The sequence below is a fragment of the Lentzea alba genome (assembly GCF_047445655.1).
GTDB lineage: Bacteria > Actinomycetota > Actinomycetes > Mycobacteriales > Pseudonocardiaceae > Lentzea > Lentzea alba_A.
Map to the genome: position 1 here is coordinate 282,991 of NZ_JAJAEG010000009.1, position 42,263 is coordinate 325,253.

Annotated in this window: 39 protein-coding genes (1 of these 39 running past the window's edge); 19 read left to right on the forward strand and 20 right to left on the reverse strand. The window is 69.3% G+C overall.

Going from position 1 to position 42,263, the window contains the following annotated elements:
* Positions 1 to 312 carry the 3' portion of a methyltransferase gene (locus tag LFM09_RS17390; RefSeq protein WP_414097490.1) on the forward strand. 684 nt of this gene lie to the left of the window's left edge, so the window shows 312 of its 996 coding nt (coding positions 685-996); its start codon lies off the left edge, out of view; the stop codon is at positions 310 to 312.
* Positions 313 to 347: 35 nt separating this feature from the next.
* Positions 348 to 1,682 carry a glycosyl hydrolase family protein gene (locus LFM09_RS17395; RefSeq protein ID WP_414097491.1) on the forward strand — a complete coding sequence of 445 codons (1,335 nt, stop codon included), beginning with the start codon at positions 348 to 350 and terminating at the stop codon, positions 1,680 to 1,682.
* Here LFM09_RS17395 and LFM09_RS17400 read toward each other — a convergent pair.
* Together LFM09_RS17400 and LFM09_RS17405 are read right to left on the reverse strand one after the other, a co-directional pair.
* Positions 1,672 to 2,454, reverse strand: a complete 783-nt coding sequence (locus LFM09_RS17400) for a siderophore-interacting protein (protein ID WP_414097492.1) — start codon at positions 2,452 to 2,454, stop codon at positions 1,672 to 1,674. The genes LFM09_RS17395 and LFM09_RS17400 overlap by 11 nt on opposite strands.
* Positions 2,451 to 4,709 carry an ATP-binding cassette domain-containing protein gene (locus LFM09_RS17405; protein WP_414097493.1) on the reverse strand — a complete coding sequence of 753 codons (2,259 nt, stop codon included), beginning with the start codon at positions 4,707 to 4,709 and terminating at the stop codon, positions 2,451 to 2,453. The genes LFM09_RS17400 and LFM09_RS17405 overlap by 4 nt, the downstream gene beginning before the upstream one ends.
* Positions 4,710 to 4,786: 77 nt before the next feature.
* Here LFM09_RS17405 and LFM09_RS17410 point away from each other — a divergent pair, with 77 nt between their 5' ends.
* From LFM09_RS17410 to LFM09_RS17420, 3 genes are all read left to right on the forward strand, one after another.
* Positions 4,787 to 5,566 carry a TetR/AcrR family transcriptional regulator gene (locus tag LFM09_RS17410; protein ID WP_414097494.1) on the forward strand — a complete coding sequence of 260 codons (780 nt, stop codon included), beginning with the start codon at positions 4,787 to 4,789 and terminating at the stop codon, positions 5,564 to 5,566.
* A 46-nt stretch (positions 5,567 to 5,612) separates the two neighbouring features.
* Entirely contained in the window at positions 5,613 to 6,005 is a 393-nt protein-coding gene (locus LFM09_RS17415) for a hypothetical protein (protein WP_414097495.1), read from the forward strand.
* A gap of 74 nt (positions 6,006 to 6,079) precedes the next feature.
* Positions 6,080 to 7,627, forward strand: coding sequence for a PQQ-binding-like beta-propeller repeat protein (locus LFM09_RS17420; protein ID WP_414097496.1), 1,548 nt, complete (start codon positions 6,080 to 6,082; stop codon positions 7,625 to 7,627).
* On the opposite strand, the gene LFM09_RS17425 is transcribed toward LFM09_RS17420, so the two are convergent.
* Both LFM09_RS17425 and LFM09_RS17430 read right to left on the reverse strand, forming a co-directional pair.
* Positions 7,607 to 10,216 carry a BTAD domain-containing putative transcriptional regulator gene (locus tag LFM09_RS17425; protein WP_414097497.1) on the reverse strand — a complete coding sequence of 870 codons (2,610 nt, stop codon included), beginning with the start codon at positions 10,214 to 10,216 and terminating at the stop codon, positions 7,607 to 7,609. The genes LFM09_RS17420 and LFM09_RS17425 overlap by 21 nt on opposite strands.
* Before the next feature lie 97 nt (positions 10,217 to 10,313).
* On the reverse strand, positions 10,314 to 11,390 hold the full coding sequence (locus LFM09_RS17430; protein WP_414097498.1) for an epoxide hydrolase family protein: 1,077 nt from the start codon (positions 11,388 to 11,390) through the stop codon (positions 10,314 to 10,316).
* Between the two features lie 43 nt (positions 11,391 to 11,433).
* Between LFM09_RS17430 and LFM09_RS17435 the strand changes: the two genes are divergently transcribed.
* Together LFM09_RS17435 and LFM09_RS17440 are read left to right on the forward strand one after the other, a co-directional pair.
* Positions 11,434 to 12,372 (forward strand): helix-turn-helix transcriptional regulator, encoded by a 939-nt coding sequence (locus LFM09_RS17435; protein ID WP_414097499.1) that lies wholly within the window; start codon positions 11,434 to 11,436, stop codon positions 12,370 to 12,372.
* A 177-nt stretch (positions 12,373 to 12,549) separates the two neighbouring features.
* Entirely contained in the window at positions 12,550 to 13,197 is a 648-nt protein-coding gene (locus tag LFM09_RS17440) for a PP2C family protein-serine/threonine phosphatase (protein ID WP_414097500.1), read from the forward strand.
* Here LFM09_RS17440 and LFM09_RS17445 read toward each other — a convergent pair.
* Both LFM09_RS17445 and LFM09_RS17450 read right to left on the reverse strand, forming a co-directional pair.
* Positions 13,190 to 13,996: a Ku protein gene (locus LFM09_RS17445; RefSeq protein WP_414097501.1), complete on the reverse strand. Its 807-nt coding sequence runs from the start codon at positions 13,994 to 13,996 to the stop codon at positions 13,190 to 13,192. The two genes, LFM09_RS17440 and LFM09_RS17445, sit on opposite strands and share 8 nt — an antisense overlap.
* Before the next feature lie 5 nt (positions 13,997 to 14,001).
* Entirely contained in the window at positions 14,002 to 15,537 is a 1,536-nt protein-coding gene (locus tag LFM09_RS17450; protein ID WP_414097502.1) for a PKD domain-containing protein, read from the reverse strand.
* A 107-nt stretch (positions 15,538 to 15,644) separates the two neighbouring features.
* Here LFM09_RS17450 and LFM09_RS17455 point away from each other — a divergent pair, with 107 nt between their 5' ends.
* Positions 15,645 to 15,998, forward strand: a complete 354-nt coding sequence (locus tag LFM09_RS17455; RefSeq protein ID WP_414097503.1) for an SH3 domain-containing protein — start codon at positions 15,645 to 15,647, stop codon at positions 15,996 to 15,998.
* A 48-nt stretch (positions 15,999 to 16,046) separates the two neighbouring features.
* Here LFM09_RS17455 and dmpG read toward each other — a convergent pair whose 3' ends face one another.
* Genes dmpG through LFM09_RS17505 form a run of 10 tightly spaced genes read right to left on the reverse strand, consistent with a single transcriptional unit; the run spans position 16,047 to position 24,596 of the window.
* Complete coding sequence (gene dmpG / locus LFM09_RS17460; protein ID WP_414097504.1) at positions 16,047 to 17,063, reverse strand: 4-hydroxy-2-oxovalerate aldolase; 1,017 nt, start codon at positions 17,061 to 17,063, stop codon at positions 16,047 to 16,049.
* Positions 17,060 to 17,962, reverse strand: coding sequence for an acetaldehyde dehydrogenase (acetylating) (locus tag LFM09_RS17465; protein WP_414097505.1), 903 nt, complete (start codon positions 17,960 to 17,962; stop codon positions 17,060 to 17,062). Before LFM09_RS17465 ends, dmpG begins: the two co-directional genes overlap by 4 nt.
* Complete coding sequence (locus LFM09_RS17470) at positions 17,959 to 18,753, reverse strand: 2-keto-4-pentenoate hydratase (protein WP_414097506.1); 795 nt, start codon at positions 18,751 to 18,753, stop codon at positions 17,959 to 17,961. Before LFM09_RS17470 ends, LFM09_RS17465 begins: the two co-directional genes overlap by 4 nt.
* Before the next feature lie 18 nt (positions 18,754 to 18,771).
* The gene (locus tag LFM09_RS17475; protein WP_414097507.1) at positions 18,772 to 19,344 is read right to left on the reverse strand and encodes a PadR family transcriptional regulator; all 573 of its coding nucleotides are present in this window, start codon (positions 19,342 to 19,344) and stop codon (positions 18,772 to 18,774) included.
* Between the two features lie 24 nt (positions 19,345 to 19,368).
* Positions 19,369 to 20,817 carry an aldehyde dehydrogenase gene (locus LFM09_RS17480; RefSeq protein ID WP_414097508.1) on the reverse strand — a complete coding sequence of 483 codons (1,449 nt, stop codon included), beginning with the start codon at positions 20,815 to 20,817 and terminating at the stop codon, positions 19,369 to 19,371.
* Entirely contained in the window at positions 20,814 to 21,011 is a 198-nt protein-coding gene (locus LFM09_RS17485; RefSeq protein ID WP_414097509.1) for a tautomerase family protein, read from the reverse strand. Before LFM09_RS17485 ends, LFM09_RS17480 begins: the two co-directional genes overlap by 4 nt.
* 1 nt (position 21,012) lies before the next feature.
* The gene (locus tag LFM09_RS17490) at positions 21,013 to 21,792 is read right to left on the reverse strand and encodes a 2-keto-4-pentenoate hydratase (protein ID WP_414097540.1); all 780 of its coding nucleotides are present in this window, start codon (positions 21,790 to 21,792) and stop codon (positions 21,013 to 21,015) included.
* A 5-nt stretch (positions 21,793 to 21,797) separates the two neighbouring features.
* Positions 21,798 to 23,039: an MFS transporter gene (locus tag LFM09_RS17495; RefSeq protein ID WP_414097510.1), complete on the reverse strand. Its 1,242-nt coding sequence runs from the start codon at positions 23,037 to 23,039 to the stop codon at positions 21,798 to 21,800.
* Positions 23,040 to 23,049: 10 nt separating this feature from the next.
* Entirely contained in the window at positions 23,050 to 23,931 is an 882-nt protein-coding gene (locus tag LFM09_RS17500) for a VOC family protein (protein WP_414097511.1), read from the reverse strand.
* Positions 23,928 to 24,596 carry a class II aldolase/adducin family protein gene (locus tag LFM09_RS17505; protein WP_414097512.1) on the reverse strand — a complete coding sequence of 223 codons (669 nt, stop codon included), beginning with the start codon at positions 24,594 to 24,596 and terminating at the stop codon, positions 23,928 to 23,930. Before LFM09_RS17505 ends, LFM09_RS17500 begins: the two co-directional genes overlap by 4 nt.
* An 80-nt stretch (positions 24,597 to 24,676) precedes the next feature.
* Between LFM09_RS17505 and LFM09_RS17510 the strand changes: the two genes are divergently transcribed.
* Together LFM09_RS17510 and LFM09_RS17515 are read left to right on the forward strand one after the other, a co-directional pair.
* Positions 24,677 to 25,537, forward strand: a complete 861-nt coding sequence (locus LFM09_RS17510) for a formylglycine-generating enzyme family protein (protein ID WP_414097513.1) — start codon at positions 24,677 to 24,679, stop codon at positions 25,535 to 25,537.
* Between the two features lie 17 nt (positions 25,538 to 25,554).
* On the forward strand, positions 25,555 to 26,076 hold the full coding sequence (locus LFM09_RS17515) for a metallophosphoesterase family protein (RefSeq protein ID WP_414097514.1): 522 nt from the start codon (positions 25,555 to 25,557) through the stop codon (positions 26,074 to 26,076).
* A 159-nt stretch (positions 26,077 to 26,235) separates the two neighbouring features.
* On the opposite strand, the gene LFM09_RS17520 is transcribed toward LFM09_RS17515, so the two are convergent.
* Together LFM09_RS17520 and LFM09_RS17525 are read right to left on the reverse strand one after the other, a co-directional pair.
* Positions 26,236 to 29,133 (reverse strand): discoidin domain-containing protein, encoded by a 2,898-nt coding sequence (locus LFM09_RS17520; protein ID WP_414097515.1) that lies wholly within the window; start codon positions 29,131 to 29,133, stop codon positions 26,236 to 26,238.
* Positions 29,127 to 31,685, reverse strand: a complete 2,559-nt coding sequence (locus LFM09_RS17525) for a glycoside hydrolase family 97 catalytic domain-containing protein (RefSeq protein WP_414097516.1) — start codon at positions 31,683 to 31,685, stop codon at positions 29,127 to 29,129. The genes LFM09_RS17520 and LFM09_RS17525 overlap by 7 nt, the downstream gene beginning before the upstream one ends.
* A 119-nt stretch (positions 31,686 to 31,804) precedes the next feature.
* On the opposite strand from LFM09_RS17525, the gene LFM09_RS17530 reads away from it, so the two are divergent.
* The 5 genes from LFM09_RS17530 to LFM09_RS17550 all read left to right on the forward strand — a co-directional run bounded on the left by LFM09_RS17530 (position 31,805) and on the right by LFM09_RS17550 (position 36,820).
* On the forward strand, positions 31,805 to 32,095 hold the full coding sequence (locus tag LFM09_RS17530; RefSeq protein WP_414097517.1) for a hypothetical protein: 291 nt from the start codon (positions 31,805 to 31,807) through the stop codon (positions 32,093 to 32,095).
* A 1-nt stretch (position 32,096) separates the two neighbouring features.
* On the forward strand, positions 32,097 to 33,398 hold the full coding sequence (locus LFM09_RS17535; RefSeq protein WP_414097518.1) for a sensor histidine kinase: 1,302 nt from the start codon (positions 32,097 to 32,099) through the stop codon (positions 33,396 to 33,398).
* On the forward strand, positions 33,395 to 34,048 hold the full coding sequence (locus tag LFM09_RS17540) for a response regulator transcription factor (RefSeq protein WP_414097519.1): 654 nt from the start codon (positions 33,395 to 33,397) through the stop codon (positions 34,046 to 34,048). Before LFM09_RS17535 ends, LFM09_RS17540 begins: the two co-directional genes overlap by 4 nt.
* Positions 34,049 to 34,109: 61 nt before the next feature.
* A complete protein-coding gene (locus LFM09_RS17545) occupies positions 34,110 to 35,672 on the forward strand; it encodes an SLC13 family permease (RefSeq protein WP_414097520.1) in 1,563 nt (520 codons plus the stop codon).
* Positions 35,673 to 35,686: 14 nt separating this feature from the next.
* A complete protein-coding gene (locus tag LFM09_RS17550; RefSeq protein WP_414097521.1) occupies positions 35,687 to 36,820 on the forward strand; it encodes a glycerate kinase in 1,134 nt (377 codons plus the stop codon).
* Here the strand turns inward: LFM09_RS17550 and LFM09_RS17555 are convergent.
* Entirely contained in the window at positions 36,810 to 37,418 is a 609-nt protein-coding gene (locus LFM09_RS17555) for a hypothetical protein (protein WP_414097522.1), read from the reverse strand. The two genes, LFM09_RS17550 and LFM09_RS17555, sit on opposite strands and share 11 nt — an antisense overlap.
* 19 nt (positions 37,419 to 37,437) lie before the next feature.
* Between LFM09_RS17555 and LFM09_RS17560 the strand changes: the two genes are divergently transcribed.
* Entirely contained in the window at positions 37,438 to 37,599 is a 162-nt protein-coding gene (locus LFM09_RS17560) for a hypothetical protein (protein ID WP_414097523.1), read from the forward strand.
* Here the strand turns inward: LFM09_RS17560 and LFM09_RS17565 are convergent.
* Positions 37,547 to 38,917: an MFS transporter gene (locus tag LFM09_RS17565; RefSeq protein ID WP_414097524.1), complete on the reverse strand. Its 1,371-nt coding sequence runs from the start codon at positions 38,915 to 38,917 to the stop codon at positions 37,547 to 37,549. The two genes, LFM09_RS17560 and LFM09_RS17565, sit on opposite strands and share 53 nt — an antisense overlap.
* 82 nt (positions 38,918 to 38,999) lie before the next feature.
* On the opposite strand from LFM09_RS17565, the gene LFM09_RS17570 reads away from it, so the two are divergent.
* From LFM09_RS17570 to LFM09_RS17580, 3 genes are all read left to right on the forward strand, one after another.
* Complete coding sequence (locus LFM09_RS17570; protein WP_414097525.1) at positions 39,000 to 39,554, forward strand: TetR/AcrR family transcriptional regulator; 555 nt, start codon at positions 39,000 to 39,002, stop codon at positions 39,552 to 39,554.
* 95 nt (positions 39,555 to 39,649) lie between these two features.
* Positions 39,650 to 40,570, forward strand: a complete 921-nt coding sequence (locus LFM09_RS17575; RefSeq protein WP_414097526.1) for an ArsR/SmtB family transcription factor — start codon at positions 39,650 to 39,652, stop codon at positions 40,568 to 40,570.
* A gap of 15 nt (positions 40,571 to 40,585) precedes the next feature.
* Complete coding sequence (locus tag LFM09_RS17580; RefSeq protein WP_414097527.1) at positions 40,586 to 41,920, forward strand: BTAD domain-containing putative transcriptional regulator; 1,335 nt, start codon at positions 40,586 to 40,588, stop codon at positions 41,918 to 41,920.
* Positions 41,921 to 42,263: the final 343 nt, after the last annotated feature.

A 42,263-nucleotide genomic window follows, 5' to 3' on the forward strand; every position in this document is an offset into this window, starting at 1 on the left:
CCACTGCCCAAAGGTGATGCCTACCTGCTGTTCGACGTCCTGCACGACTGGGACGACGTCGAGGCCGGGCGCATCCTGGCCCGTTGTGCTGAGGCGATGCCGACCAGCGGGCGGCTGGTCGTCGTCGAAGCCATCCGAGGTGTGAGTGCGGCGACTGAGATGGACCTGGTCATGCTGGTGCACTTCGGCGGGCGCGAGCGCAGCGTCGAAGAGCTGGAGAAGCTGGCAAAACCGCATGGTCTCCAGCTTGCGGGAGTAACCGAAGTTGCGGGTGACCATTCGGTGCTCGAATTCCGCAAACATCCGATCTAAGGTAGGGCCTGCCGCCACCCGACGAAGGGACTCCCATGCGTGGAGCAGTGGTCGTAGCGGCCCTGTTGGTCATGTGCGGCAGTGCACCAGCCCAGGCGGCGCCGGCGGTGAGCGTGCAGGTGGACCCGGCGAGCAAGAGCCAGGTCGGCAAGGACTTCGCCGGCTTCAGTTACGAGAAGGACCGGGTCGGCGCGCGGATGTTCAACGCGCGCAACGCCGACCTGGTCCGGCTCTTCCGGCTACTCGGGCCCAGCCTGCTGCGGATCGGCGGCAACCTCGTGGACATGACCACCTGGAACCCGGCCGGCACCGGTGGCAAGGCGACCGAGGTCGCGCCGCAGGACATCCAGGAGCTGTCGCTGTTCGCGAAGGCCACCGGGTGGAAGGTCATCTACGGCATCAACCTCAAGACGAACACGCCGGAGGCCGCCGCGGACGAGGCGGCGGTCGCCGCGCGGATCCTCGGCAAGGACCTGGTGGCGTTCGAGATCGGCAACGAGCCGAACGTCTACGTCAAGACGTGGCCCGAGTACGAGGCGCTGTTCACCAAGTACGCCGACGCGATCAGGGCGAAGGTGCCGGGAGCGCAGTTCGACGGGCCCGGCCAGGCGAACAGCAGCTCGTGGGCGGACGACTTCGCCCGCACGCAGAAGGACCGGGGCGCGAGCATCGTGTCCACGCACGTGTACATCGCGAAGAACACCGAGGCCGACATCACGAAGATGCTGGCGTCCAACTCCTCCGGCCGCCTGCCGAACATCTCGGCCGCGATGGAGAAGGCGATGCTGAACCACAAGATCCCGCAGTGGCGCGTCACCGAGGCGAACAACTACTTCCACGGTGGCAAGGACGGCGTCAGCAACGTGCAGGCGGCGGCGTTGTGGTCGCTCGACTACATGTCGGGCGTCGCGGCGCGGCAGGGTTCGGGCATCAACTTCCACGGCGGCACGTCGACGCAGTTCCCGTTGCACTACTCGCCGATCCGCTACGACGGGCTCAAACCCGTTGGTGTGCAGGCGGTTTACTACGGTGAGCTGCTGTGGAAGCTGGCGGGAACCGGCGCCTACCACGCGGCCAAGGTCACCGGCGCGGAGGACGTCACGGCGTGGGGGATCGGCAACAACGCGTTCGTCAACAACAAGACCGCCGGTGCGGTGACCGCGACGATCACGTTGCCCAAGAACGCCCGCAACGCCAGCGTCTACGTGCTGACGGCGCCCGCGCTGGACTCCAAGGAGATCACCATCGGCGGCTCGAAGGTGGAGAAGAACGCGAAGTTCACGCCGAAGCCCAAGCACGTGCGCGTGACCGGCACGAAGACCACGGTCGACGTGCCGGCCCACAGCGCGGTCCTGGTGGTCACTCGCTGAGCGCGGCGATCCGTTCCTGGGCCTCGGCGAGGTCGTCGGTGGTGGGGGCGTCGTCCTGGGTCAGGGCGCGCCTCCAGTAACCGGCGAACTCGATGTCCTTTTTGGACACGCCGAGCCCGACGAAGTGTCTCCGCAGCGCGCGCACCGCGGAGGCTTCGCCGCCCAGCCACACCCAGGCGGAAGGCGGCACGTCGGCGGTGGTCACCACCGAGACCAGGTCCTCCCCGGCGCTGCGGTGCACCCACCGCACGCCGGGGATGTCCTGTTCCTCCAACGGATCCGCGACCTCGACGAACGCCAGCCACTCCTGCGAACCGGGCAGCAGCTCCAGCAGTGAGGCGATCGCGGGCAACGCCGTCTCGTCGCCCGCGAACACCAGCAGGTCCGCGGTGCCGAGTGGCCGGGCGTAGTCGGGGGAGGGCCCGAACCGTCCGATCACGTCGCCCGGCTGAGCGGAAGCGGCCCACGCGGAGGCAGGGCCGCTGTCACCGTGCAGCACGAAGTCCACGGTCAGCACACCATCGACCAACGCGCGCACGGTGAAGCTGCGCATCCACGGCCGTTCGGCTTCGGGGATCGCGAGATAGGCCTGGTACCAGCTGCCGACGTCCTCCGAAGACGACACCTCCGCGGATCCGCCGGGCTTGGGGAACAACAGCTTCAGCTGCTGGTCCGGCCAGTTCCCGACCTCGGTGAGCCCGTCTCCGGTGAACGTCATCCGCACCATGCGCGGGGTCAGGGGCAGCACCTCGCGCACTGTCAGCAGGCTCATGACAGGTACTCCTTCAGGTGCTGGGCGGTGAGCGTGCCGGAAGAGGCGACGAGGTCACCTGGCGTGCCGGAGAAGACGACCTGGCCGCCGTCGTGGCCTGCGCCGGGACCCATGTCGACGATCCAGTCCGCGTGCGCCATCACGGCCAGGTGGTGCTCGATCACGATCACCGTGTTGCCGGAGTCGATGAGCTGGTCGAGGAGGCCCAGGAGCTGGTCGACGTCCGCGAGGTGCAGGCCGGAGGTGGGTTCGTCCAGCACGTACGTCGCGGCCTTCTCGGCCATGTGGATGGCGAGCTTGAGGCGTTGCCTCTCGCCGCCGGACAACGTCGTGAGTGGCTGGCCCAGTGACAGGTACGAGAGGCCCACGTCGTGCAGGCGGCTGAGGACCGTGCGGGCCTGGCCGGAGGGGAAGAACTCGCGCGCCTCGGCCACGGACATGCCGAGCACCTCGCTGATGTTCTTGCCCCGCAACGTGTAGCGCAGCACCTCGGGGGTGAACCGCTTGCCCTCGCACTTCTCGCACACGGTCGCGACGCCGGCCATCATCGCCAGGTCGGTGTAGACGAGGCCGATGCCCTTGCAGTGCGTGCAGGCGCCTTCGGAGTTCGCGCTGAACAACGCCGCCTTCACGCCGTTGGCCTTGGCGAACGCGGTCCGCACCGAGTCGAGCAGTCCGGTGTAGGTGGCGGGGTTGGAGCGGCGCGACCCGCGAATCGCCGACTGGTCGACCGTCACGACGCCCGGCCGCTTGCGCAGCGAGCCGTGGATCAACGAGCTCTTGCCGGAGCCCGCCACGCCGGTGACCACGGTCAGCACTCCCGTCGGGATGTCGACCGAGACGTCCTTCAGGTTGTTGGTCCGGGCGCCGCTGATCGTGAGAAAACCCTTGGGGGAGCGGAACTCCGGCCGCAACTTGGCGCGGTGGTCGAGGTGCCGCCCGGTCAGCGTGCCCGAGGTCCGCAGCCCGGCCACGTCGCCGGAGTAGCAGAGGTGGCCGCCGTTCACGCCGGCGCCGGGGCCGAGGTCGACGACGTGGTCGGCGATCTCGATGGTCTCCGGCTTGTGCTCGACGACCAGGACGGTGTTGCCCTTGTCGCGCAGGCGGAGCAGCAGGTTGTTCATCCGCTGGATGTCGTGCGGGTGCAGGCCGACGGTCGGCTCGTCGAACACGTAGGTGATGTCGGTCAGCGAGGAACCCAGGTGCCGCACCATCTTCACGCGCTGCGACTCGCCGCCGGACAGCGTGCCGGACTCGCGGTCGAGCGAGAGGTAGCCGAGGCCGATCTCGACCAGCGAGTCCAGCGTCTCCCTGAGCGTCGCCAGCAGCGGTGCCACCGACGGTTCGTCGAGCGAGCGCACGAACTCCGCGAGGTCGCTGATCTGCATGGCGCAGCAGTCGGCGATGTTGACGCCGCGGATCTTCGAGTTGAGTGCCGCCTCGTTGAGCCGGGCGCCGTGGCAGTCCCCGCACGCCGCGAACGTCATCGTGCGGTCGACGAACGCTCTGATGTGCGGCTGCATCGACTCGCGGTCCTTGGACAGGATCGTCCGCTGCAGCTTCGGGATCAGGCCGTCGTACGTGACGTTGGTGCCACCGACGTTGAGCTTCGTCGTCGGCTTGTAGAGGAAGTCCTGCAGTTGCTGGTCGGTGAACTCCGCGATCGGCTTGTCCGCGGGGTAGAGGCCGGAGTTCGCGAGCACCTGCCAGTACCAGGTGCCGACGCCGTAGTTCGGGGCGTCGATCGCGCCGTCGTTCAACGACTTCGAGCGGTCGACGATCGCGTCCACGTCGATCGTCGTGACCTTGCCCAGGCCCTCGCACGTCGGGCACATGCCCTCGGGCAGGTTGAAGCTGAACGCGCCGGAGGTGCCGACGTACGGCTCACCGAGGCGGCTGAACACGATCCGGAGCATGGTGTGCGCGTCGGTCGCGGTGCCGACGGTGGAACGGGAGTTGGCGCCCATCCGCTCCTGGTCGACGATGATCGCCGCGCTCAGGTTGGTCAGCGAGTCGACGTCCGGACGGCCGATCGACGGCATGAACGACTGCAGGAACGCGGTGTAGGTCTCGTTGATCATGCGCTGCGACTCGGCCGCGATCGTGCCGAAGACCAGCGAGGACTTGCCGGAGCCGGACACGCCGGTGAAGACGGTCAGGCGGCGCTTGGGGACGTCGAGCGACACGTCCGCGAGGTTGTTCTCCCTGGCCCCGCGGACCTGGATCACGTCATGGCTGTCTGCGACAGCGTTCACAGCTGTTCCCCCGTTGATTCTTTATAGCGTAAAGTATCGACCGGCAAGGCTACTTTACGCTGTAAGGAGTTGCAACCGTGGTCGTCTACGCAGGTCAGGGCGACCCGCGCCGTTCGATCGAGCTGCTCTGGCGCGGTTCTGGTGCTTCGGATGTACGCCCAGGCCCGAAGCCCGGCTTGAGCGTGGACTCCATCGTCGACGCCGCCATCGCGGTCGCCGACGAGCAGGGCATGGCGTTCTCGATGCGCGCGGTGGGGGAGCGGCTGGGACGCACGGCGATGGCGCTCTACACGTACGTGCCCGGCAAGAACGAGCTGGTCGACCTCATGTACGACCGCACGATGGCCGAGCTGCCGGCGTCGTACTCGCTGGAGGACGGCTGGCGCCCCGCCGTGACGCGGTGGGCGCACGACATGTGGGAGTTCTACGGCCGCCACCCGTGGGTGCTGCAGGTGTCGCAGGCCCGCCCGGTCCTGGGGCCGCACGAGTTCGCCGTGATCGAGTCGCTGGCCGCGATCCTGGTGACCACCGGTCTGCCCGGCCGTGAACTGCGCGGCATCGTCGGTGCCATCAACTACTTCGTGCGCGGCGCCGCCCAGACGGTCGTCGAGGCCCGTGCCGCCGGTGGCGCGACCGGCGAGGCGGACGAGGAGTGGTGGTACGCGCGGTCCGCCGTGCTGCTGGAGATCGAGCCGGACCTCGAGAAGAAGTTCCCGATGCTGCACCTGCTGGAGAACGACCGCGAGCCCGTCGACCCCGAGTTGCCGTACCTGGAGAACGACGCCCTGGAGAACTTCCAAGGCGGCCTGCGAGTGCTGCTGGACGGCGTGGAAGCGGCCACTGTGGCAAAACCGTGACAAAGTCCGGACCTCCGGCGCACATCCGGCCGGTGAGATCGTGGCCATGGTGCCCAGAGCGATCGGAGTGCTGCTCGCCGTCGCGTTCGTGGTGCTGACCGCGCCGAGCACCGCGGCCAAGACGTCGGTGCGGGAGTACCGGCCCGCGGTGACGCGGATGGACTACGTGGCCGGGGACCTCGTGGGTTCGGTGCACTCGCCTCGCACGCTCGTCGGGTCGCGTCCGCTGGTGGTCGTCGAGCCACGCGGGGCGGACCTGCTGGGGCCGGTGTTGGCGCGGCAGGGTTTCGTGGTCGTGGTGGCGCGCCAGGGCTCGCCTGAGAGGCATTTGGAGCTGTGGCGTCAGGTCGATGCGCGCCGGGGGCCGCTGGCGGAGCGGTTCTGCGGGTTCGCGGGTCATCTGGACCTGCCGGACACGGCGCATCAACCGATCGGTTAAGCCTCTTCGAGACTTTGGGTGGTCGCGGCACCCTTCCGCCACTGCCAGGGTTGGTGGTGGAAGGGGGAAATTCCATGCTCAAGACCACAGCGCTGCTGTCCGCAGCGCTAGTAGTGCTGACCACCTCACCCGCCGGCGCCCACGCCTCCGGTGACTGGGCCGGGTGGCAGAAGGACCTCAACGGATCCCGCCACAACGCGGCCGAGTGGCGGATCAACGCGGGCAACGCCGGCAAGCTCAAGCTGAAGTGGGCCTTCGCCTACCCGAAGGGCGACGTCAACCACGTCCGCAGCCAGCCGGCCGTGGTCGGGGACACCATCTACTTCGGCAGCCCCGACGGCAAGTTCCACGCCCGCAACGCTCGCACCGGCGCACAGAAGTGGGAGTTCGCGCTCCCGGCGGCCAACCGGCCCGCGTACAACTCGGACGGGCCGACGGTCGCGAACGGCAAGGTGTTCTTCGGCGACAGCGCGGGCCGGTTGTTCGCGCTCGACCAGCGGACCGGCCAGAAGCGCTGGCAGGTCCAGATGGACGACACCATCGCCTCGATGACCACCAGCTCGCCGATCGTCCACAACGGACTCGTGTACGTCGGTACGTCCAGCAGTGAGAACGTGCTGCCGCGTGACTACCCGTGCTGCACGTTCCGCGGCCACATCGACGCCTACGACATCGACACCGGTGCGCTGGTCTGGCGTCACTACACGGTGCCGGAACCCGTCGAGGTCGGCACGTGGCCCAACGGCGCCAAGCGGTTCGAGCCGTCGGGCGTCGGGGTGTGGAGCTCGCCGGTGATCGACCGCAGGACCGGCACGCTCTACGTCGGCACCGGGCAGAACTACACCGGCAAGGGTGGCGAGTTCGACTCGCTGCTCGCGCTCAACGCCCGCACCGGCGCGGTGAAGTGGACCAACCAGGTCACCGACGCCGACACGTGGCGCTGGGCCTGCAACGAACCGGATCCCGAGGGGTACTGCCCCGGGCTGAAGGACGGCACCAACCTCGACTACGACATCGGTGCGACCCCGAACCTGTTCGAGGTCAACGGCAGGCAGCTCGTCGGCGTCGGGCAGAAGTCCGGGGTGTACCACGTGTTCGACGCCAGGACGGGCCAGGTCGTGTGGCGTCGGCAGCTGGGCGTTCCGTTGCCCAGCGGTGGTATCTCGGGCATCCAGTGGGGATCGAGCTACGACGGCAAACGGCTCTACATCGCTACCTACTACGCCGATCCCGGCAAGCTGTTCGCGGTGGATCCGGGCACTGGACAAGTCCTCTGGGAGACCCCGGCACCCGCCGACGGTTGCTCCACCGGTGGCGCGGCCGGGCAGCCCGGTTGTGCTCCGGCGCACGGGGTTCCGGTGTCCAGCACGCCCGGTGTGGTGTGGCTGGGCGCGGCTGACGGCAAGTTCCGGGCCTACAGCGCCAAGACCGGCAAGATCCTGTGGACGCACGACACCATCCAGGACGTCACAGCGGTCAACGGACTGACCGGGCGCGGCGGCATGATGGCCGGACCTGGCACAGGTGCGGTGGTGTCCGACGGCGTGGTCTACGTGCAGTCCGGTTACTACTCGGACTACGTGAATCCGCACGGGCACGTGCTACTGGCGTTCGGGCTTTAGCTTCAGGCGGATGTGGTCGGCTGGGAGGCCGGCCTCGACGTGCAGCTCGATCGACCGAAGCCAAGCGGCAGAAGCGAGCTCGGCGTCACCCGCGGCCGCGTGGGTGTCGCCGAGCTCGTCGTAGGCGGCGGCTTCGAGCTGACGGTCGCCGCCCAGCCGGAAACCGTTGCAGGCCTCGGTGAACGCCTCGGCGGCGCGCTCGTAGTCGCCCAGCCCGAAGTAGCCGGTGCCCAGGTTGTCCCACGTCTCGGCCTGGCCCAGGACGTGGTCCATGGCCCGCCACATCGGCATCACGCGCTCGGCGTACTCGATTGCCAGCGCGTACTCGCCGATCTTCCCGTAGCCCCAGGCCAACCCGGTCAACGCGTTGATCTGGCCGTACTCGTCGCCGCACGACTCGAACAACGCCAGCCCGCGCTTGGTGTACTCGATCGCCTCGGGGATCTTGTCGTCCGGGCACAGCATCGCGATGTTCAGCAGCACCTGGGCCTGGCCCGCCGGGTTGCCCTCGTGGGCGTCCAGCGCCCGGTGCAGTGCGGCCGTGGCCTCGTCGAGCCTGCCCATCCGGCCGAAGCCGCGGCCCAGGTTGATCAACGTGCGGGCGAGCCCGTCGCGGTCGTCGAGCTGTTCGAGCGCGGCGACGGCGAGTTGTTGTGACGTCAGCAGATCTCGGTGCAGCGCCTGCCGGTCGAGGATGTCCGCCAGTGACCAGCCCATCAGCCACGTGTGGGTCGGGGTTCCGTGCGGCATCGCGGCCATCAACGTCGGATGCTCCGCCATCAACCACGCGGATGCCTCCTCGTGCGTGGTGATCGGCGGGATCACGACACCTGCCAGAGGTTCTGGTGCGGCCGGGCGGTGACGGGTCGGCGTGTAGACCAGACCTGCCTCGACCCCGGTCAGCGCGAGGTGGTCGAACAGCCGGTGCAGCGCCTCGTCCCGTTCGTCGTCGTGCGCAAGTTCCGCGGCGTAGTCGCGCAGCAGGTCGTGGCACGTGAAGCGGCCCGGTACGGACTCGTCGAGCAGGTTGGCTCTCGCCAGTTCGGTCAGCAGGGACGAAGTCGCCTCCAGCGGGAGCCCGGCCAGGGACGCGGCACCCGCCAGGCTGATGTCCGATCCCGGCATCAGGCCCAGCATCCGGAACAACCGCAGCGCCGCCGGGCTCAGTGCCCGGCAGGAGTGGGAGAACACGGACCTGAGGTCCGCGGTGACGTCATCGTCGTCGGCGAACGCGTCCAGGTCCGCCAGCTCGTCGGCCAGCGCCGCCAGCGGGAACTCCGGCTGGGTCGCCGCACGCGCCCCGGCCACCGCGAGCGCCAGCGGCAGGCGGGCACAGCGGCGCACGACGGTGTCCAGCGCGTCCGGCTCGGCCTGGGCGCGCTCGTGACCGACCCGGCTGGCGAACAGCTCGCGGGCGTCGTCGGGCGGCAGCAGGCCGAGCGGGAGGGAAAACGCTTTCCTGGCGGGTCGGAGAGCGGTCCGGCTGGTGATCACGACGTGCGTGTGCGTCCCGCGCGGCAGCAGCGGTTCGACCTGGTCCGCGTCGGTGGCGTTGTCGAGCACCATCAGCACCCGCTTGTCCGCCAACGTGTCCCGCAGCAGCTCGGACTGCCCGGCCAGGTCGTGCGGCACCTTCGCCCGAGGCACGTCCAACGCCGACAGGAACCGCAGCAGCGCGTCGCCGGGGCTCACCGCCGCGCCGCTCGGCCCGAACCCGTGCAGGTTCACGTAGAGCTGCCCGTCCGGGAACCGTTCCGCCGCCCGGTGCGCCCAGTGCACGGCGAGCGAGGTCTTGCCGACCCCGCCGGTGCCGGTGATCACCACAACGCCGTTCGGGGCCTGGTCCAGCTCCGCGAGCTCCAGCGCCCGGCCGGTGAACGGCTTGGGCGGCGCGGGCAGCTGCCGCGGCGCCGACGCGGCCTGCAGACGCCGGTGCAGCGCCGTCAGCTGCCGGGACGGTTCGGCACCCAGTTCGGTGGCCAGCCCCTCACGTACGACCTCGAAGTGCTGCAACGCTTCCGCCGCACGCCCGCTGCCGTGCAGGGCCTCGATCAACTGGCCGGCGATCCGTTCGTCCAACGGGCGTTGTGCGACCAGCGCTCGCAAGTCGGGCACCAGCGCCGCGTGCTCGCCGGAACGCAGCAGCGCGTCGGTGTGGTCCATGCGTGCGGCCAGCAGCTCGCCGGCGAAGTCCGCACGCGCCTGGCGCGCCCACGGGGTGTCCAGTGTGGACAGGAGCTCTTCTTGGGCCAGCGCAAGCGCTTCCGCGGTCCGGCCGGTCCGCACCAGGTGCCGGAACAGGTGCAGGTCGACCTCCACCGGGTCGACGCGGATCACGTAGCCGGCGCCGTCGCGTTCGAGCAGGCCGGGCAACGTCTGCCGCAACCGGGTCAGCCACGTCTGCACCATCGCGCGTGCGCGGGTCGGCGGCGCGTCCCCGAGCACGCGTTCGACGAGGTCATCGGCGCTGACGGTGTGGCCGGCCTCGACGAGCAGGACACCGAGCACGGCGGCGAGCCGCGTCGGGCCGAACTCGACCGCGCGGCCGTCAACCCACGCCGAGACGCCGCCGAAGACCGTGAACCGCACAGAGATCACCGTAGTGGTACCTGCCTGAGCTCGGTGATCACATCGGCCGCCGCATGACCGCGTCCGGTGCGGAGCGCCGCCGGCCAGGCCGCCACCTTCACAAGAGAAACGCCTCTCGCAGTTCCTGAACCATCAGCTCCGGCACCTCCAACGCGGCGAAGTGCCCGCCCTGTTGCATCTCGGTCCACCGCACGATGTTGTGGTTGCGCTCGGCCATTCGCCGGATCGGCACACCACCGTCGTGCGGGAACACCGCCACCGAGGTCGGCGTCGGCGACACGGGTTCGAGCTCGCCCCACGTCTCGTCGCCCTCCTGGTAGTACCGCGCCGACGAGCCCGCGGTCCGGGTGAACCAGAAGATCGACACGTTGAGCAGCAACGCGTCCAGCGGTACCCCGACCTCGGGGTCGCTCCACACGTGGAACGCCCACTCGATCCACTCCAGCTGCGCGACCGGCGAGTCGGTGAGAGCGTAGGCGACCGACTGGGGCCGCGTGCTCTGCATGACCATGTACCCGGACTGCTCGAAGTCGTACTTGTACGCTTTCTCCGCGGACCTCCGTTCGGCCTCGACGGTCATGTCCGCCGTCTCCTGTGTGACGCCGGCGGAGAAGATCTGGTTGACGTGGATGGCTTCTACCTCGTCCAGCATCCCGAGCTGACGGGTGAGCATGGCGCCGTAGTCGTAACCGTGCGCGAAGTACGTCTCGTAGCCGAGCTGCTTCATCAGCTGGGAGAACATGCGTGCGACCCGCGGGATCGTCCAGCCCAGTTCCTTCGTGGGTCCGGAGAACCCGAAGCCGGGCACCGACGGGATCACCAGGTGGAAGTCGTGGCTCAGCGGTTCGATCATCTCCTCGAACGCGAAGCCGGTGGCCGGCCAGCCGTGGGTGAGCAGCAGCGGTCGCGCGTTCTCGTTGGGGCTCTTGACGTGGATGAAGTGCAGCTGGGTGCCGTCGATCTCGGCGACGAACTGCGGGATCTTGTTGAGCCGCCGCTCCTGCTCGCGCCAGTCGAAGTCACGCCAGGCGCGGACGAGCTCCTGCAGGTGGTCCTTCGGCGTGCCCTGGGCCCAGGACGCGCCCTTGGGTGAGTCCGGCCAGCGGGTCTGGTCGAGGCGGCGGTGCAGGTCGTCGATGTCGGACTGCGGGATGTTGATCTCGAACGGCTTCATGCTCATGACGCTATGACCACTGTAGGACAGATATGGTCCTACAGTGTCTTCTGCCCGTTTGCTGAAATTGCTCGGCCTGCTGCAGGCGCGCCGTGAGTGGTCGGGTTCTGAGCTCGCTTCGCGCTTGGGCGTCAGCACGCGCACGGTCCGGCGTGACGTCGACAAGCTCCGCGCGCTGGACTACCCGGTGGCGGCGTCGATGGGCACGTCAGGCGGCGGCTACCGGCTCGGGTCCGGCGCGAGTCTGCCGCCGTTGCTGCTGGACGACGACGAGGCGGTGGCCGTCGCGGTCGGGCTGCGGACCGCGAGCGGCATCGAGAACATCGGCGAGACGGCCGTGCGGGCGTTGCTGAAGGTCGAGCAGGTGCTGCCCTCGGCGCTGCGGCACCGAGTTGCTGCTCTGGAGATCGCGACCGTGCCGCACACCGGGTCGGCGCCTTCGATCGACGCGTCTCTGTTGACTTCGGTCGGCACGGCCTGCCGCGACCGGCAGCGGATCCGGTTCGCCTACGTCGGCCACTCGGGGGAGGAGTCGCTGCGCGAGGTCGAGCCGCACCGGCTCGTGACGTGGGGCCGGCGCTGGTATCTGGTCGCCTGGGACGTGCTCCGGGACGACTGGCGCACATTTCGGCTCGATCGGATGAGCGTGCGGACCCCGTTCGGCGCGCGCTTCACGCCACGTGAGATTCCGGGCGGCGACGCGGGGGCGTTCGTGGCGGCACGGGTGGCCGATCGGTGGCCGGTGCAGGGCGTGGTGCGACTGAGCGTGCCCGCTTCTCAGGCCGACGCGTGGCGCAGCTACGGCGAGGTTTTCGCTGTGGACGAAAGGTCGTGCGAAGTCCGGGTCGGTGGCGAGACGATGGACGACGTGGTGTTCATGCTCGCGAGCATCACCGTCGAGTTCGAGGTCGTCTCCCCGCCGGAACTGTCTGCTGCTCTGGTGCGGGCGGCCGACCGGTTTCGCCGAGCGGCGAAATTCTAGAGATTTTCTCAGGGTGCTGACAGCAGACTCTTGGCCAGGGCCTGTGTTCTGGGTCCATGCCCGCGATAGTCGGGGCTGAGGCGGCCCCCGCCAGGAACCACCTCAGTCGCGACTCTCATCGGACGAGACCCAGAACACAGGCCCGGCAGGGCTTAGTGGAGGTCAGGGAGGTCCGCCATGCTGATCGATCGCACCATGCCACTGGGCACCGCGTTGACCGTGACCTACGCGTCGGACCGTGGTCCGCGCACGTACAACGCCGACGCGTACGCCACGAACGGCCGCCGCACGTTCGTCGTCGCCGATGGGGTGGGTGACTCGCCGGCCGCCGCCGAGGCCGCGCACGCCGCCGCACAGGCCGCCGCCCTGCTGGCCGATCCGGTCGCCGCGATCCTCGCCGCCCGTGACGCCCTCCAGGTGCACCTCGGGGATGCCGTGATCGTGGTCGCCGTCGCACGGCCGGACGGGGGCTTCGACGTGGCGTGGGCCGGTGACGCCCGTGCGTACGCCTCTGACGGTGAAGACCTCGTGCAGCTCACGACGGACCACACCGTGGCCGAGTACTTCCGCGAGCGCGGGGTCAGGCCCGAGCCACGGCTGGAGCACGTCGTCACGAACACCGTCCGCCACGCGACGCCGGAGAACATCGGGCGTGCGACGACACGCGCGCAGAGGCTCGTGCTCACATCGGACGGCGTGTACGGGCCGTTGGGGCACAACGGGATCGAAGCGATCATGGCCGGGCACGCGTCGGCCGAGCGGCTCGTGCGGGCCGCGCTGTACGCGGGCGGGACGGACAACGCGACGGCGCTCGTCGTCAGCTGACCTTCTTCTTGCCCCGCTTCGACTTGCTCGCCTCGACGCTGCGCTGCAACGCCTCCATGAGGTCCACGACCCCCGTGGCCTCGGGAGGCTCGGCCTCGACCACGACCTCGCGGCCCTTCTGCTTGGCCTTGATGAGCTTGTTGACGCGCTCGGTGTAGGTGTCGCGGTAGTCCTCGGGCCGCCAGTCGTCGGCCATCGACTCGACCAGCGACACCGCCATGTCGAGCTCCTTGCCGCGCGGCGCCCGGCCTTCCGGCGTCACGTCCAGCACGTCCTTCGGCTTGCGGATCTCGTCCGCGAAGTACAGCGTGTGGACCGCGAGGATGCCCTTGTCCTCCGTCAACGCGGTCAGGTACTGCTTGCCGCGCATGACGAACATCGCGATCCCCGCCCGGTTGGTCTTCTTCATCGCCTGGGCGAGCAGCAGGTACGGGCGGGAGAACTCGGGTTTGGCCGGCCCCAGCCAGTACGTCTTCTGGAAGTGCACCGGGTCGATCTCGTCGATGTCCACGAACGCCTCGATGTCGAGCGTGCGTGAACGTCCTGGTGCGATCTCGTCCAGTTCCTCAGGTTCGACCACGACGTACTCGCCGCTGTCGACCTCGTGCCCCTTCACGATCTTGTCGTAGGGCACCTCACGTCCGGTGCGCTCGTTGACGCGCTTGTACCGGATGCGGTCGGACGTTCCGCGCTGGAACTGGTTGAAGTGCACCGTGTGGTCCTCGGTGGCGCTGTACAGCTCCACCGGGATCGAAACCAGCCCGAAACTGACCGACCCGCTCCAGATCGCCCGTGCCATGCGGGTCAGGTACCCGCTTTCACCTGCACCGAATCACGTGCCTCGTGCAGCCTGCCGTCCACGACGACGCGCGGCATGTGCGGCCCGCTCGTCGTGTACGTGTGGGTGACCTCCCGGCCACCCGACGCAGACGTGCCGTCACCGAAGTACCAACGGAAGTCCTGGCCGGCGGGAGCCTTCAACGTGACGGTGTCGCCGGCACGCGTGACCTCCAGCGAGCTCAGGACGGAATCCAGCCCGAACCACTGGCGCAGCTGCTGGTTGCGCAGGAAGTTCTCCGCGTACTGGCGCGACCCGACCGTGTCCGGGTGCGCGATCGCCGCCGTCAGGCACTGCAACGCCGTGGCGCTGTACCGCGGGCACGCTTCCTGGCGCAACGAGAACTGCTCGTCCTCGTCCGGCAGCTGCCAGACCTTGCGCTGACCCGCGAAAGCCGCGTTGTCCAGCGTGAACAGCCCGTCACCCGCCACCGCGAACGGCCCGTCGGACGACGCCGCGTTGGCCTGCGCGACGGCGAGCCGGTAGGCCTCCGCCGACTCGCGGGTGAACTGCTCGAACCGCTGCGGCGCCCGGCCGATGTTCTGCAGGCAGAGCTGTTCGTTCTGCGCGCTGAAGCCCCGCTCTGTGCAGAACCAGCTCGGCACAAAACTCGCCCGGCTCAGCGCGTAGTAGAAGTCGACGACCAGCACCTTCGGCCGGCCCGGCAGGGAATGCGCTTTCTCGATCGCCTCCCGCATGCCGCGCCCGCCGTACCCGATCTTGGCGCCGCTGAAGTACGGCACGTCTTTCGCCGGGTTCGTGGGCGCCGCACCCACACCGCCGCACTCACGCCGCACGGCCGTGGGCACGTCCTCGGTGCCAGGGGTGATGCCCAGCGGGATGCCGAGCAACGGGTCCATGTCGTTGATGCAGCCGTTGATGATGACCAGGTCGGTTTCCTGCTCAGCCGCCTTCTCCAGCTGGCAGAACACGTCCGGCATCTGCGTGGTGACCTCGCCGAGCTCCATCTCGCCGTCGCCGTCGGGGTCCTGCGTCACCGAGCCGGGGCACGGCACGTCGGGCGCGTCGAGCACGGCGCCGGAGATCGAGTAGTCGCGGTGCACGAACCCGCGCCCGGTCGCGTCGCCGAGCAGTTCGGCGGTCAGGCGCGGGAACTTCTGATGCTGGTCAACGCCCTGGTTCCACACCACGGAGTCGCCCACGGACACGACCCGAACGGGGTCGCAGCCGTCGGAGACCTTGTCGCGCCACACCTTTCCGTACGCACGGCCGGGTTCGCGCGCGTCGAGCAGGAACTCGCCGGTGCCGGGCAGCGTGAACTGCCCGCCGGTGCCGGTGATCACGGTGCCGTTCTGCCGCACCCGCCACTCGACGTTCTTGTTGGCGGGGTTGAAAACCGTCACCCGGCCCGTTGACGGTTGACCGCAGACGGCCGTCACGTCGACGTCGAGGATGAGCGGGTAGTCCGGGGAAACCGCTGCTACAGCGGGGTTCGAACTGGAGATCACGACTGCGGCCAACGCCACGGGTAACGCCCTCATGGGCGGCGAGTTTACGGTACGACGTCGTCTCGTTAGGTGGTCGTGCAACCCCGAATGTGTGAGGTGCGTTTCCTGCCCATGATCGACAAATCACTGGGAGGAAGTAGATGAAACTCGTACTGGGGATGGCGCTTGCCGGCGCGGCGCTGATGCTCGGATCCGGTGTGGCAGTGGCGGAACCGGTGGCTGCGTCGAGAACTCCGGTGACGGCGTGGGCCGACGTGAACATCCGCGAGTGCCCGGCGACGTCGTGCAAGGTCTTCGGTGTGATCAAGGCGGGGGAGACCGTCGACGCCTTCTGCTGGACGCACGGCGAGCGGATCTTCGACTACGGCCTCGTCAACGAGTACTGGCTCATGGTGAGCCGCCAGGACGGCGGCCGTTACCTGTCCAGCGCGCTCTACTTCAAGGGTGACCAGCGCGCGAACCTGCCGCTCGACAACTACTGCGGGCGCGCCTGACCTGATGAGTGGTTTCCGCTGCTACGGCGGCGGAAACCACTCACGCCCTCACTGCACCAGGTCCAGCGCGATGTCGGCGATCAGGTCCTCCTGGCCGCCGATCAGCCGCCGACGCCCCACCTCGACGAGGATCGTGCGCGTGTCCAGGCCGTACTCCAGCGCGGCTTTTTCCGCGTGGCGCAAGAAACTGGAGTACGCGCCCGCGTAGCCGAGGGTCAGCGTCTCGCGGTCGATGCGCACCGGGCGGTCCTGCAACGGGCGCACCACGTCGTCGGCCGCGTCCATCAACGCGAACAGGTCGCAGCCGTGCTCCCAGCCGGAGATGTCGGCGACCGCGACGAACGCCTCCAACGGGCAGTTGCCCGCACCGGCGCCTTGCCCGGCAAGGGAAGCGTCGACTCGGGTGGCGCCGTTCTCGACCGCCACCACGGAGTTCGCCACGCCGAGCCCCAGGTTGTGGTGCGCGTGCACGCCGATCTCCGTGTCCGCGGAAAGCACGTCCCGATAGGCCTGGACCCGCTCGCGCACCCCGTCCATCGTCAACCGGCCGCCGGAGTCCGTGACGTAAACACATTGCGCGCCATAGGACTCCATCAGCTTGGCCTGCGCGGCCAGCTCTGACGGCGTGGCGAGGTGTGACATCATCAGGAACCCGGACGTGTCCATGCCGAGCTCACGTGCGGCCGCGATGTGTTGTGCCGCGACGTCGGCCTCGGTGCAGTGCGTGGCGATCCGCACCGACCGGACGCCCAACGCGTGCGCCTGCTTCAGGTCGCGCACGGTTCCGATGCCGGGCAACAACAACGTGGTCGGAACGGCCGAGGTGACCACCGAACACACCGCGGAGATCCACTCCCAGTCGGTGTGCCGGCCGATGCCGTAGTTGACGCTGGATCCGGAGAGCCCGTCGCCGTGCGCGATCTCGATGGCGTGCACACCCGCCGAGTCGAGCAACGAAGCGATCGCGCTGACCTGGTCGACGGTGTAGCGGTGCCGGACGGCGTGCATGCCGTCCCGAAGGGTGACATCGGTGAGCCGGATTCCTGCTTTTTTGTTGACAGTCATGCCAACACTCCCGTGGCGATGCGCTCTGCGGTCCGCAGCGCGGCCGAGGTCATGATGTCGAGGTTGCCCGCGTACGCAGGCAGGTGGTGCGCGGCGCCTTCCACTTCCAGGAAGACCGAGACCAGCACCGAGCCCAGCTCGTGCATCGGGTCGTCCGGCCGCACGCGCGTGAACTGCACCTGCTGCTTGAGCCGGTAGCCGGGCACGTACTGGCGCACGTCGGCGACCATGTCCCGCACGGACTGTCCGACCGCGTCGGTGTCGCAGTCGGACACGAGGCAGTACACCGTGTCCCGCATGATCATGGGCGGATCCGCGGGGTTCAGCACGATGATCACCTTGCCGCGCGCGGCACCGCCGACCATCTCCAGCGCACCAGCCGTGGTCTCGGTGAACTCGTCGATGTTCGCGCGAGTACCCGGACCGGCCGAGCGCGACGCGATGGACGCCACGATCTCGGCGTAGTGCACGGGGGTCACCGACGAGACCGCGGCGACGACCGGAACGGTGGCCTGGCCGCCGCAGGTCACCATGTTGACGTTGCGCACGCCCGCCGCCGCGTCGAGGTTCACCGCGGGCACGACGTACGGGCCGATCGCCGCCGGCGTGAGATCCACCAACGTGCGTCCCAGCGCGCCCAGCACCTCGTCGTGCCGCTTGTGCGCACCGGCCGAGGTGGCGTCGAAAACCAGTTCCACGTCAGCGAACTCGTCCAGCGCCACCAGTCCGTCGACACCCTCGGCGGTGGTGGCGACCTTCAGCCTCCTCGCGCGCGCCAGGCCGTCCGAGGAGGGATCGATGCCGGCCATCGCGACGATCTCCAGCTCCTCGGAGACCCGCAGAATCTTGATCATGAGGTCGGTGCCGATGTTGCCCGACCCGATCACTGCGACCTTCATGCTCGTTCTCCTCGGGTGAAGTGCACGCTCACGTGGCCGACCCCGGAGATCGTGGCCTCGAAGAAGTCACCGGCGGCGACGTCCACGACCGGACCGAGCGCGCCCGTGAGCACGATGTCGCCCGCCCGCAACGGATCCCCGAACGACGACAGCGTGTTCGCGAGCCAGGCGGCGGCGATCAGCGGGTCGCCCAGGCAGTTCGCCCCGGTACCGGTGGAGACCACTTCACCGTTGCGGCTCATGGACATCTGCACGGCCGGCAGATCCAGCGAGCCCGGCTCGATCGGCGCGCCGAGCACGAACTGGCCCGCGGAAGCGTTGTCCGCCACCGTGTCCACGATGCCGATGTCCCAGTTCGCGACCCGGCTGTCGACGATCTCCAGCGACGGCAGCACGTGCCTGACCGCGCGGCGCACGTCGTCCGGCCCGTAGCCCTCCAGCGGCAGGTCCTCGGCGAGGATCAGCGCGACCTCGGCCTCGACCCGCGGCCGGATCAGCCGTGACGTGTCGGAGAAGCCCCCGTCCGGGACCTCGGTGTCGGCGAACAACGCGCCGAAGTCCGGCTGGTCCACGCCGAGTTGTTGCTGCACAGCGGGATTCGTGAGGCCGATCTTGCGGCCGACGATCCGCCGTCCCGCGCCGACCGCCTCGGCGACGTTGTACTGCTGCACGGCGTACGCGGCGTTGATGTCGCCGATCGGCAGCAGATAACGCACGGGCGGACAGCCAACGGCAGCACGTGAGGCTTCTGCCAGTGCCTCCGCTGCTTTGACGATTTCAGGCGAAGACACTGGTACCTCCTGTGAGATTCATTCGTCGAGGAGTCGCAACCCCTCCTGCGCCCAGGCGATGCGCGTCCGGGCCACCGCCGCGTGCCCGGCGAACACGTGCGCCTTCAACCGCGCCATGCGGTCGTGCTGCTCGACCGGCCGCTTGGTCATGCGTTCCCGCAGCAGCTCGGTGTCCTTGGCCAGCAACCGCGCCTCGTGCGCCTCGGCGTGCTCCAGCGCGGTCTCCTGCTCGCTGATGAACTCCTTGAGCACCCGCTTCGCCGACTCGGCCGGCACGAGGTCGAAGTACAGCGCCTGCACCTCGAGAGCATCGCGCGAGGGCGGGATCGGCAACGGCGTGCCGATCCACTCCTTCAGCTCGCGCAGACCCTCGTCGGTGATCGCGTAGACCGTGCGGGTCATCCGCGTGCCGCGCGTCTGCTCCTCGCCCGTGATGAGGCCGTTGTCCTCCATCTTCTTGAGCGCCGGGTAGATCTGGCTCTGCGGAGCGGACCAGACCCACCGCGTCGAGGCACCGAAGAGCTGCGTCAGCTCGTACCCGCTCATCGGCCGCGCTTCGAGTACTCCCAGCAAGACGTGAGGAAGAGACATGTATCGATGTTAACGTTTTCGCGCTCATGCTGCGGCGATTTCTGGGGCGATTCGCATCGTGATGGTCCTCGCCTCGGTGAAGAACTCGCGGCTGAACGCGCCGCCCTCACGACCGATGCCCGAGTCGCCAAACCCGCCGAACGGCGCGCGCAGGTCTCGCACGAAGAAGCAGTTCACCCAGACGTTGCCGCTGTTCATGCTTCCCGCGACGCGGTGCGCGCGGTGCAGGTTCTCGGTGAAGAGCATGGCTGAAAGGCCGTACGGGGTGTCGTTGGCGAGCTTGACCGCCTCGTCCTCGGTGGCGAACGGCGTGACCGTCACCACCGGGCCGAAGACCTCTTCGCGCAGCACGGGCGCGTGCGCGGGCGGGTCGATCACGATGCTGGGCCGCACGAACCAGCCCGGCGCCGCGCCGCCGCCGAGCACCTTGGCGTGCCCGGTGGCCTCGGCGTCGAGATAGCCGGTGACCTTGCGGTAGTGCTCCTGGCTCGCCAGCGGGCCGATCCTCGTGGCGGGATCCTTCGGGTCGCCGAGCTGCAAAGCCGCTGCGGCAGCAGCGAAACGTTCGACGAACTCGTCGTGCACACCCTGCTGCACGTACAGCCGTGAACCCGCGAGGCAGACCTGGCCCGCGTTGCCGAACGCGGCCTCGATCGCCCACGACACCGCGTTGTCCAGGTCGGCGTCGTCGAAGACGAGGTTGCAGCCCTTGCCGCCCAGCTCGAAGCTCACCGGCGTGAGGTTCGCCGCGGCCGCCCGCCCGATCGCCTTGCCGGTACCGGACTCGCCGGTGAACGTGATGCGGTCGACGGCCGGGTTGACCGTGAGCGCCTCACCCGCCGAGCCGGGCCCGAACCCGTGCACGACGTTCAGCACGCCCTCCGGAATGCCTGCCTCCAGAGCGAGTTCGGCGAGCAGGTACGCCGAGTGCGGGGTGTCCTCGGCGGGCTTGAGCACCACCGTGTTGCCCCACGCCAACGCCGGCGCGACCTTCCAGGTTTCCAGCATCAGAGGGTAGTTCCACGGCGCGATCGCGCTCACCACACCGGCGGGCGCGTGCTGCACGTAGGTGTGGAACCCGGCGGAGTTCGGCAGGTGCTGCGACTCGGCGAGCCGTGCGTGGTCGGCGAAGAACCGGAAGTTGAGCGCGGAACGGGGCACGTCCTTGGTCTTGGCGGCGGTGATCGGCTTGCCCATGTCGCGGGTGTCGGCCAGCGCGAGGTCCTCGTTGTGCTGGTCCATCAGGTCCGCGAGCTTGTGGATGAGCTTGCCGCGTTCCTCGAACGACATCCGCGGCCACGGGCCCTCGTCGAACGCCTTGCGCGCGGCGGTGACCGCGAGATCGGCTTCACGAGCGCCGCCGAGTGCGACGGTCGCGTAGGCCTCCTGCGTGTACGGGTCGATGTCCTCGAACGTGGCGCCGTCGGCCGAGTCGACCTCGGCGCCACCGATCACGTGCTTGATGCTCTTCATCGCTCCAACTCCCGTTCCAGCAACGTCTTCCCGCCCGCGCTCCAGAACTGAGGCGGAACTTCGGTCAGCAGCACCCGCACCTGTTCGTCCCGGACGCCGAAGCTGTCGCGGACCGCTTCGTGGACGGCCTGCAGGCCCTTGCGCAACGTCTCGCTGTCGCGTCCTTGAGCCACCTCGATGCGCACGATCGGCATGTCAGCTCCCCACCGTCAGCCGGCCGAGACCGGCGAAGTCGACGGAGACGGGTGCTTCCGCGGACAACGGAACGGCGTCCGTGACGCCGCCGGTCAGCACGACCCAGCCCGCCTCGATCCGCTTTCCCCTGCGTGCCAACGTGTTCGCTGCCAGCGCCAGCGCCTCGGCCGGATGTCCCTGCACCGCAGCACCAGTCGCGGTGTAGACGACCGAACCTCCGACCGAGAGCACGCAGCCCTCCAGCGCGAGGTCGAGCTCGTCTGGGGAGCGGCCGACCGAACCGGTGACGTACAGGCCGGAGGAAGCGTTGTCCGCCACCACATCGGGCAGGGTGAAGCGGAAGTCGCGGTAGCGGCTGTCGATGACCTCCAGCCCGGCGAACACCTTCTCGACCGCGCAGATCGCGGTCGCGGCCGTGACACCGGGCCCGGAGAGCTTGCGTCCCATCACGAACGCGATCTCCGGCTCGACCCGCGGGTGGATCAGCTTGTGCGTCGGCACCGGCACGCCCAGCGGCAGCACCATCGCGTCGGTCAGCCACGCCACGAGTGGCGAGTCGACGTTCATCCGCTGTTGCTTGGCCCGCGAGGTGAGGCCGAGCTTGACGCCGATCAACGTCTCACCGCGCGCCAGTCTTAGTCGAAGAGTCTCGTCCTGGACGGCGTACGCGGTCTCCAGGTCGAGCTCGGGCCAGGTGTCGCTGAGAGGTTCGCCGTCGATGCGCTTGTCCTCGCGCCGCAACAGCTCCTCCGCCGCGCGTTCGACGGTCCAGGCTTGCAGTGTCTTCACGGCGTGGCTCCAGCGAGTGCACGGGTGCGGGGGAACGCGGCGACGGCGACGGCACCGAGCACGGCCACCGCGGCGAAGAGGTAGAAGTTCCAGGACGCGCCGAGGCTGGAGTCGATGATCACGCCGCCGACCGTCGGGCCGAGGATCGCGCCGAGCCGGCCTACGCCGAGCGCCCAGCCGATGCCCGTCGCCCGCACGCCGGCCGGATAGGACCTGGTCACGTGGGCGTTGATCAGGTGCATCGTGCCGATCGTCCCGTAGCCGGAGATGGCCACCAGGACGTAGATGGCCAGCTGACCGGGGTTGGTGCTCAGTGCGGCGGCACAGACGGCCGCGAGGGCGAACGAGCCGAGGATGATCGGCTTCGCGCCGTGCTTGTCGGACAGGCGTCCGCCGAGCAGTGCGCCGAAGACCGAGCCGAGGTTGAACACCAGCAGGAAGCTCAGCGCGGATCCCAGCGGATAGCCGGACGCCCGCATGATCTCCGGCAGCCAGGTGTTGAGGCCGTAGACCAGCAGCAGGCCGCAGAACGACGCGACCCAGAACAGCAGGGTGCGGCGCAGGTAGGGCTTCTGGATGAGGGTGCGAATGCCGCTGCCGCTGTGCTCGGACGGCGCGGGAACCGGGAGGCCGAGCCGTGCCGCGAGGGCCTTCGCCTCGTCGTGGCGGCCGCGGGACACCAGGTGCTCGAGCGACTCCGGCAGGTAGCGGAACGCAAGGGGGAGAACGAGGATCAGCGGCGCGGCACCGATCAGGTACATGACCCGCCAGCCCGCGGTGGGCAGCAGCGGGATCGCGAGCGTCGCGGCCAGGATGCCGCCGATCGCGTACCCGGACTGCATCGCGGCGTAGGTGAACGCGCGGTGCTTCTCGGCCGCGTACTCGATCGTCAGCGTGGCGGCGGTCGGCATCAGGCCACCGAGGCCGATGCCAGCGAGGAACCGCAGCACCAGGAACATGTCGGGGGAGGTGGCCGCCGCGCACGCCGCCATCAGCACCGAGAACCAGGCAACGCTGAAGAGGAACGTCTTGCGCCGGCCCCAGCGGTCGGTCAGCGTGCCGACGAGCAGCGCACCGATGAGCATGCCGACCAGCGCGGCGCTGCCGATGGTGCCGGCCTCGGCCCCGCTGATGCCCCACTCGTCGCGCAGAGCCTTGATCGTGGTGCCGTAGACCACCAGGTCGTAGCCGTCGAAGGCGAGGGCCAGACCGCATAAGACGATGATCAGCAAACGCATGACGGTTCCTTCAGGCGGGGAGGGGACGGCGGAGCTGGGGCTGGGTCTGGGTGCGCTGGATCGGTCCGTGCCACATGTCGATCGCGTCCGGCTCGGTGGGGTCGAAAACCCGGGGAACCCAGTCGTCGCCGAGGTTCCGGACGCCGTAGGAGTACTCGTAGGTGAGGCCCTCGGGCCCCTTGAAGTAGACGAAGATCGCGGTCGACTGCGGGTGCCTGCCCGGCCCCATCTCGATCTCCACGCCCTTCGCCTGCAGGAACCGCCAGTTGCGCATCACGTCGTCGAGCGAGTCGACCTGGAAGTTGATGTGGCACAACCCCGGTTCGCTACCGCGGAACACCGCCAGTTTGTGGTGCACCGGATCGAAGCGCATCAGGCACGCCCAGTCGCCGATCCAGTCGGAGACCTTGATGTTGAAGTGGGCGGACCAGAACGCGTACGCCTCCTTCACGTCGGGGGCGTCGAAGCAGATGTGGCCGAACTCGGTGATGCCGGCCGGGCGTCCGAAGTGGACCGGGCGGGCGAGCTGCACCTGGCCGTGCACCAGCTCGACCCGGTTGCCGAACGGGTCGTCGAACGCGATGAAGTCCTCGACGCGGCGCGACCTCGCCTGCTTCGGGGTGCCGCGGGCTACTTCCACGCCTGCCGCTTGGAGCTCCTTCTCGGCGGCTTCGAGCTCGTCGGGGCCTTTCAGGCTGAACGCGGACGCGAGCACGCCCGCCTCACCCTCCTCAAAGGCCAGACAGTGGTGACGCTTGTCGGCGCGGAGGTACGTGACGCCGTCCTCCTGCGCGACCAGCTCCATGCCGACGACGTCGACGGCGAACGCGGCCGCCGCTTTGGCATCCGCCGTGCCGGAACGCACGTACGCGATGTCGTGCAACGTGATCATGACTGTCCTTTCGCGCCTGAGCGCAGGTGTGCCCAGAGCCGGTTCAACAGTTCGGTTTCGGCGGCGAGCCACGCCGCCTGTTCGTTCGTGGACAGCGCGCGCGGCCGCCCGGCGGCGGCGGCCTGCGCGTTGATCCGGGCTGACGTCTCCAGAAGCCACATCCGCGCGACGGCCTGCCCGACGTCCGCACCGACGGTCACCGCGCCGTTGCCGCGCATCAGCAGCGCCGGGGCGTCGCCGAGCGCTTCGGCGAGTTGTTCCGCGCGGTCCTCGTCCCGGACGAGTCGCGGGTCGTCGAACACCGGAACCTCGGGCCCGAGGAACGCGCCCTGTCCGTGCAGCGGCCGGATCGGCACGTTCGCCGACGCGAGCGCGGTGGCCGTCTCGGGCTGGGCCCGGCAGATGGCCCGCACGTCCGGCCGTGCGCGGTAGATGGCGAGGTGGATCCACGCCTCCTTCGGCGTGCCCTCCGGCAGCTCCTCGGCCGCGCGGTCGAGCGTCATCGCGCGGTCGGAGAGCGTGAGGGAGCCCAGCGGACGGGGCGGCGTGATCAGCAGCCGCTCACCGACCAGGGCGGACACGTGCCCGAACGCGGTGACCAGCCCGGAGTGGGCGGTCGTCAGGGCCGCGTCCAGCAGGTCGGCTTCGACCTCTCGTGACTTCATGGTGTCGGACCATATAGGTATGGACATACCTATCGCTAGACGCTTCCGATATTTCTATCGATACAGATATGGTTCGACCCATGAACAAGCTGATCTACGTCTTGGCGATGCTCGCCGTCGCAGGTTGTGCGACTCCCGAACCGGTGGCCGAACCCGAACCGTCGCGGTCTTCGGTGCCCGTGCCCGTGCCCGAGGGGATGGTTCTGATTCCCGCAGGCACCTACACGTTGGGTGCCCTCAACGCGTTCTACATCGACGCCTACCCGGTCACGACCAGGCAGTTCGTCGACTGGGCCAACTCCCAGACGGACCTGGTGAACGCGCGTGGCGGCGACCCGCGCCGGTGGGACGGTCCGCTGCACCCGATCGAACGCGACGCGGTGCGCGACCGCGATGCGCGGGAGATCTTCACGACCGACGACTCCGACGACGACTCACGCATCTTGCGCCGCGACGGCCGGTTCGCCGTCGAGCAGGGCTTCGGCGACCACCCGGTGACCGAGGTCTACTGGTGGGGCGCCGTGCGGTACTGCGAGGGCCGCGGCGGGCGGCTGCCGACCGAGGCGGAGTGGGAGGCGGCGGTGCGGGGCACCGAGGGGCGCCCGTTCCCGTGGGGGAGTGCGCCGCTGGACAAGTCACGCGCCCAGTACGGCGAGTCCTACGGGGAGACCAGCGCGGTGACCGCGCATCCGGCCGGCGCTTCGCCTGAGGGCGTGCACGACCTGCTCGGGAACCTGTACTCGTGGACCAGTTCGCTGGACCGGCCCTTGCCGTACCGAGTGGACGACGGCCGGGAGGACCGCGCGTCCCTGGCCGCGCGGATCACCCGTGGGGGTGCTCATGACGAGTCCACGTTGAGCGCCACGGATCGAGATGGGTACTCACGCGATCCCTTTGCCGGACACCACCACATCGGGTTCCGCTGCGCTGCCAACGCGTGAGAGTACGGTCGGCAGCCGTGAGAGTGGTCGTGCTGTCGGACACCCATGCGCCGCGGTTCTGGAAGCGGTGCCCACCGGCGGTTGCCGAGCACCTGCGGTCCGCTGACCTGATCCTGCACGGCGGCGATGTCTGCGTCGCTCCCGTGCTGGACGAGCTGGCGCAGTACGCACCCGTCATCGCCGTGTGCGGCAACAACGACGGCCCCGACGTGGTGGCCTGGGGCGCGCCCGAGACCGCGGAGCTCGACATCGAGGGACTGCCGGTCGCGATGATCCACGACAGCGGGCAGAAGACCGGCCGGCTGGCCCGTCTGCGCCGGCGGTTCCCCGATGCCCGGCTCGTGGTGTTCGGGCACTCGCACATCCCGTGGGACGAGGAAGAAGGCGGGTTTCGCGTCTTCAACCCGGGTTCACCGACGGACAAACGTCGTCAGCCGCACGGCACGATCGGACTGCTGGACGTTGCGGACGGTGTGTTGCTGGACGCGCGAATCGTGCCGGTGACCCAGTCCTCCAGCCCCGGCCCGAGCATCTCGTAGACGTTCGGGCCGAACCCCGTGCCGGTGTGCGTGCTGCGCACCTCGACGCACTCGGATGCGAGAGTTGTGGCGCGCAGCCACCAACCGGCAGGTGCCAGACTTGGCTCACCCGCACGGAAACCTGGACCCGGATCGGCGGCACGCCACACGGCTTTCTGGTCAGCCAGCTTCTCCTCCTGTCACGGAGATGCTCCTGAGCGACGCGTGTCCCGGCTGCCATCCCGTCGACACGGCCACGTACCGCGCGGTCGTCGCCGGTCCGTAAGCCTTGCCGTCAACGCTGTACGTGACGGCGTGCGGTGGCACCTGACCGTCTGTCCACTTCAGACTCACCTTGCCGATCGCCTGCGACGTGCCGAGATCGACGACCATGCGGCCGTTCGAACCCGGTGTCCAGGCGGTGTGCTGTTCGCCGTCGACCGCCGCTGCCGGATCGCTCATGCCGGGTGGCAGGAGGGAGCTGGGGAACGTCACGCGGCCGAGCGCCAGATCGTTGAACGGGAACGCCTTCACGCCCGGCATGGTCACCGTGCGCTCGGCGCGCCCGAGCACGACCGGCAAGCTGGTGCCGTCGCGGTGGGTCAGCGTGAACCTGGCAGGACCGCCGCGGAACGTCACGCGCCGCGCGTCGTGCACGACGGCTGTGATGCCCGCGGGGATGTTGCGAGCGGTGAACCACGGCGCTTCGACCCGTGCGGTGGCAGCGGGCAGGTCGAGGACGTAGTCGGTGCCGTTCGCCGTGGTGACCTGGGTGCCCCGGTACAGCCTGGTTCCGCTCAGGCGGACGGTTCCGGTGGAGGCGGCGTCCGACAGGTTGAACAGGGTGAGGAAACCGTCCGCTGTGCTCGCCCGGACCCGCGCGGGGCATTCCGGGGCCGGTTGCGCGGCGATCGAGCGCAGGTCGGCGCGTGTGTACCCCTCGACGATCCCGGCCGGCAGAGTGATCGTGTCGCCCTGCACCGTGATCGGCTCGCCGGCCCGTGCGACGAACCCCGCCCGTCCGTCCACGTCGAGCCAGCCGCGCGTGCTGAGGTCCGGTCTTGGGTGCTCGGCCACCGCGGTCCACGTGACACCGTCCGGCGACGTCTCGATCCGGTAGGCACCCGCTGCCGCGGTCTCCCAACGCAGCCGCACGCGGCTGAACGCCGTGGCAGCGCCCAGATCGACGGCGAGCCAGCTGTCGGCGCGGCCGCGTTCAGCACGGGCGACGGCCCAGCGTGTGGCGGGATCGTCGTCCGTCGCCTTGACCGGCTCCATGCCGGTGTCGAAGGACGACGCCGTGGTCGGCTTGCCACGTGCGAGGCCGCCGCCCACCTCGAAGTCGAACAACGAGTAGCCGTACGTGGGATGAGGCCGCACGCCGACCATGCGGACGTGCCGTGCCGTCGTGGTCGCGAACGTCAGCTCGTCGACCCGGAACTGCTCGCGTGCCCGGACCGTCGCGCGGCCCGCGGCACCCGTGTAGGTGCGGGAGCCGGTGAGACCGGGCATGCCCGGCATCGCGATGTTGTGCACGTCGACCCGTCCTGGCCGGGGGAGCACGCACACGATCGTGCCTGTGGGCAGCGTGGCGGTGCCGGCGAACCCGTCAGCGAACGCCAGCAGGCTCGCCGTGCCGTCGAAACCGTCGCGAACCCGTTGGTACACCACGGTGTTACGTGTGGCCACGGCGGCGGGCGGCAGCAGCATCGGCGTCGTGCCACTGATCTTGAACAGCCAGTCGTCGTGCGCGGGCTGCCAGGCGAACTTGGTGAACCCCGGCTTGGTCACCGTGCCCGCCCACGCGGCCGCGGACTGGTGTGTCAGCAGGCCGGGCTCCACGCCGTGGTCGATGGTGATCGCCGCACGGGCGAAGAAGTCCGGTGCCGGGGTCACCGGTGGGCGCAGCTCGTGCAGCAGGTAGCTGATCGCGAGCTCGGCGCGTGCTTCCGGCTCGTACTTGGCCTCACCGGAGAACTTCGCGAGCCGGTGCACCGGCGGATGTGCCTGGTAGGCGAGCAGCCGGGACGCGAGCGCGGCCTCCGCGTGGGCGGCCATCGGGTCGCGCAGCACCGTGGAGCGGAACGCGAGGGGGATGACGTCGCGGCCGTACAAGTGCTCCCGGTCGTCGACCATCGGCATCAACGGCTCGCCGGCGTCGCTCATCGTGGCGAGGACGGTGCGCCACAACAACTCCCCGTTCGGTTGCCTGGTCAGCACCTCCGGCAGCGGCCGGCCGGCGAGCAGGAAGTGCACTGCGTTGCGGCCGGAGGTGCGCCACAGCTCCGACTGGTAATGAGGGCCGAACGAACCGTGGTTCTCCACGATGAACGTGTCGTGGAGGTTCGTCGCGGTGTTGGCGGAGATCGGTACTTCGTCCACTGTGGAGGGATTGGCGAGGTCGGCGGCCGGCAGCCCGGCCTCGTTGCGGCTCCAGCGGCCGAAGGCCTCGCGCCACCCCGGTCCGTCGCCGTGCCACGCCAGTCCCGGTGCGAGGGCCTGGGCGTAGACCCCCATCTCCTCCAGCTTGGTGTCGCCGCGATGCCCGCCGATCAGGCCGTTCGGCGTCCAGCCGCCCGAGCGCGGATCGTTGCCGGTGCCCAATGACGTCGTGTAGTCGGCCTGGCCACGCGCGATCGCCTCGACGTTCGCACGCGTCGGCGGGTCCAGGTCCGGCCAGAGCAGCCGGGCGGCGAGCACGAAGTAGGACTGGAACGTGGTGTCCCAGAACAGGGTCTTGCCCCACTCGGTGCCGCCCGCGAGCACGTTGCTCGCCGCGAAGTGCCGGATCGTGGCGAGCGTTCGCTGGCGCAGCACGTCTTTGCCGACACCGGCCAGTGCCGCGTCGTAGCTGCCTCTGGTGAGCAGCACCGCGTTGCCGAGCACGACCGCGAACCCGAAGTCGGTGCGCCGGTAGCGACCCTCGACCGCGTCGTACTGCGTCTCGGCCCATCTCGTGTGCCGCAGCAGGACTTCGTAGTAGGTGTCCTTGACGCTGCCGGCCTCGGCGAGCGAGATGCCCGGTGCGACGGCCAGCAGACCGGTGGCTTGGAGCAGTCGTCTCCGGCTGATCAGCACGTCAGCACCGCCTCCGCCCAGTCGGCGTGGTCGAAGTTGCGGCCGTCACCGCCGTCGGTGACGCGCAGGCTCAGCATCCGGACGTTCGTCACGTCGACGTCGATCGGGAGCGCCGGACCCTTGCCCGTTCGGACACCGCTGTCGTGGAGGAGCTGGTCGTCACCGAACACCTGGAACGCCACCGAACCCGGTTGTGCGATCTCGTCGTCGAGACCGACCTTCGCGGTGAAGCGCCCACAACCGCGGCCGAGGTAGACCGAGATCTCGGACGGCGCGTGCACACCGATGCCCTTGGTGTACGTGACGCCGCCGATGGACAGCGCGTTGCCGTCACCGCCGGAGCTCTCGCCGTTGGACCGGTCGCGCTCGACCGGGCCCCAGCCGTTCGTCTCGCTCATGAACGGCAGATCGCTGACCTGTGCACCGTTCGGGGGAACCGGTGGCGGCACGAACGCCTTGACCGCCTGCTCGACGTGCCCGCCGGCGCCGAAGGTCGCGACCACCGGCACGTCCACCGGCCCGATCGGGCTCTGCGCGCCGACCTGCAGCCGCCAGCGACCGGTGATCGACTCGCCGGGAGCCAGCCTCCGGCGCTCCACCGCGGCGCCGGACACCGTCCAGCCCACGGGGGCGGTGGCCTTGAGCGCGACGTCGCGGATCTCCTTGTCACCGTTGGTGAACGTGCCGGTGACCTCGAAGGACGACCCCTTCTGGGCGTCGACCGGCGCGGTCGGTGTGACGGTCAGCGTCGTCTTCGGCACCTGGCGGATCGGCCGGTCGCAGGTCTGCAGGCCGGGCCGGTCGCGGCAGATGACCGCCGCGAAGCCGCCGTTGCCCCTTGCCGGGACCTCAAGACTGTCGGTGTCGCGCATGACTCGCCGGTCGCGGACGACGTCGGCCCTGGTCGCGGGATCGCGGACGGTCTCGACCAGCCACTGGCCCGCGCCGAGGAAACCCAGCTGCGCCTTGAGCGTGCGTTCGGTCGTGGTGATGCCGCCGACGAACCACCTGTCGCCGTGGCGGCGGGCGACCACGGCGTGCGTGTCCGGGTCGCCGTCGAGCAGCCTGGTCTCGTCCCAGACCGTCGGCAGCTGGTTGAGGTAGCGCAACGCCTGCGGATGCCGTTCGTAGGCCTCCGGCTTGTCCGCGAAGTGCGTCCAGCCCGACTCGTACACGACCGGCAGCGCGGTCTCGTGCGCGATCGACGCCTCCTTCGTGCCGACCTCCAGCGACACCGGCGTGTAGTCCATCGAGCCGGCGACGTTGCGGGTGAAGAACTGCATGGGGTTGTTCGCGGCGGGCGGGTGGTTCTCCGCGCCGCGCACGGCCTCCATGGTGAGCACGTGCGGCCAGGTGCGGGCGAGGCCGTGCGGGATGGTGGAGCCGTGGAAGTTGACCATCAGCTCGAGGTCGGCCGTCTTCCGCAGAACCGCGTCGTACCAGCGGTAACGCGCCTGCGAATCGGACTCCATGAAGTCGAGCTTCACGCCCTTCGCGCCCCACCGCTTGATCCTCGGCAGCACGGTGTCGCGCTCCTCCTGCGTGTCGAGGTCGCTCCACCGCAGCCACAGCAGGATCTCGACGCCCTGCGCGCGGGCGTAGCGGATCAGCTCGGGCACCCATGCGGCGCTCCAGCCCTCGTCGACCAGCGCGTACTCCCAGCCGTTGCGGGCGGCGAAGTCCACGTACTGCTTCTGCCGCGCGAAGTCGCCGGGGCTGGAGTGCTCGCTCAGCCACGACCACGCGACCTTGCCCGGCTTGATCCAGCTCCTGTCGCCGAGCAGGGCCGGGGTGGCCAGGTCGTCGACGAGCGTGGACGTGCTGACGGTCGCCAGGTCGCCGACGATCGCCGTGCGCCACGGTGTGGTCCCCGTCGACTCGACCTGCGCGTCGGCCAGCACCACCTGGAAGTCGTTGCCGCTCTTGCGCAGCTTGCTGCCCGCGTACCGGCCGTCCACATCGGACTCGGTGAGCAGGGCGAAGTCGTTGCCCGCCTGGAAGAGAGAGGGGTGACCGAAGTCGCCGGTGGCCTCACCCGCGGTCGTGCGCACCCGGTTGGCCTCGTACCAGGCGTTGTAGGGGAGCAGCCAGGCCTTCGCGTCGGCCTGGACCGTGAAGCTGGACGCTTCTCCTGTCACGGTGGTCGGGTTCGGCAGGACGTAGCGGTAGGCGACCCCGTCCGGTGCGGCGCGCACGACCAGGTCGAAGCTGCCGCCGGCGTTGCGGAAGCCGAGCCTGGTCTCGGTCATCCGGGTGGTGCGCTGCAGCCGTTTGCCGTGCGGCATCTCGTAGCGCTCGATGACAACGCGGTCAGAGCGGCCGGTGAACGTCAGGTCCTGAGTGAGGTCGGCGGCCGTCGTGGTGATGCCGACCGGCGCGGGCTGGAGCACGGTTCTGCCTTGCCGCTGTACGGACAAGGTCAGTCTTCCGCTGGTCAGGGCCAGCTTCGCGGTGACCTGACCCGGTCCTGTGACGGTCCAGGAGGTCGGTGCCGCGGTGGCGGGCACGGCCGGCAACAGCAGGGCGAGCACGATCGCGATCAGTCGTGACATCGTTGTCAGCTCCCAGTGTGAGACCGCTCTCATCGTGTTGGGGCCGTACGTTCCCGGTCAAGGGGCTGATGTTTTTCAGTCGATTTGCGGACAGATGAAGAGATCTTCATCTTGGTCTCATGCGGGACTCCTCCGGCCGGGGCAAGCTCGGTCGCATGTTGCCGTCCGCCCGCACCGGCACGGTCCTCGTGGCCGTGCTCAGCGTGGCGTGCGCGGTCGCGGCCGTGCTGCTCGTGCTGACCGTGGTGCGGCCGGTGCCACCGGAAGTGCGGGCACCCGAGGTCCAGATAGGACGCTCGGTCGCACCCACCACCTCCAACCCCACGCCCGCCCCGACGCCCACCACCACTCCGAGCGCCGTGCTGCTACCGCCGCCACCGCCGGTCGATGACGACGACGAGGACGACTGACGTGCCCGCACGCGTGAAGATCATGTGCTGGCTCCTCGGCCTGATGACGCTCGTCCTGGCGACCGTCGTGGTCGTGGTGTGGCGGTTCCTGCTGGTCGACGTCGACGACCGGGTCAACCGGGCCTTGGAGCAGGAGACGAACGAGTTCAGCACGTACGCCGAGACGCACAGCGGTGACGTGTTCACCGTGGCCGAGGCACATCTGCGCCTGCAGTACCCGGACGACTACGAGGTCCACGTCGCGGTGCTGCCGGGTGGCGTCGTTCGCGGGACACGCTCCGAGGTGACGTACGCGCTGGAGAAGGACCGCACGGTCCTCACCGGGATCACCTCGTCGGGTGGGTCCTGGGGCGTCATTTCCAGTCCCGCCGGCCCGTTCCGCTGGGCGAAGGTGCACGCGGTCTCGGGCGGCTCCGACATGTGGTTCGTGACCGGCTACTTCGAGGACGGCGTGCGCGCCCCGGTGCACTCCACCGTGCGGGTGCTCGTGCTCGTGTCGCTGGCGGGGCTCCTGATCGCGGCGCTGATCGCGTGGTTCGTGGCGGGCGTGATCCTCGCGCCGGTGCGGATGGTCCGGCAGGCCGCCGCGGAGATCACCGAGGACGACCTGACCCGCCGCATCCCGGTGTCCGGCAACGACGACGTCGCCGCGCTGGCCCAGCAGTTCAACTCGATGCTCGACCGCCTGGACCGCTCGTTCCGGCTGCAGCGCCAGTTCCTCGACGACGCCTCGCACGAGCTGCGCACCCCGATCACGATCGTCCGCGGCCACCTGGAGCTGCTGGGCGACGACCCTCTCGAACGCGCTGAGGTGGTGCGTCTGTGCACCGACGAGCTGGACCGGATGGCGCGCCTGGTGGAGGACCTGCTGCTGTTGGTGAAGGCCGAACGTCCGGACTTCCTGCGGCCGGTCGTGGTCTCGTTGCCCGAGCTCACCAGCGACATCGACGCCAAGCTGCGCGCGTTGGGTGACCGGCGGTGGGTGCTGGAGTCGATCGCGGAGGGCGAGGCGGTACTTGATCCTCAACGCATCACGCAGGCTTTGGTGCAACTGGCTTCGAACGCGGTCCGGCACACGACTGCTGGTTCCGAGATCCGTTTCGGATCCTCTGTGGACTCGGTGGTGTCGTTCTGGGTGGCCGATTCCGGGCCCGGTGTGCGCGACGAGTCGATGCTCTTCTCCCGTTCGACCGGCCTCGGGTTGCCGATCGTGAAGGCCATCGCGGAGGCGCACGGCGGCGCGGTGCAGGTACGTTCTGTGCCTGGTGAGGGAGCGACTTTCGTGCTGGAGGTGCCGCTGTGACCGGTCGCATCCTGATCGTGGAGGACGAGGCGCGCATCGCCTCCTTCGTGGAGAAGGGGTTGCGCGCCAACGGCTTCACCACTTCCGTCGTGTCCTCCGGCGCGGACGCGTTGTCGTGGGCGGCTTCCTTCGACCTGGTGGTGCTGGATCTGGGACTGCCGGACATCGACGGCTTCTCGGTGCTGCGCTCGCTGCGCGCGGAGGGTGTGGCGACGCCGGTGATCATCCTGACCGCGCGTGACTCGGTGCACGACACCGTGGCGGGGTTGTCGGGTGGTGCCGACGACTACATGACAAAGCCGTTCCGGTTCGAGGAGCTGCTGGCTCGCGTGCGGTTGCGCTTGCGTCCGCCCGGTGTGCCTGAGGCGACGGTGTTGTCTTCCGGGTCGTTGTCCTTGGATCTTCGTACTCGGCAGGCTGTTCTGCCGTCCGGGTCGGTGGATCTGACGGCTCGTGAGTTCGCGTTGCTGGAGCTGTTTCTGCGGCATCCCGGGCAGGTTCTGGTGCGTGAGCAGATCCTGTCGCACGTGTGGGGCTACGACTTCGATCCCGGGTCCAATGTGGTCGATGTCTACGTTCGTTCGCTGCGCCGGAAAATCGGTGCCTCGCGGGTGGAGACCGTGCGCGGGATGGGATATCGCCTCGTGTAGATGAAGGCTCTTTCATCGTCGCCTCACTTGTGGATCAGGGTGTTCGGCCACTCTGGTCCTCGTGATTCTGACGCTGGTGGTCTTCGGGATGGCGGTGCTCCTGTGGGTGTGCACGCCGCTGGACGACACGTTCGTCGCGCTGGCGGCCGTGGCGGCGCTGCTGCTGTTCGGTGTGCTGCCCGCTTCTTCCTTGGCTGCCCTGGGCAGTTCGACGACTTGGCTGCTCATCGCGGCGTTCGTGCTCGCGGCCGGGGTGACGGCGTCCGGGCTGCCTTTGCGGCTGGCTTCCTGGCTGGTGGGGCGGGCTCGGACCGTGCGTGGCCTCGCGCATCTCACCGCTCTTGCCTTGCTGCTCACCGCGTTCTTCGTGCCGTCGACCTCGGGTCGGGCTGCTCTCGCTCTGCCGGTCTGCTCGGCGTTGCGCACTCGGCTGAACTCGCGCGTCGCGCGGGCTCTCGGGGTGCTGTTCCCGTCGGTGATCCTGTTGACCGCGGTGGCTTCGCTGGTGGGTGCGGGGGCGCACCTGATCACGAGTTCGTTGCTGGAGACCGCTACCGGGCAGGGGATCGGGTTCGGGTGGTGGTTGCTGCTCGGGGTGCCGCTGGCGTTGGTGAGCGCGCACGTGACCGCCGAGATCGTGCTGTGGCGCTTCACCACGCGCTCTGACCGGGTAGCGCCCCTGCTCGCTGTGCCTCTCGGCGCCGGGTCCTCCTGGGAATCGCCGACTGTCGAGCTGCCCGTCCGCACGCTCGTGCCCGCCACGATCGTCGCCTCGGCGCTCGTGCCCGCAGCGCGGAGCGAGGGTCGCCTCCAGGGGGTCCCCTGTTCCAAATATCCCACGCGGCAACGACAATTCCGGACGCTCGAACTCCCTCCGACGCCGACCGCATCCGCGACGACCGGTCTGCGGATGTTCACCACAGCGACGGGAGCGTCGCAGCTCACCGGTCCGCAAACGTTCACCACACCGATGGGATCGCCGCAGCTCGCCGAGCCGTCGCGGCTCAACGGGTCACAGCAGCTCACCAGGCCGGAGTGGACCGCCCTGGCCCTCGTCCTCACCGTCTCGCTCGCGTGGCTGACCGAGCCGCGGCACCACATCCGACCCGAGGTCATCGCCCTCGCCGGCGCCGTCGTCATCACCGCCCCACGCCTAGGCACCACCACGATGAAGAGGGCCTTCGCCGACATCCCGTGGTCACTCCTGCTGTTCATGGCCGCCACCACGATGCTCGGCACCGCGCTCATCGACTCCGGCGCCGGAAACCTCCTGGCAGGCCTGGTCAGCCCCACCCACCTCCTCCCGACCGTCATCGTGGTGAGCCTCCTGGCCCACCTGGTGATCCAGTCGCGGTCGGCCCGCTCGAGCGTCCTCATCCCGATCGTCATCCCGCTGGCCGTCACCGCCGGCCTGAACCCGGTGGCCCTCGCCTTCGCCTCAACGGCAGCCGCGGGCTTCTGCCACACCCTCACGTCGTCCGCGAAGCCGGTGGCCCTCTTCTCGGACGCCTACCGCCCGCGCGACCTGCTCAAGCTCTCCGCACTCCTCGCGCCCGTGACGGCAGGGCTCGTCTTCGGCTTCGCCGTCCTGGTCTGGCCGCACCTCGGCCTGCCCCTGCACTAGAGAAAGAGGTCGTCATGCGTTTCCTCGTTGCTCCCAGCGGTTTCAAGGAGTCCCTCGACGCCTGCGCGGTCGCCGACGCCATCACCAAGGGCATCTACCGCGTCGTGCCCGGCGCGATCGTGGACAAGGCACCGCTCGTCGACGGCGGCGAAGGTTCGGCCAAAGCCCTGGCGGAGGCCACCGGTGGCACGCTGATCCCCACCCTCGTCACCGGACCCGTCGGCGAGCCGGTGCCGTCGCACTTCGCGTTGCTCGGCGGCCCCGGACCCCGCACGGCCGTAGTGGAGATGGCCGCGGCGGCGGGGTTGAGGCTGGTGCCGAGAGACCACCGCGATCCGGCGAGCGCCACCACGTACGGCGTCGGCGAGCTCATCAAGGCCGCGCTCGACCTCGGCGTGGACAAGATCCTCGTCGGCTGCGGCGACTCCGGCACGTCCGACGGCGGCGCGGGTGCGTTGCAGGCGTTGGGCGCGAGCATCCGGGACGCCAACGGCGACGAGATCGGACGCGGGGGAGCGGCGCTGATCAACGCCCGCACGCTCGATCTGTCCGAACTGGACCCGAGGCTGGACAAGGCGGAGCTCACCGTCGCGTGCAACCCGCACAACGTCCTGTGCGGAGAACGGGGCGTGGCAAGGGTTTTCGGTCCGCAGAAAGGTGCGACGCCGGACCAGGTCGAGCAACTCTCCGCAGCTCTCGACAACTGGGCCGATCTCCTCGGCGACGTCCGCACCATCCCCGGCGGCGGCGCGTCCGGCGGGCTCGGCGCGGGCCTGCACGCGTTGAACGCCACCCTCGTGCCGCGCTTCGACGTGATCCTCGAACACTCCGACCTCGACGCCCGCCTGCCGCACGCCGACCTCGTGATCACCGCGGAAGGCGCCATCGACGGCCAGACCCCGCACGGCAAGGTCCCCGCCGAGGTGGCGCGCCGCGCGAAGCTGCACGGCAAGCCGGTCATCGCGCTCGCCGGCACGATCGGCGCCGACGCGCGCGTGAACCACGACATCGGCATCGACGCCTACACCAGCATCATCGCCGCACCCGTCGCACTGGACACCGCGATCGCCACGGCACAGGAACTCCTCACCGACGCGACCGAACGCACGTTGCGCCTGGTCCTGGTCGGCGCGGCCCTCACACGATGATCTCGATCTCCTCGCCGAGCTTGGCGCCGTCGAGCAGCTCGAGGTCGTCTCCGCTCCAGAACCGCCCGGGGTCGTACCAGTTGGGCCGCCGCTTGGGCAGCAACCCCATCTCCTCGTACGTCACCGCGACGATCTCCGCGCAGAACGCGCTCTCCAACGTGGTGTCCTTGGGCCGCAACGGAACCCGCCCGCGCAGCCAGCGCGAGGCAAGACGCGCGGTCGAGGGGAACGGCGTGCCGTCCAGCCGCGCGACCGAGCGCAGGGCCGCGTCCTCCATCTCGCGGCTGACGGCGTGGTCGAGCTGCCGCAGCCACGCCCGCTGCTTGTACTTCTCGCACCACGTCACCACGGCGTCGCGCAGGTCGTGCAGCTGGGCGCCGCGCTGGTGCGTGCCGGTCCACATGTCCTTGAGCGACTTGCCGAGCTCGGCGTGCCACATCAACGGCGGCAGGTCGTCGAGCACGATCGCCATGCCGACGTGGTTGACCGGGCTGTTCGTCATGGCCTGGATCGCCCGGTCCGCGGCACTACGACCGCGGAACACCCACACGTCGCCCGTGCGGGTCAGTTCGACTGCTTCGTCCAGGGTTATCGCCATGGCCCAGTAGCCTAGGCACATGAAGCTGTGGAAGGTGCTCGGAATCGCCGCTTTCGCGGGTGTCGCGGCGAGCGGCGTGCTGGTGGCCCGCAACCAGCGCCGCCGCGCCGCCTACACCCCGGACCAGGTCAGGGAGCGTCTGCACGAACGCCTGGCCGAGGCGTCGCGCCCGTCGGAATGAGCCGGTAGGCCACAAAGGACGCCACCGCCAGCAGTCCGGCCGCCACCAGCGACGTCCCCTGCACCGCCTCCGTGAACGTGCCGGACACCGCCCAGGCCGACAGCACGGTCCCGAGCACCGCGATGCCCAGCGCCGCCCCGAGCTCGTAGGCCGTCTCGGACACCGCCGACGCCGCGCCCGCCTTGTCCGCGGGCACGGCGGACACCAAAGCGTCCGTCGTCAACGTCAGCGCCAGCCCCACACCGGCACCGACGATCACCAGCGCCACCGCGATGGCGCCGTACTCCGCCGAGACGCCGATGATCGCCAGGCCGGCCGCGCTCACCAGCAGTCCTGAAGCGATCGACCGGCCGAGGCCGAGGCGGCGCACCACCGGGCCGATCAGCGCGATCACCAGCAGGCCGGAGAGTCCGAGCGGCAGTTCGCGCAGCCCGGCCTCCAGCGGCGAGTAGCCCAGGACGTTCTGGAAGTACTGCGACAGGAAGAACACCAGCCCGGTCAGCGCGAAGACCGCGATCATGGTCGCGCCCACGGCACCGGAGAACGCCGGCTTGCGGAACAGCGCCACGTCGATCATCGGGTGCGCTGACGACTGCTGCCGCCGCACGAACAGCCACAGCCCGGCCACGCCCACCAGGCCGGCTCCGAACGCGGTCCACGACGGGCCCGTCAGCGCGACTTCCTTGATCGCGTAGACCAGCGGCACCACTCCGACCGCCGACAGCGCGGCCGACACCAAGTCGAACGGGCCTGGGTTCGGGTCGCGGGTCTCCGGCAGCCACCACGCGCCGAACACCAGCAGCAGCGCCATCACCGGCAGGTTGATGATGAACACCGAGCCCCACCAGAAGTGTTCGAGCAGCACGCCGCCGACCAACGGGCCCAGTGCCGCGCCCGCCGTCGCCATCGCCGCCCACACCGCGACCGCTCGCGTGCGTTCCGCTGGGTCGGTGAACAGGTTGCGGATGATCGACAGCGTCGACGGCATGATCGTCGCGCCCGCCACGCCGAGCAGGGCGCGGGCCACGATCAGCCACTCCGCGGACGGCGCGAAGGCTGCGAGCAATGAAGCCGCTCCGAACCCGGCGGCGCCCATGAGCAGCAGTTTCTTGCGGCCGATCCGGTCGCCGAGCGTGCCCATCGTGACGAGCAGTCCGCCGAGCACGAACGAGTAGATGTCGCCGATCCACAGCACCTGTGCGGCGGAGGGCGACAGGTCGTGCTGGAGCGCGGGCAGCGCCAAAGCCAGCACCGTGCCGTCCACGGCGATCAACAACAACGCGAGCGCGAGCACGCCCAGTGCTGCCCACTTTCGCATGAGAACCCCCTTAGCCGACCATCTGGTCTGTAAACTAACGTACCGTCCAGACGGTCGGCTAAGCAAACGATAGGTTGATCACATGCCCGGAGAACAGCGCAATGCGCCCCGCACCCGCCGTGAAGTGATCGAGGCGGCCGCGCGCGCGTTGATCGCGCACGGACCGGGCGTCAGCCTCGACGCGGTGGCGAAGGAAGCGGGCGTGTCGAAGGGTGGCCTGCTGCACCACTTCCGGACGAAGCAGGCGTTGATCGTCGGCCTGATCGACGAGTGGTTCGACCACTACGACGCGACGGTCGAGAGCCTGCTCGAACCGGAGGACACGCCGGGCCGGTGGACGCGCGCGCACATCCGTGCGACGTTCACGCCGGATGAGCTGTGGGCTCACCCATCTGTCGTAACGGCATTGCTCGGAGTTCCGGAACTGCAGCAACGGATGGACGTCGCCGCGACCCGCTGGCGGCAGCAAATCGATTCCGACGGGTTGCATCCGCAGCGTGCTGATCTTATTTCCCGGGCACTCGATGGGGTGACGCTCGCGGATCTGCTGTGGCGGGACCAGGAGACGCCAGAGGAGCGTGAAAGCACCCGTGACCTGCTGTTGAAGCTCACCGAACAGGCTGGGCCGTTGGTTTGAGTTTGTCCGGTGGACGTTGTAAACCGGAACAGAGCTGACACCGGACAACGAGATCTGCGTACCGTCGGAAGTGGTTGCACTCCGGGGGGAAGCAAATGCCGATTGTGTTGTCCGAATCCGCGCCCAAGGGCCGCGGGTTGACGATTCTCTTCGAGTTGGAAGATCTGGCGCGCACCCGGTTCGCGTCGGCCCCGCTGCCGATGTACGAGCTGGTGTTCACGGTGCACAGCGGTAACTGGGACCGCCTGCTGCTGCCGCAGATCCGCCCGCTCGCCGAGCTGGTCCGGCCGGGACGGTTCATCCCGGACTTCTTCAACTCCGCGCGCCCCGACTTCGACGAGGCCGTGCGCCAGGTGCTCGGCGTACCTTCCACACGGGTGCGCGACCAGATCGCGAGCATGCTGGGCACGACCTCGCCGTGGCTGCGGTCGTTCGCGGCGGGGACACCGACCTCGCGCCTGGATCTGCGTTCCGCGCTGAACTCGGGCTTCCGCGACCTGCTGGAGTCGAACTGGCCGGACACCCGCCAGTCGTTCGACGCCGAGGTGCGGCTGAGGTCGTCGCAGGCGGTGACGCGCGGACTCGGGGACCTGCTCGGCAACCTGCACCCGTCGATCTCGTGGACCTCGCCCGCGCTGCACGTCGAACTGGGCTGGGACACCGAGATCTCGTTGCGCGGCACCGGAATGCTCATCGTGCCGGTGCTGAACGGCCTGACCAGGCCGGCGGTGTCGATGTTCGCCGAGCCGCAGCCCCTGCTCTTCTACCCCGTGGCGGCGACCCAGCCGACCGGCGCCAGCCTCGAACTGGCCCTCGGCCGCACCCGCACGCTGGTGCTGCGCGCACTGACATCCGAACGCACCACCACCGAACTGGCCAAACACGTGGGCATCAGCCTGCCCACCGCCTCGCAGCACGCGACCGCGCTGCGCACCGCCGGTTTCGTCTCCACCCACCGCAACGGGAGATCGGTCCGCCACCGCCTGACCAGACGCGGGTGGGAACTGCTGAACTGACCCTGGGAGGCCCGCATGACCGCGCCGCCGCGGTACCGCACCGACCCTCGCGCGCTGGCCACCCGGCTGCGCGCCCTGCTCACCGCGCAGGTCCCCGTCGCCTGCGGTGTCTACGCGGGTCTCGCCGCTCCTGTCGCGGCCTCTCCACTGCACGCGCGGATCACGCACACGCTGGCCACGGCCTTCGTTGCCGGTGCGGACGTGCCCCGTTTCGAGTCGCCGCCGTCGTTGCAGCTGCGGTTGCTGACGGCCGCGAGCTGGGGCCGGGTCGACGGCCTCAGTGGCGAGATGACCGCGTTCCCGGCCGACCTGGCCTCCTCGTTGTGGTGGCGGGTGGCTGAACGTCTGAGCGGCCCGTTGAGCACGGCCGAGCGTCAGGTCGCCTGCGAACTGTTGCTGCGCCTGGGTTATCCGCAGCGTGCGGCGGCGTTGTTCCCCATGACCGACGCACTCTCACCTTCGTTCGCTCTGGAACAGCTGGCCGTGCTGCGCTGCCACCTGCCGGCGTCCGCGGTGGAGGCACTGGCTCTGCGGGGCGCCAGGTCCGGGCTGCCCGCCTCGGTGCGGCGGGATCTGGCGTTGTTCGTGGTGTTCCGCGCTGCTGCCCGCGGCGTGGACTCGACCTCGCTGCGCGCCGGCGCCGCGCTGGCTGTGAAGGCCTCGTCGGAACTGCCCTCGTCCGCGCTGCAACGGGCTCGGCTGCACCGGGCGATCGCCGCTGTTCCCTTTGTGCAGCGCGACATCGCGGAGACGCACCGGTTGCTCGGGCGAGCCCTGGACTCGTTGACGTCCGTCGCGCCGGGCCCTGCTTTGGTTGACCGGCTGGCGTGGGAGGACGAGAGCTACGCCCTGCACGGCTTCCTCGTGCGGACCCACCTCGCCGTCGGCCTGGCAGCGCGTGCGGTCGAGTATTCGGATTCGTTGGTTGAGCTGAGTCCCGGCGATGACCGGACGTGGGCGCTGCGGGGCGACGCCCTGGTCGCGTGCGGCCAGCTCGACGAGGCGGTCGAGGCGTACACGCGCGGGGTGTCGCTCGGGGGCTGGGGTGCGGCGCGGGCTCACTACCTCCGTGGTCATGTGCTGGAACGGCTCGGGCGCGTCGCGGAGGCGGCCGAGGACTACGTGCTCTCGCAACGCATCGACCCGACCGGTTCAGCGAGCATCGGCCGTGACGAGCAACCTCAGGTGCGCGCTGAGCCACGTGCCCGCGGCCGGGGCGTCGGCGAACGCCGTGACGCGGTCCGCCGCCGTGCGCAGGCCCGTGCGGCTCAGGCTCGCAGCGACCTCGCGCAGGCGGGTGAGCAGGCTGTTCGGCAGGTGGTCCAGGCCTCGATGCGCGGCCTCGGCTAGGACCGTCAGGGCGCTGTCGATCGCCTCGCTCAACGGGTCGGTCGTGGTGAAGCCTTGTGGCAGCGGTACTCGGGTGGTGTCCGTGGCCAGGTCCGGGATCACCACGCCTGCCTCGGTGTGGACGGCGAGTGGGTCGATCTTGAGGCCGCCCTGGTGCCTGCTGATGGTTCCGGTGATCGTCGTCGGGTTGGCGCGAAGGGCTGCGGCGAGTGCGTCGAGGGCGTGGGGCGCGATCGCGCGGTGGGTCGCTTCGAGGACGCACGGAATGGAGCGGTGCTGGGTTGCCGTGGGGCTGTGCGGCGTGGTGGGGCTGTGTGGCGTGGTGGGGCTGTGTGGCGTGGTG

Excerpts from the sequence above, each read along its gene's own strand:
- LFM09_RS17580 (WP_414097527.1), top strand. The coding sequence starts at position 40,586 with ATGACCGCGCCGCCGCGGTACCGCACCGACCCTCGCGCGCTGGCCACC.
- LFM09_RS17530 (WP_414097517.1), top strand. The coding sequence starts at position 31,805 with ATGCGGGACTCCTCCGGCCGGGGCAAGCTCGGTCGCATGTTGCCGTCC.
- LFM09_RS17440 (WP_414097500.1), top strand. The coding sequence starts at position 12,550 with ATGCTGATCGATCGCACCATGCCACTGGGCACCGCGTTGACCGTGACC.
- LFM09_RS17555 (WP_414097522.1), bottom strand. The coding sequence starts at position 37,418 with ATGGCGATAACCCTGGACGAAGCAGTCGAACTGACCCGCACGGGCGAC.
- LFM09_RS17415 (WP_414097495.1), top strand. The coding sequence starts at position 5,613 with ATGGTGCCCAGAGCGATCGGAGTGCTGCTCGCCGTCGCGTTCGTGGTG.
- LFM09_RS17400 (WP_414097492.1), bottom strand. The coding sequence starts at position 2,454 with ATGAGCCTGCTGACAGTGCGCGAGGTGCTGCCCCTGACCCCGCGCATG.
- LFM09_RS17475 (WP_414097507.1), bottom strand. The coding sequence starts at position 19,344 with ATGTCTCTTCCTCACGTCTTGCTGGGAGTACTCGAAGCGCGGCCGATG.
- LFM09_RS17445 (WP_414097501.1), bottom strand. The coding sequence starts at position 13,996 with ATGGCACGGGCGATCTGGAGCGGGTCGGTCAGTTTCGGGCTGGTTTCG.
- LFM09_RS17505 (WP_414097512.1), bottom strand. The coding sequence starts at position 24,596 with ATGAAGTCACGAGAGGTCGAAGCCGACCTGCTGGACGCGGCCCTGACG.
- LFM09_RS17565 (WP_414097524.1), bottom strand. The coding sequence starts at position 38,917 with ATGCGAAAGTGGGCAGCACTGGGCGTGCTCGCGCTCGCGTTGTTGTTG.
- LFM09_RS17570 (WP_414097525.1), top strand. The coding sequence starts at position 39,000 with ATGCCCGGAGAACAGCGCAATGCGCCCCGCACCCGCCGTGAAGTGATC.
- LFM09_RS17395 (WP_414097491.1), top strand. The coding sequence starts at position 348 with ATGCGTGGAGCAGTGGTCGTAGCGGCCCTGTTGGTCATGTGCGGCAGT.
- LFM09_RS17465 (WP_414097505.1), bottom strand. The coding sequence starts at position 17,962 with ATGAAGGTCGCAGTGATCGGGTCGGGCAACATCGGCACCGACCTCATG.
- LFM09_RS17495 (WP_414097510.1), bottom strand. The coding sequence starts at position 23,039 with ATGCGTTTGCTGATCATCGTCTTATGCGGTCTGGCCCTCGCCTTCGAC.
- LFM09_RS17450 (WP_414097502.1), bottom strand. The coding sequence starts at position 15,537 with ATGAGGGCGTTACCCGTGGCGTTGGCCGCAGTCGTGATCTCCAGTTCG.
- LFM09_RS17480 (WP_414097508.1), bottom strand. The coding sequence starts at position 20,817 with ATGAAGAGCATCAAGCACGTGATCGGTGGCGCCGAGGTCGACTCGGCC.
- LFM09_RS17525 (WP_414097516.1), bottom strand. The coding sequence starts at position 31,685 with ATGTCACGACTGATCGCGATCGTGCTCGCCCTGCTGTTGCCGGCCGTG.
- LFM09_RS17575 (WP_414097526.1), top strand. The coding sequence starts at position 39,650 with ATGCCGATTGTGTTGTCCGAATCCGCGCCCAAGGGCCGCGGGTTGACG.
- LFM09_RS17430 (WP_414097498.1), bottom strand. The coding sequence starts at position 11,390 with ATGAAGCCGTTCGAGATCAACATCCCGCAGTCCGACATCGACGACCTG.
- LFM09_RS17485 (WP_414097509.1), bottom strand. The coding sequence starts at position 21,011 with ATGCCGATCGTGCGCATCGAGGTGGCTCAAGGACGCGACAGCGAGACG.
- LFM09_RS17550 (WP_414097521.1), top strand. The coding sequence starts at position 35,687 with ATGCGTTTCCTCGTTGCTCCCAGCGGTTTCAAGGAGTCCCTCGACGCC.
- LFM09_RS17510 (WP_414097513.1), top strand. The coding sequence starts at position 24,677 with ATGAACAAGCTGATCTACGTCTTGGCGATGCTCGCCGTCGCAGGTTGT.
- LFM09_RS17455 (WP_414097503.1), top strand. The coding sequence starts at position 15,645 with ATGAAACTCGTACTGGGGATGGCGCTTGCCGGCGCGGCGCTGATGCTC.
- dmpG (WP_414097504.1), bottom strand. The coding sequence starts at position 17,063 with ATGACTGTCAACAAAAAAGCAGGAATCCGGCTCACCGATGTCACCCTT.
- LFM09_RS17420 (WP_414097496.1), top strand. The coding sequence starts at position 6,080 with ATGCTCAAGACCACAGCGCTGCTGTCCGCAGCGCTAGTAGTGCTGACC.
- LFM09_RS17500 (WP_414097511.1), bottom strand. The coding sequence starts at position 23,931 with ATGATCACGTTGCACGACATCGCGTACGTGCGTTCCGGCACGGCGGAT.
- LFM09_RS17560 (WP_414097523.1), top strand. The coding sequence starts at position 37,438 with ATGAAGCTGTGGAAGGTGCTCGGAATCGCCGCTTTCGCGGGTGTCGCG.